General features: G+C 66.1%; 68 protein-coding genes (2 of these 68 running past the window's edge). 15 read left to right on the top strand and 53 right to left on the bottom strand.

The annotated features are described in order from the left end of the window. Together I1A62_RS30240 and I1A62_RS30235 are read left to right on the top strand one after the other, a co-directional pair. Nucleotides 1–254: the 3' end of a sulfatase-like hydrolase/transferase gene (locus I1A62_RS30240; RefSeq protein WP_219455972.1), read on the top strand. It extends 1,630 nt beyond the left edge of the window; the window shows 254 of its 1,884 coding nt (coding positions 1,631–1,884); the start codon falls outside the window, past its left edge; it ends in the stop codon at nt 252–254. Nucleotides 255–259: 5 nt separating this feature from the next. Continuing rightward, a complete protein-coding gene (locus tag I1A62_RS30235) occupies nt 260–1,501 on the top strand; it encodes a hypothetical protein (RefSeq protein ID WP_219455970.1) in 1,242 nt (413 codons plus the stop codon). Nucleotides 1,502–1,543: 42 nt separating this feature from the next. Here the strand turns inward: I1A62_RS30235 and I1A62_RS30230 are convergent, their stop codons facing one another. The 4 genes from I1A62_RS30230 to I1A62_RS30215 form a co-directional block, all read right to left on the bottom strand. Next, complete coding sequence (locus tag I1A62_RS30230; RefSeq protein WP_219455968.1) at nt 1,544–3,493, bottom strand: ABC transporter ATP-binding protein; 1,950 nt, start codon at nt 3,491–3,493, stop codon at nt 1,544–1,546. Further along, a complete protein-coding gene (locus tag I1A62_RS30225) occupies nt 3,490–5,223 on the bottom strand; it encodes an ABC transporter ATP-binding protein (RefSeq protein WP_219455966.1) in 1,734 nt (577 codons plus the stop codon). The genes I1A62_RS30230 and I1A62_RS30225 overlap by 4 nt, the downstream gene beginning before the upstream one ends. A 95-nt stretch (nt 5,224–5,318) precedes the next feature. Next, complete coding sequence (locus I1A62_RS30220; protein WP_219455964.1) at nt 5,319–7,670, bottom strand: MMPL family transporter; 2,352 nt, start codon at nt 7,668–7,670, stop codon at nt 5,319–5,321. 50 nt (nt 7,671–7,720) lie between these two features. Continuing rightward, nucleotides 7,721–8,323 carry a TetR/AcrR family transcriptional regulator gene (locus I1A62_RS30215; protein ID WP_124390190.1) on the bottom strand — a complete coding sequence of 201 codons (603 nt, stop codon included), beginning with the start codon at nt 8,321–8,323 and terminating at the stop codon, nt 7,721–7,723. 121 nt (nt 8,324–8,444) lie between these two features. On the opposite strand from I1A62_RS30215, the gene I1A62_RS30210 reads away from it, so the two are divergent. From I1A62_RS30210 to I1A62_RS30190, 5 genes are all read left to right on the top strand, one after another. Further along, a complete protein-coding gene (locus I1A62_RS30210; protein ID WP_219455962.1) occupies nt 8,445–9,260 on the top strand; it encodes a class I SAM-dependent methyltransferase in 816 nt (271 codons plus the stop codon). 140 nt (nt 9,261–9,400) lie between these two features. After that, the gene (locus tag I1A62_RS30205) at nt 9,401–10,468 is read left to right on the top strand and encodes an aromatic ring-hydroxylating dioxygenase subunit alpha (RefSeq protein WP_219455961.1); all 1,068 of its coding nucleotides are present in this window, start codon (nt 9,401–9,403) and stop codon (nt 10,466–10,468) included. Nucleotides 10,469–10,471: 3 nt separating this feature from the next. Beyond that, nucleotides 10,472–10,702, top strand: coding sequence for a hypothetical protein (locus tag I1A62_RS30200; protein ID WP_219455959.1), 231 nt, complete (start codon nt 10,472–10,474; stop codon nt 10,700–10,702). A gap of 19 nt (nt 10,703–10,721) precedes the next feature. Beyond that, nucleotides 10,722–11,681: a PDR/VanB family oxidoreductase gene (locus tag I1A62_RS30195; protein WP_219455957.1), complete on the top strand. Its 960-nt coding sequence runs from the start codon at nt 10,722–10,724 to the stop codon at nt 11,679–11,681. A gap of 15 nt (nt 11,682–11,696) precedes the next feature. Beyond that, on the top strand, nt 11,697–12,449 hold the full coding sequence (locus I1A62_RS30190; RefSeq protein WP_124394270.1) for an IclR family transcriptional regulator: 753 nt from the start codon (nt 11,697–11,699) through the stop codon (nt 12,447–12,449). Here the strand turns inward: I1A62_RS30190 and I1A62_RS30185 are convergent. After that, the gene (locus I1A62_RS30185) at nt 12,415–12,912 is read right to left on the bottom strand and encodes an Rrf2 family transcriptional regulator (protein WP_124394269.1); all 498 of its coding nucleotides are present in this window, start codon (nt 12,910–12,912) and stop codon (nt 12,415–12,417) included. The two genes, I1A62_RS30190 and I1A62_RS30185, sit on opposite strands and share 35 nt — an antisense overlap. Nucleotides 12,913–13,019: 107 nt before the next feature. On the opposite strand from I1A62_RS30185, the gene I1A62_RS30180 reads away from it, so the two are divergent. Further along, complete coding sequence (locus I1A62_RS30180; protein ID WP_219455955.1) at nt 13,020–13,988, top strand: sterol desaturase family protein; 969 nt, start codon at nt 13,020–13,022, stop codon at nt 13,986–13,988. Here I1A62_RS30180 and I1A62_RS30175 read toward each other — a convergent pair. Beyond that, on the bottom strand, nt 13,920–14,603 hold the full coding sequence (locus I1A62_RS30175) for a YceI family protein (RefSeq protein ID WP_219455953.1): 684 nt from the start codon (nt 14,601–14,603) through the stop codon (nt 13,920–13,922). The two genes, I1A62_RS30180 and I1A62_RS30175, sit on opposite strands and share 69 nt — an antisense overlap. Nucleotides 14,604–14,889: 286 nt before the next feature. Beyond that, nucleotides 14,890–15,138: a helix-turn-helix transcriptional regulator gene (locus I1A62_RS30170; RefSeq protein WP_257890584.1), complete on the bottom strand. Its 249-nt coding sequence runs from the start codon at nt 15,136–15,138 to the stop codon at nt 14,890–14,892. A gap of 180 nt (nt 15,139–15,318) precedes the next feature. Between I1A62_RS30170 and I1A62_RS30165 the strand changes: the two genes are divergently transcribed. The 5 genes from I1A62_RS30165 (at nt 15,319) to I1A62_RS30145 (ending at nt 17,920) form a co-directional block, all read left to right on the top strand. Continuing rightward, nucleotides 15,319–16,143, top strand: coding sequence for a helix-turn-helix domain-containing protein (locus I1A62_RS30165; protein ID WP_257890975.1), 825 nt, complete (start codon nt 15,319–15,321; stop codon nt 16,141–16,143). After that, entirely contained in the window at nt 16,140–16,307 is a 168-nt protein-coding gene (locus I1A62_RS30160) for a hypothetical protein (RefSeq protein ID WP_219455950.1), read from the top strand. Before I1A62_RS30165 ends, I1A62_RS30160 begins: the two co-directional genes overlap by 4 nt. Then, entirely contained in the window at nt 16,307–16,516 is a 210-nt protein-coding gene (locus I1A62_RS30155; protein ID WP_219455948.1) for a hypothetical protein, read from the top strand. The genes I1A62_RS30160 and I1A62_RS30155 overlap by 1 nt, the downstream gene beginning before the upstream one ends. Next, complete coding sequence (locus I1A62_RS30150) at nt 16,513–17,205, top strand: DUF2637 domain-containing protein (RefSeq protein WP_219455946.1); 693 nt, start codon at nt 16,513–16,515, stop codon at nt 17,203–17,205. The genes I1A62_RS30155 and I1A62_RS30150 overlap by 4 nt, the downstream gene beginning before the upstream one ends. A gap of 460 nt (nt 17,206–17,665) precedes the next feature. Continuing rightward, nucleotides 17,666–17,920 carry a WhiB family transcriptional regulator gene (locus I1A62_RS30145; RefSeq protein WP_073359278.1) on the top strand — a complete coding sequence of 85 codons (255 nt, stop codon included), beginning with the start codon at nt 17,666–17,668 and terminating at the stop codon, nt 17,918–17,920. A 120-nt stretch (nt 17,921–18,040) separates the two neighbouring features. On the opposite strand, the gene I1A62_RS30140 is transcribed toward I1A62_RS30145, so the two are convergent. After that, nucleotides 18,041–19,108: a DNA cytosine methyltransferase gene (locus I1A62_RS30140; protein WP_219455944.1), complete on the bottom strand. Its 1,068-nt coding sequence runs from the start codon at nt 19,106–19,108 to the stop codon at nt 18,041–18,043. Nucleotides 19,109–19,254: 146 nt separating this feature from the next. On the opposite strand from I1A62_RS30140, the gene I1A62_RS30135 reads away from it, so the two are divergent. Together I1A62_RS30135 and I1A62_RS30130 are read left to right on the top strand one after the other, a co-directional pair. Then, nucleotides 19,255–20,442 (top strand): hypothetical protein, encoded by a 1,188-nt coding sequence (locus I1A62_RS30135; protein ID WP_219455943.1) that lies wholly within the window; start codon nt 19,255–19,257, stop codon nt 20,440–20,442. Nucleotides 20,443–20,486: 44 nt separating this feature from the next. Further along, complete coding sequence (locus I1A62_RS30130) at nt 20,487–20,909, top strand: hypothetical protein (RefSeq protein WP_219455941.1); 423 nt, start codon at nt 20,487–20,489, stop codon at nt 20,907–20,909. 241 nt (nt 20,910–21,150) lie between these two features. Here the strand turns inward: I1A62_RS30130 and I1A62_RS30125 are convergent, their stop codons facing one another. From I1A62_RS30125 to I1A62_RS29910, 45 genes are all read right to left on the bottom strand, one after another. Next, the gene (locus I1A62_RS30125) at nt 21,151–21,873 is read right to left on the bottom strand and encodes a hypothetical protein (RefSeq protein ID WP_219455939.1); all 723 of its coding nucleotides are present in this window, start codon (nt 21,871–21,873) and stop codon (nt 21,151–21,153) included. After that, nucleotides 21,870–24,146 carry an SGNH/GDSL hydrolase family protein gene (locus I1A62_RS30120; protein ID WP_219455938.1) on the bottom strand — a complete coding sequence of 759 codons (2,277 nt, stop codon included), beginning with the start codon at nt 24,144–24,146 and terminating at the stop codon, nt 21,870–21,872. The genes I1A62_RS30125 and I1A62_RS30120 overlap by 4 nt, the downstream gene beginning before the upstream one ends. Beyond that, entirely contained in the window at nt 24,139–24,471 is a 333-nt protein-coding gene (locus I1A62_RS30115) for a hypothetical protein (RefSeq protein WP_219455936.1), read from the bottom strand. The genes I1A62_RS30120 and I1A62_RS30115 overlap by 8 nt, the downstream gene beginning before the upstream one ends. A 15-nt stretch (nt 24,472–24,486) precedes the next feature. Then, complete coding sequence (locus I1A62_RS30110; protein WP_219455934.1) at nt 24,487–24,882, bottom strand: hypothetical protein; 396 nt, start codon at nt 24,880–24,882, stop codon at nt 24,487–24,489. After that, a complete protein-coding gene (locus tag I1A62_RS30105) occupies nt 24,879–25,268 on the bottom strand; it encodes a hypothetical protein (RefSeq protein WP_219461515.1) in 390 nt (129 codons plus the stop codon). Before I1A62_RS30105 ends, I1A62_RS30110 begins: the two co-directional genes overlap by 4 nt. Further along, nucleotides 25,268–25,795: a holin gene (locus I1A62_RS30100; protein WP_257890583.1), complete on the bottom strand. Its 528-nt coding sequence runs from the start codon at nt 25,793–25,795 to the stop codon at nt 25,268–25,270. Before I1A62_RS30100 ends, I1A62_RS30105 begins: the two co-directional genes overlap by 1 nt. Nucleotides 25,796–25,797: 2 nt before the next feature. Further along, a complete protein-coding gene (locus tag I1A62_RS46615) occupies nt 25,798–26,280 on the bottom strand; it encodes a hypothetical protein (protein WP_257890582.1) in 483 nt (160 codons plus the stop codon). Continuing rightward, nucleotides 26,280–26,717 (bottom strand): N-acetylmuramoyl-L-alanine amidase, encoded by a 438-nt coding sequence (locus I1A62_RS46610; protein ID WP_257890581.1) that lies wholly within the window; start codon nt 26,715–26,717, stop codon nt 26,280–26,282. The genes I1A62_RS46615 and I1A62_RS46610 overlap by 1 nt, the downstream gene beginning before the upstream one ends. Before the next feature lie 14 nt (nt 26,718–26,731). Then, nucleotides 26,732–27,730, bottom strand: a complete 999-nt coding sequence (locus tag I1A62_RS30090; protein WP_219455932.1) for a hypothetical protein — start codon at nt 27,728–27,730, stop codon at nt 26,732–26,734. Further along, the gene (locus I1A62_RS30085; protein WP_219455930.1) at nt 27,727–28,311 is read right to left on the bottom strand and encodes a hypothetical protein; all 585 of its coding nucleotides are present in this window, start codon (nt 28,309–28,311) and stop codon (nt 27,727–27,729) included. Before I1A62_RS30085 ends, I1A62_RS30090 begins: the two co-directional genes overlap by 4 nt. Before the next feature lie 11 nt (nt 28,312–28,322). Further along, nucleotides 28,323–29,903 carry a hypothetical protein gene (locus I1A62_RS30080; protein WP_219455928.1) on the bottom strand — a complete coding sequence of 527 codons (1,581 nt, stop codon included), beginning with the start codon at nt 29,901–29,903 and terminating at the stop codon, nt 28,323–28,325. 3 nt (nt 29,904–29,906) lie between these two features. Continuing rightward, nucleotides 29,907–30,725 carry a hypothetical protein gene (locus I1A62_RS30075; protein WP_219455927.1) on the bottom strand — a complete coding sequence of 273 codons (819 nt, stop codon included), beginning with the start codon at nt 30,723–30,725 and terminating at the stop codon, nt 29,907–29,909. Next, nucleotides 30,725–35,620, bottom strand: a complete 4,896-nt coding sequence (locus I1A62_RS46605) for a tape measure protein (RefSeq protein WP_257890580.1) — start codon at nt 35,618–35,620, stop codon at nt 30,725–30,727. The genes I1A62_RS30075 and I1A62_RS46605 overlap by 1 nt, the downstream gene beginning before the upstream one ends. Nucleotides 35,621–35,643: 23 nt before the next feature. After that, a complete protein-coding gene (locus tag I1A62_RS30065; protein ID WP_219455925.1) occupies nt 35,644–35,997 on the bottom strand; it encodes a hypothetical protein in 354 nt (117 codons plus the stop codon). A gap of 23 nt (nt 35,998–36,020) precedes the next feature. Beyond that, nucleotides 36,021–36,380, bottom strand: a complete 360-nt coding sequence (locus tag I1A62_RS30060; RefSeq protein WP_219455923.1) for a hypothetical protein — start codon at nt 36,378–36,380, stop codon at nt 36,021–36,023. 118 nt (nt 36,381–36,498) lie between these two features. Then, the gene (locus tag I1A62_RS30055) at nt 36,499–37,335 is read right to left on the bottom strand and encodes an IPT/TIG domain-containing protein (protein WP_219455921.1); all 837 of its coding nucleotides are present in this window, start codon (nt 37,333–37,335) and stop codon (nt 36,499–36,501) included. A 58-nt stretch (nt 37,336–37,393) separates the two neighbouring features. Further along, entirely contained in the window at nt 37,394–37,807 is a 414-nt protein-coding gene (locus tag I1A62_RS30050) for a hypothetical protein (protein WP_219455920.1), read from the bottom strand. Continuing rightward, nucleotides 37,804–38,055, bottom strand: coding sequence for a hypothetical protein (locus I1A62_RS30045; RefSeq protein WP_219455918.1), 252 nt, complete (start codon nt 38,053–38,055; stop codon nt 37,804–37,806). The genes I1A62_RS30050 and I1A62_RS30045 overlap by 4 nt, the downstream gene beginning before the upstream one ends. Further along, the gene (locus tag I1A62_RS30040) at nt 38,052–38,234 is read right to left on the bottom strand and encodes a hypothetical protein (protein WP_219455916.1); all 183 of its coding nucleotides are present in this window, start codon (nt 38,232–38,234) and stop codon (nt 38,052–38,054) included. Before I1A62_RS30040 ends, I1A62_RS30045 begins: the two co-directional genes overlap by 4 nt. Beyond that, complete coding sequence (locus tag I1A62_RS30035; RefSeq protein ID WP_219455914.1) at nt 38,234–38,587, bottom strand: hypothetical protein; 354 nt, start codon at nt 38,585–38,587, stop codon at nt 38,234–38,236. Before I1A62_RS30035 ends, I1A62_RS30040 begins: the two co-directional genes overlap by 1 nt. Further along, nucleotides 38,581–38,907 carry a hypothetical protein gene (locus I1A62_RS30030; RefSeq protein ID WP_219455912.1) on the bottom strand — a complete coding sequence of 109 codons (327 nt, stop codon included), beginning with the start codon at nt 38,905–38,907 and terminating at the stop codon, nt 38,581–38,583. The genes I1A62_RS30035 and I1A62_RS30030 overlap by 7 nt, the downstream gene beginning before the upstream one ends. Nucleotides 38,908–38,932: 25 nt before the next feature. Continuing rightward, a complete protein-coding gene (locus tag I1A62_RS30025; protein ID WP_219455910.1) occupies nt 38,933–39,169 on the bottom strand; it encodes a hypothetical protein in 237 nt (78 codons plus the stop codon). Continuing rightward, nucleotides 39,169–40,215, bottom strand: coding sequence for a major capsid protein (locus I1A62_RS30020; RefSeq protein WP_219455909.1), 1,047 nt, complete (start codon nt 40,213–40,215; stop codon nt 39,169–39,171). The genes I1A62_RS30025 and I1A62_RS30020 overlap by 1 nt, the downstream gene beginning before the upstream one ends. 45 nt (nt 40,216–40,260) lie before the next feature. After that, nucleotides 40,261–40,680 (bottom strand): head decoration protein, encoded by a 420-nt coding sequence (locus I1A62_RS30015; protein WP_219455907.1) that lies wholly within the window; start codon nt 40,678–40,680, stop codon nt 40,261–40,263. A gap of 21 nt (nt 40,681–40,701) precedes the next feature. Beyond that, nucleotides 40,702–41,466, bottom strand: coding sequence for a hypothetical protein (locus I1A62_RS30010; RefSeq protein ID WP_219455906.1), 765 nt, complete (start codon nt 41,464–41,466; stop codon nt 40,702–40,704). A 56-nt stretch (nt 41,467–41,522) separates the two neighbouring features. Continuing rightward, nucleotides 41,523–42,308, bottom strand: coding sequence for a hypothetical protein (locus I1A62_RS30005; RefSeq protein WP_219455904.1), 786 nt, complete (start codon nt 42,306–42,308; stop codon nt 41,523–41,525). Beyond that, nucleotides 42,308–43,759 carry a phage portal protein gene (locus I1A62_RS30000; RefSeq protein WP_219455902.1) on the bottom strand — a complete coding sequence of 484 codons (1,452 nt, stop codon included), beginning with the start codon at nt 43,757–43,759 and terminating at the stop codon, nt 42,308–42,310. Before I1A62_RS30000 ends, I1A62_RS30005 begins: the two co-directional genes overlap by 1 nt. Further along, a complete protein-coding gene (locus tag I1A62_RS29995) occupies nt 43,756–45,354 on the bottom strand; it encodes a terminase (RefSeq protein ID WP_257890579.1) in 1,599 nt (532 codons plus the stop codon). Before I1A62_RS29995 ends, I1A62_RS30000 begins: the two co-directional genes overlap by 4 nt. 181 nt (nt 45,355–45,535) lie before the next feature. Next, complete coding sequence (locus I1A62_RS29990; RefSeq protein WP_374710710.1) at nt 45,536–46,000, bottom strand: hypothetical protein; 465 nt, start codon at nt 45,998–46,000, stop codon at nt 45,536–45,538. A 252-nt stretch (nt 46,001–46,252) separates the two neighbouring features. After that, nucleotides 46,253–46,552 (bottom strand): HNH endonuclease, encoded by a 300-nt coding sequence (locus tag I1A62_RS29985; RefSeq protein ID WP_219455901.1) that lies wholly within the window; start codon nt 46,550–46,552, stop codon nt 46,253–46,255. 122 nt (nt 46,553–46,674) lie between these two features. After that, nucleotides 46,675–46,938 carry a hypothetical protein gene (locus tag I1A62_RS29980; protein ID WP_219455899.1) on the bottom strand — a complete coding sequence of 88 codons (264 nt, stop codon included), beginning with the start codon at nt 46,936–46,938 and terminating at the stop codon, nt 46,675–46,677. Nucleotides 46,939–47,021: 83 nt separating this feature from the next. After that, the gene (locus I1A62_RS29975; protein WP_219455897.1) at nt 47,022–47,402 is read right to left on the bottom strand and encodes an AlpA family transcriptional regulator; all 381 of its coding nucleotides are present in this window, start codon (nt 47,400–47,402) and stop codon (nt 47,022–47,024) included. After that, on the bottom strand, nt 47,399–48,142 hold the full coding sequence (locus I1A62_RS29970; RefSeq protein ID WP_219455895.1) for a hypothetical protein: 744 nt from the start codon (nt 48,140–48,142) through the stop codon (nt 47,399–47,401). The genes I1A62_RS29975 and I1A62_RS29970 overlap by 4 nt, the downstream gene beginning before the upstream one ends. Then, nucleotides 48,135–49,442 (bottom strand): HNH endonuclease domain-containing protein, encoded by a 1,308-nt coding sequence (locus tag I1A62_RS29965; RefSeq protein WP_219455894.1) that lies wholly within the window; start codon nt 49,440–49,442, stop codon nt 48,135–48,137. Before I1A62_RS29965 ends, I1A62_RS29970 begins: the two co-directional genes overlap by 8 nt. Nucleotides 49,443–49,495: 53 nt before the next feature. Continuing rightward, nucleotides 49,496–49,810, bottom strand: coding sequence for a hypothetical protein (locus tag I1A62_RS29960; RefSeq protein ID WP_219455892.1), 315 nt, complete (start codon nt 49,808–49,810; stop codon nt 49,496–49,498). 269 nt (nt 49,811–50,079) lie between these two features. Further along, nucleotides 50,080–50,259: a hypothetical protein gene (locus tag I1A62_RS29955; RefSeq protein ID WP_219455890.1), complete on the bottom strand. Its 180-nt coding sequence runs from the start codon at nt 50,257–50,259 to the stop codon at nt 50,080–50,082. Then, nucleotides 50,256–50,969, bottom strand: a complete 714-nt coding sequence (locus I1A62_RS29950; RefSeq protein ID WP_219455889.1) for an exonuclease domain-containing protein — start codon at nt 50,967–50,969, stop codon at nt 50,256–50,258. The genes I1A62_RS29955 and I1A62_RS29950 overlap by 4 nt, the downstream gene beginning before the upstream one ends. A gap of 163 nt (nt 50,970–51,132) precedes the next feature. Continuing rightward, nucleotides 51,133–51,930, bottom strand: coding sequence for a hypothetical protein (locus tag I1A62_RS29945; RefSeq protein WP_219455887.1), 798 nt, complete (start codon nt 51,928–51,930; stop codon nt 51,133–51,135). A 2-nt stretch (nt 51,931–51,932) separates the two neighbouring features. Next, nucleotides 51,933–52,208 carry a hypothetical protein gene (locus I1A62_RS29940; protein ID WP_219455886.1) on the bottom strand — a complete coding sequence of 92 codons (276 nt, stop codon included), beginning with the start codon at nt 52,206–52,208 and terminating at the stop codon, nt 51,933–51,935. 2 nt (nt 52,209–52,210) lie between these two features. Further along, nucleotides 52,211–52,969 (bottom strand): alpha/beta fold hydrolase, encoded by a 759-nt coding sequence (locus tag I1A62_RS29935; protein WP_219455884.1) that lies wholly within the window; start codon nt 52,967–52,969, stop codon nt 52,211–52,213. Further along, nucleotides 52,966–53,289 carry a DUF4326 domain-containing protein gene (locus I1A62_RS29930; RefSeq protein WP_219455883.1) on the bottom strand — a complete coding sequence of 108 codons (324 nt, stop codon included), beginning with the start codon at nt 53,287–53,289 and terminating at the stop codon, nt 52,966–52,968. Before I1A62_RS29930 ends, I1A62_RS29935 begins: the two co-directional genes overlap by 4 nt. Beyond that, nucleotides 53,289–53,432, bottom strand: a complete 144-nt coding sequence (locus I1A62_RS29925) for a hypothetical protein (protein WP_219455881.1) — start codon at nt 53,430–53,432, stop codon at nt 53,289–53,291. Before I1A62_RS29925 ends, I1A62_RS29930 begins: the two co-directional genes overlap by 1 nt. Next, nucleotides 53,432–53,806 (bottom strand): hypothetical protein, encoded by a 375-nt coding sequence (locus I1A62_RS29920; RefSeq protein WP_219455879.1) that lies wholly within the window; start codon nt 53,804–53,806, stop codon nt 53,432–53,434. Before I1A62_RS29920 ends, I1A62_RS29925 begins: the two co-directional genes overlap by 1 nt. A gap of 364 nt (nt 53,807–54,170) precedes the next feature. Continuing rightward, the gene (locus I1A62_RS29915) at nt 54,171–54,497 is read right to left on the bottom strand and encodes a hypothetical protein (RefSeq protein WP_219455877.1); all 327 of its coding nucleotides are present in this window, start codon (nt 54,495–54,497) and stop codon (nt 54,171–54,173) included. Then, nucleotides 54,494–54,933: the 3' portion of a hypothetical protein gene (locus tag I1A62_RS29910; protein WP_219455875.1), read on the bottom strand. It continues 121 nt past the right edge of the window; the window shows 440 of its 561 coding nt (coding positions 122–561); its start codon lies off the right edge, out of view; the stop codon is at nt 54,494–54,496. The genes I1A62_RS29915 and I1A62_RS29910 overlap by 4 nt, the downstream gene beginning before the upstream one ends.

The following is a 54,933-nucleotide window of genomic DNA, read 5'->3' as shown; positions in this document are numbered from 1 at the left end:
CCACCGACCGCGGTCGGGCGGAGCTCGACAACACCTTCGATCACGACCCGCGCGGCCCCGCGATGGCCGCCCAGCTGATGACCCAGTATCTGCCGACTCAGCTCGCCGCGCCGCTGCCCCCGGCGTTCGCTCAGCAGAGCGCGGACGCGATGGCCCGGTACCTCACCTACATCCAGGTGATCAACCGGTACACTCCCGGCCAGATCGACCGCGAGGGCATCGACAAGTTGACCGCGTTCGGGGAGGTGTTCTGACCGCCGTGGCCGGGAAAATCGTTGCCGCCGTGCTGGTTCTCCTGCTGTGGTCCGGTGGGGCCTCCCTCGCGTCCGCGGTCCCGCCGCCGACGGCGCAGTGCGCGTGGCAGTTCATGTCCAACTCGACGGTGCTGAATGTCGCGTTCCCCGACGCCAACGCGACGTACTGGGTTCTGCCCTACGCGTTGGCGTCCGGCGACACCATCGAACTGAGCGGCACCTATCCGGCCGCCCGCTATTTCTCGCTCAACACGTACGGCACCAACTTCGACACCGTCGACACGTTGCGCGACAACCAGATCGGGCCCGACCCGGGCAGCGGCAACCCGTTCACCGACGCCTCAGCAGGGTCCCTGCCTCCCGCGCAGAAGCGCTGGCACGCGACGGTCGTGACCGGTCCGGCCGATCACGCGCGCAACCAGATTCAGGCCCTGCCCACCGGGGCCGGCGCGCAGTCGGTTCCCGTCGGCTTCCTCATCATCCGGGTGTACGTGCCCGACGACCCGGCATCGCCGACCGGTGGCGTCCCACTGCCCGATGTGACGCTGACGTCCGGCGGTCGAACGTCGCCGGTGCCGACGTGCGGATCCGAATTCGACCCGTCCGCCTACGACAACGGCCCGCTCGGACAGGTCGCGGAGGCCGGATTCGATCAGATCATCGCCGGCGCCGCGTCCGGCGCGTTCCCCGGCAACGTGCCCGAGGCGACGTTCGTGAACCCCGCCAGCACGTCGGGCCTGTTCCCCAACGGCGACAACAAATACGTCGGAGCGGGGCTGACCTATCAGCCCGGGCGCATCGTCGTCGTACAGGGCCGGGCGCCCACGTTCCCCGACACCCGTGCGGGACAACCCGTCACGACACCCGACCGCCAGGTGCGGTACTGGTCGATGTGCCAGAACGATCAGCTGACGCCGTACCCGGTCGTCGCATGCGCCGCCGACTTCCAGACCCGAACCGACGGCGACGGCAACTACACGTACGTCGTCGCCGCACCGCAGGACGTCCCCGCCCGCGCCGCATCCGACCCGACCGTCACCGTCATCCCTTGGGGCTCCACCGACGTCGCGAAGAAGGTGCTCTTCCTGCGGTACATGCTGCCGTCCGACGCCTTCTACCCACAGTCGGTGCAGGCGTCGCAGAACAATCACACCGACCCCGCCACCACGATGGGTCCGTACTACCCGCGCTCCGCCTACTGCGACACCGCCACCTTCGAGGCCGGAGGAAGCACTGCGTGCCTGTGAGTACTTGTCAACCGCCCGGGGTTAATAAGTACTCACAGGCGTTTACGCACTGACGAACTGGCTGTTGTACAGCCGGTAATACGCGCCGCGGGTGAGGAGCAGGTCTTCGTGACTGCCCTGCTCGACGATGCGACCTTCTTCCATGACGACGATGAGGTCGGCGTCGCGGATGGTCGACAGCCGGTGTGCGATCACGAAACTCGTGCGATCGCTGCGCAGGACTGCCGTCGCGTGCTGGACGAGCAGTTCGGTACGGGTGTCGACGGAACTGGTTGCCTCGTCGAGGATCAGGATCGACGGTTGCGAGATGAAGGCGCGGGCGATGGTGATCAGCTGCTTTTCGCCGGCGCTGATGTTGCTGCCTTCTTCGTCGATGACGGTGTCGTAACCGTCGGGCAGCGAGTGGACGAACCGGTCGACGTAGCTGATCCGCGCGGCCGCCTGGATCTCTTCCTCGGTGGCGTCGGGACGTCCGTACGCGATGTTGTCGCGGATGGTGCCGCCGAACAGCCACGCGTCCTGCAGCACCATCCCGATGCGGGACCGCAGGTCGTCGCGCGTCATCGCGGCGATGTCGACGCCGTCGAGGAGGATGCTGCCCCCGTCGAGTTCGTAGAACCGCAGGATCAGGTTGACGAGGGTGGTCTTGCCTGCGCCGGTGGGTCCGACGATGGCGACCATCTGGCCGGGTTCGGCGACCAGCGACAGGTTCTCGATCAGCGGCTTGTCGGGTGAGTAGCCGAACGAGACGTCCGAGAACTCGACCCGGCCCGCGACCTCGGCCGGGTTGGGTGCGTCGGCCGGGTCCGGGTCTTCCTCGTCCTCGTCGAGGATGGCGAACACCCGCTCCGCGGACGCCACACCCGACTGCATGAGGTTGACCATGGCCCCGATCTGGGTGAGGGGCTGGGTGAACTGGCGCGAGTACTGGATGAAGGCCTGCACGTCGCCGAGGCTCATGGTGCCGGACGCCACCCGCATGCCGCCGAGGACGGCGATGGCCACGAAGTTGAGGTTTCCGAGGAACATGATCGCGGGCATGATCAGGCCCGAGATGAACTGGGCCCGGTAGCTGGCCTGGTAGAGCGCCTCGTTCTGTTCCTCGAACCGTGCCTCCACCTCGCGGCCGCGGCCGAACACGGTGACCAGTTCGTGGCCGGTGTACGCCTCTTCCACGTGCGAGTTGAGTTCGCCGGTCGACTTCCACTGCGACACGAAGTGGGTCTTGGACCGTTTCGCGATCTGCGCCGTCACCAGGATCGACAGCGGCACCGTCAGCACGGCGATCAGCGCGAGGAGCGGCGAGATGACGATCATCATCACGAGGATGCCGACCACCGTCATCGCCGACACGATCAGCTGGCTCATCGTCTGCTGCAACGACTGCGAGACGTTGTCGATGTCGTTCGTGACCCGGCTGAGCAGGTCGCCGCGGGAGTGGGAGTCGAAGTACCGCAGCGGAAGTCGGTGGATCTTCCGTTCGACCTCGGCGCGCAGGTTCTTCACGACACCCTGCACGATGATGTTCAGCAGGAAACCCGACAGCCACATGAACACCGACGACCCCAGGTACAGGGCCAGCACGATCGCCAGCACCCGGCCGAGGGCGCTGAAGTCGATACCGACTCCGGGGACGACGGCCATGCCGGACACCATGTCGGCGAACGTGTTCTGACCGTCGGCCCGCAGCGCGGCGACGGCCTGATCCTTCGACATTCCGGCCGGCAACTGCGCGCCGATGATGCCGTCGAAGATCAGGTTCGTGCCCTGACCGAGCATGCGCGGCGCGATCGAGGTGAGCACCACCGACACGGCGGCGACGAGGAAAACGGTGCCGACGGCGATGCGGTGGGGACGCAGCCGCCGCAGCAGCCGCTTGGTGGACGGCCACAGATCGTGCGGCTTGGACCCCGGTGCTCCCGGAGCGACCGGTCCCGGAATGCGTGGGCCGGCGGGCCTTTCGGCGGTGGTGGTGGTTGCGCGATCGCTCATAGTGCTTCCTGGACCGATCGTTGGGATTCGACGATCTCGACGTAACACGGACACGTCTCGAGCAGTTCGTCGTGGGTTCCGATGCCGACCACCGCGCCGTCCTCGAGGACCACGATCTGCTCGGCCTCCACGATCGTCGAGACCCGCTGGGCGACGACGATGACGCATGCGTCCGAGGTCTCGGGTTTGAGTGCGGCGCGCAGCCGGGCGTCGGTGGTGAGGTCGAGGGCGGAGAACGAGTCGTCGAACAGGTAGATCGACGGACGACGCACCAGCGCCCGCGCGATGGCGAGCCGCTGCCGCTGACCGCCGGAGACGGTGGTGCCGCCCTGCGCGACCGGGGTGTCGAGGCCCTCCGGCATGGCGCGCACGAAATCGGCGGCCTGCGCGATCTCCAGCGCCCGCCACAGTTCCTCGTCGGTGGCGTCGGGTTTGCCGTACCGCAGGTTGGTGGCGACGGTGCCCGAGAACAGGTAGGGCCGCTGCGGGACGAGTCCGATGCCGGCCCGCAGGACGTCCAGGTCGATGCGGCGCACATCCGTGTCGGACACGGTGACCGCGCCCGACGTGGCGTCGATGAGCCGCGGGATCAGCGACAGCAGCGTCGTCTTGCCGGAGCCGGTGCCGCCGATGATCGCGGTGGTCTTGCCCGGTTCGGCGCGGAAACTGATGTCGCGCAGGACGGGTTCGTCGGCGCCGGGGAACTTGAACTGGGCGTCGCGCAGTTCCACCACCCCGGGGTGCTGCAGCACGGTGACCGGATCGACGGGCGGCACGACGGTGGAATCCGTGGCGAGCACCTCGCCGATGCGTTCGGCGCAGACGGTCGCGCGGGGGGCCATCATCGCGATGAACGACGCCATCATCACCGACATCAGGATCTGCATGATGTAGCTGAGCATCGCGGTCAGCGAGCCGACCTGCATGGTGCCGCTGTCGATCTCGTGACCGCCGAACCAGATGACGGCGACGCTGGTGACGTTCGCGATCACCATCACGAGCGGGAACATCACCGCCGTCAGCCTGCCGACGCGCAGCGCGGTCTGGGTGAGTTGCTCGTTGGCGTCGCCGAACCGTTTCATCTCGGAGCGCTCGCGGACGAACGCCCGCACCACCCGGATACCGGTGATCTGCTCACGCAGCACCCGGTTGACCCCGTCGATGCGGGTCTGCATCTCCCGGAACGCGGGCACCATCCGCGAGATCACGAAACCCATGGACAGCGCGAGCACCGGCACCGTGACCGCCAGGATCCAGGCCAGTCCGGCGTCCTCCCGGATCGACATCACGACGCCGCCGACGCACATGATCGGCGCCATCACGAGGATCGTGCAGCTCATCACGACGAGCATCTGCACCTGCTGCACGTCGTTCGTGTTGCGGGTGATCAGCGACGGCGCGCCGAAACGGCCGAACTCCCGGGACGAGAAACTCCCGACCTGATGCATGACGGCGCGGCGCACATCGCGCCCGAAACCCATTGCGGCACGGGCACCGAAGAACACCGAACCGATCGAGCAGATGATCTGCACGACGGTGACGAGCAGCATCATGACACCCGTGGACAGGATGTACGCCGTGTCGCCCTTGGTGACGCCGTTGTCGATGAGATCGGCGTTCAGACTGGGAAGGTAGAGCGCGGCCGCGGTCGCGACCAGCTGGAACAGGACGACCGCCGTGAGCTCCCGCTTGTACGGGCGGAGGTACGTGGTGAGCAGGGCATTCAACATGGGCAGCAGCGATCCTGGCGGGTCATCATTATGTCCGAAGGTTACCAACAGAAGGGCCTGCGGCCTTGTGAGTGGTTGACGAGTCCAGAAACTCCTCAACCACTCACGGGCGCGAAGCGCCTGTCCGCGTCGTGCAGCACCTTCTTCAGCTTCTCGCCTTCGATGTCGACGTTGGGCAGGATCTTGTCCAGCCACTTCGGCAGCCACCATGCCTTGTCGCCGAGCAGTGCCATCACCGACGGGATGATCACCATGCGCACGATGAAGGCGTCGAAGAACACAGCGGCCGCGAGGGCGAAGCCGATCGACTTGATGAACGAGTTCGGCTCGGCGATGAAGGCCGCGAACACCGAGATCATGATGACCGCGGCGGCGCTGACGACCCGGGCGCCGTGGTTGAAGCCGACGGTGACGGCCTGCTTCGCGGTCGCGCCGTGCACGTATTCCTCCCGCATCCGGGTCACCAGGAACACCTGGTAGTCCATCGCGAGTCCGAACACGACACCGATCAGGAAGATCGGCATGAAGCTGACGATCGGCTGCGGGTTGGAGATGATGCCGCCCCAGCCTTCCTGGAACACCGCGACCGTGGCACCGAACGTGGCCGCGACGCTGAGGAGGAAGCCGAGGGTGGCGGTCAGCGGCACGAGCAGCGACCGGAACACCAGCAGGAGCAGGAGGAAGGCCAGGCCCACGACCACCGCGAGGTACGGGATCAGCGCGTCCTGCAGCGTCTCGGACACGTCGCCTTCGAGCGCGGTCTGCCCGGTGACGCCGTAGTTGACGCCGATCGAGTCGTGCAGGTCGGCCTCCGCGCCGCGGATGTTGTTCACCAGATCCATCGTGGCGGGATCGCTGGGGGCGCTGCTCGGCGTGACCAGTATCTGCGCGGTGTCGCCGGCCCTGTTCACACCGACGACCTGCGCGTTCGACACGTCGTCCTGCGCGCTGATGGTCTTCACGACCTCACCGAACGCCTCCGACGGCGTGCCGGTGGTGACGTCCTTGGCGTCGACGACAACGAGCAGCGGGCCGTTCTTGCCGGGGCCGAAACCCTCGCTGACGAGGTCGTAGGCCTGCCGTGAGCTGGTGGCCGGGTCGCCGGTGCCCTCGCTGGGCAGGGCCAGGCTCAGGCCGGTCGCGGGAATGGCGAGCGCACCGAGCACCACGACGCCGGCGACGAGCGGGATCGCGGGCCTGCGGACCACGGCGCTGATGAAGCGCAGGGCGAGGCTCGGCTTGCCCTCGTCGTCCTCGAGGTCGCGGCTGCTGAGGAACGGGATCTTGCCTGCGAACGCCTTCTTCCCGAACAGCCCGAGGATCGCGGGCAGCAGGGTCAGTGCGATCGAGACGGCGATGAACACCGTGAACGCGGCCGCGGCACCCATGTCGGAGAGGAACGGGATCCCGACGACGCGCAGCGCGATCAGCGCGATGATGACGGTGAGACCGGCGAACACCACGGCGGAACCGGCGGTGCCGACGGCACGTCCGGCGGCTTCGGAGCGGTCGTCGGTGAGCGTGAGTTCGTGCCGGAACCGGGACACGATGAACAGCGAGTAGTCGATGGCGACGGCGAGGCCGATCATGATGGCCAGCGTGGGCGTCATCGAGCTGAGGTCGGTGAATCCGGTGGCGACGGTGATTCCGAGGCTGCCGATCATGATGCCGATGATCGCGGTGATCAACGGCAGACCCGCGGCGACCAGCGAACCGAACGTCAGCGCGAGCACGACCGCGGCCACGCCGATGCCGACGAGTTCGGTGGCGCCTCCCGGCGGCTCGGCTTCGTTGGCGGCGGAACCACTGATCTCGACGGTCAGGCCGGCGTTGCGGCCTGGGTCGGCGGCGGAGTCGATCTGGTCACGCAGCGCCTGGTCGACGTCGCCCATGCCGCCCTTGAACGGCACCGTGACGTAGCCGACGGTCTTGTCCGCGTTGAGCGGGGACAGCGCCTGCGCATTCGCGACGGGGTCCGCTTCGCTGATTCCCTTGTCGGCCGCGGTCGACTTCGCCATCTCGACGAGCTGTTCGTTCGCCGTGACGGGGTTGACCAGCGCCTTCGCGGCGCCGGAGCCCGAGGCGGTGGCGGGATCGACCTTGGCGGCGTCCTGGACCTGTTCGATGCCGCGCACCTTGGCGAGCACCGCGTCCATCGCCTGCTGACTCTGCTCGCTCTCGAGCGTCTGCCCCTCGGGTGCGGCGAACACGTACCGCGCGCTGACGGCGTTCATGGGATCGGCGCCCGCGGCCTCGGGGAAGCGCTCGGCCATCAGGTCCTGCGCCTGCTGGGCGGGGGTGCCCGGGATGGAGAACGAGTCCTTGGTGGGCCCGGACAGCGTTGCCGCCCCGACACCCATGAGGACCAGGATCACCAACCAGACGCTGAGGACCGCGCCTTTTCGCCGGTAGGCGAATCTGCCGATCCGATAGAGGTAGGTGGCCACGACAGGCTCCTTCTGAGTCGGTGGAACGAAAAGTGGTTCTGGGCAGCCGGCTACGGCTGCGGGATTCCCTGACGGAGTTGACGCATGGCGTCACGGACCAGTTCTTCGGGCCCGTCGGCGCCCGACTTGCCGCTCATCCACAGGTCGAGCGACGCCTTGCACGCCGATCCGACCGCCAGGTGCAGCAGGTTGGGATAGAGGTCGGTGTCGATGTTGGTGCCCGTGCGTTCGGCGATCACCTCACCGATGAGCCGGGTGACGCGCAGGTGCACTTCGAGTTTCTTCGCGAGCAGCGCGGGGCTGGTCTCGACGAGTTCCATCATCACCGCGGTCTCCTCGAGGGGCTTCGCGGGATCGGTGACGATCTGGACCACCACGTGCTCGAGGGAATCCCAGATCGGCTCGTCCTCGGGACGGGCGCGGAGCAGGTTCACCCAGTCGTGGACGGACTGCTCGAAGTGCGCGAGGACCGCCTCTTCCTTGCTGGAGAAGTAGTTGTGGAACGTCCGGGTGGAGACCCCCGCCTCGGACGCGATGGCGTCGGCGGTGACGCATTCGATGCCCAGCGCGCGGGCCAGGCGTGCGGCGGCGCCGCTGAGGGCTGCGCGGGTGGCGGCCTTCTTGCGGTCCCGCAGTCCGATTTCCGAAATCACTACTCCGAGGGTACAGAACTTGCAGAGCTCTGCAAATTTGCGCGAGAGCGCAATTTTGATGTTCTTGGCCACAGTCCGCGCAGTACTGTGTCGGGGGTCACCGCGGCGCTACGGTGGATCCATGTCCGATCCGACGGCACCGCTGTCGTTCCGGGCGGACGAGATCGACCGCGCCGCCCTGGACCAACTCGCGTCCGTTCTCGACGTGCAGGCCGCGCGCCCGGGAATCCGGCGACTGCGCGAGTGGTCGTCCGCCGCGCTGCACGTGCAGCCGGGTGAGAGCGCCCTCGACATCGGCTCGGGCACCGGATCGGAAACCCGGGCACTCGCGGCCGCGGTCACCGCGTCGGGCCGGGCGATCGGACTCGATCCCAATCCCGGCATGGCCCTGCTCGCCCGGGAGCGGACCGAGGAGGACGGCTCGACCGCGCAGTTCGTGGTCGGCGACGCGTATTCGCTGCCGTTCCCCGACAACCGTCTCGACGTCGTGCGCAGCGAGCGGGTCTTCCAGCACCTGAGCGAACCGGACCGCGCGGTGGCGGAAGTGGTCCGCGTGCTGCGGCCCGGTGGGCGCGGCGTGATCGTCGACAGCGACTGGGGCACGGCGATCATGCACCCCGGCGATCCCCTGGTTCTGCAGAAGATCATGGACGTGATGCTGGCGCACACCGCCAACCCGCACTCCGGGCGGCTGCTCCCGGGTCAGCTCACCGCCGCCGGACTCGTCGTCGAGGACGTCGGCTCGGAGGCGTTGATCCAGGATCCGGCGGACGTGACCGGCCCCCTCGTCCAGATGATGACCGCCGCCGCCGTCGCCGAGGGGGCGATCACCGACGCGCAGCGCGAAACCCTGCTGGACCAGCTGACTGCCGCCGCCCGCAGCGGCGACTTCCACATGTCGGTGACGATGTTCGCCTATCTCGTCCGCAAGCCCTGAGAAAATTCACCCTTCCGGCATTCGGAAACCGAGTGTGGTGGATCACCTCCGGTGCCGCACAGTGGTGGGGACGACGCTGCCGCCTCTTCGAGTCCGGCGTCACGAATTACTCAGCAGCCCAGCATCTTCCGGAGGCACTCATGTCCACGATCGCTCGCAACCAGTGGTACGTCGCAGCCTACGGCCGTGAGGTCGGACGCGAACTGTTCTCACGCACCATCTGCGAGGAGCCGATCCTGTTCTGGCGCACCGAGGCCGGCGAGGCCGTCGCGATGAGCGACCGCTGCGTGCACCGCCGCTACCCGCTGTCCGAGGCGCCGAGCCGGCTCGACGGCGACTCCGTGGTCTGCGGCTATCACGGATTCACCTACGGCAGCGACGGCGGCTGCGTATTCGTGCCCGGCCAGGCCCGCGTTCCCCGCACCGCCCGGCTGCGCTCGTACCAGGTGGTCGAGCAGGACTCGTTCGTGTGGGTGTGGATCGCCGACCCGCAGAACCCCGAGCAGGGTGATCCCACCCGCATCCCGCGCGCGCCGTGGATGGACTCCCCCGACTACACCGTCGTGTCCGGCATGGAACCGATCGACTGCAACTACGGTCTGCTCGTCGACAACCTGATGGACCTCTCCCACGAGACGTACCTGCACGGCGGCTACATCGGCACCCCCGAGGTGGCGGAAACCCCGATCACCACCGAGATCGACGAAGACCGCAACGTCATCTACGTGTCCCGGCACATGGACGACGCCGAGTGCCCGCCGTTCTACTCCACGTCCACCGGCATCGAGGGACGCATCACCCGCTGGCAGGACATCGAGTACACCCCGCCGTGCCTGTACCTGCTGCACAGCCGCATCGCCCCGGTCGGCGCACCACTGCCCGGCGACGACGGCTCCGACCCGCACGCGTTCCACAGCGAGATCGTCTACGCGATCACCCCGTCGACCGAGAACTCCACCCTCGACTTCTGGGCCGTGGCCCGCGACTTCGCGCTCGGCGACGACGCCGTCACCAGGTTCCTGGCCGAGAACAACCGCACCGTCGTCATGCAGGACGTCGTGGCGCTGAACATCCTGCAGCAGGCCCTCGACACCGAGAAGGACGGCTACCAGGAGTTGTCGATCAACATCGACGCCGGCGGACTCGGCGCCCGCCGCCTCCTGAAGAAGCTGGCCGGCGCGTCGCAGGCCGTCGCCGCGGCGGGCTGACCGATGGAACCGACGAGGATGCTCCGCGGCACCCGCGTGATGCGCATCGTGTGGCTGCCGGGTTCGGACCTGCTCGAGGGCGAGTGCCACTGCGGCGCCCGCCACGTGGCCGAGGAACCCGCCGCCCTGTGGGAGTGGTTGCTCGCCTGCCCCGACGGCCACCACCCCGTCGCCCCGCCGGTTCCCGCCGTGCCACTGCACGCCGCGCCGGACTCCGCTCCCGTTCCCGTCTGACCTCCCGGAAGAGATCGCCATGCCTACCCCGCCCGAACCCGTGCTCGAACTGGAGCTGACCACCCGGACCCTCGGCGCCGACGGCGTCGTCGTGCTGGAATTCCGCGACCCATCCGGAGCCGACCTGCCCGCGTGGACGCCGGGTGCGCACGTCGACCTGGTCCTGACACCCGAGCTCACCCGCCAGTACTCGCTGTGCGGCGACCCGGCCGACACCGGCACCTGGCGCGTCGCCGTGCTGCGGGAGGCGATGGGCCGCGGCGGTTCGCAGTTCGTGCACGACAAGCTGAGCGAGGGCGACCGCGTCACGATCCGGGGTCCGCGCAACCACTTCGAACTCGAGCCGTCACCGCGGTACGTGTTCGTCGCCGGCGGCATCGGGATCACCCCGATCCTCACCATGGCGCACGCCGCGGACAACGCGGGCGCCGACTGGACCCTCGTCTACGGCGGACGCAGCCGCAGTTCGATGGCGTTCGCCGACGTGCTCGCCGAGCGGTTCGGCGACCGGGTGGTGATCCACCCCCAGGACGAGCACGGGCTCATCGACCTGCCGGGGCTGCTCGGCGACGTCCGGGAGGACACTCTCGTCTACTGCTGCGGGCCCGCGCCGCTGCTCGACGCGGTCACCGGTCACTGCGACAGCTGGCCGTCGGGCGCGCTGCACGTCGAGCGGTTCGCGGCCAAGGACCTCGAGGAGCCGGTCCGGGCCGAGGGGTTCGAGGTGGAGCTGACGCTGAGCGGCAAGACCGTCACCGTGCCGCCCGAGCAGTCGATCCTGCAGGCCGTCACCGCCGCAGGCGTCCGGGTGCTGTCGTCCTGCGAGGAGGGGACGTGCGGAACCTGCGAGACGCCCGTGCTCGGCGGTACTGTCGATCACCGGGATTCCCTGCTCACAGCGGACGAGCAGGCAGCCAATGACACCATGATGATCTGCGTCTCGCGTGCGAGCTGTCCACGCCTGACGCTCGAACTGTGAGACGGAGACCGAGCAATGGCGATCACCGGTTCGGTGACCATTCGCTCGTTGCGGCTCCTCGAGCTGTTCACCCCGGCGTCGCCGCGACTGACCCTCAGCGACCTGTCGCGCAAGTCCGGGTATCCGCTGAGCACCGTGCACCGGCTGACCAGCGACCTCATCGAATGGGGCGCCCTCGAGCGTGACAGCAGCGGTCGCTTCACCGTCGGGCTGAAGCTGTGGGAGATCGCGTCGCTCGCGCCGCGCGGCACGATGCTCCGCGAACTGGCGATGCCGGTGATGGAAGACCTGTCGCAGATCACGCGGGAGAACGTGCAACTCGGCATCGCGGAGGGCACCGAGGTCGTGTTCGTCGAACGCATCGCCGGGCAGAAGGCGGTGCCCGTCCAGACCCGCGTCGGCGGCAGGTTCCCGCTGACGGCGTCGGGCATCGGGCTGGCCCTGCTCGCGTACATGCCCACCGACGTGCAGGAGCAGGTGCTGGCCGGGCCGATCGAGAAGTTCACCGAACGGACCGTCACCGACCCCGTCGTGCTGCGGCGGACGCTCGCCGAGATCCGCCGGTCCGAGGTCGCGATCAGTGACCGTCAGGTGACCATGGACGCCGTCTCCGTCGCGGCCCCGATCTTCGAACGTCCCGGAACGGCGGTCGCGGCCGTGTCGCTGGTGGTGTCGGCGGAGGGCGCGTCGGTCAACGCGCTGGTCCCGCTCGTGCGCGCGGCAGGCCGGACGATCAGCCGCGCGCTGCGCCCTCGTCAACCGACGTAGCCGGCCGGGTGCGGCGCTCCCAGGCGCCCGGGTCGGACGTCAACGTGGTGAGAAAACCGGGCAGTTGCCCGTTCGCCACGTCCGCGAGGCTCACGTTCTCGAGCACGGCGCGCAGGTTCACCCGCACCGCAATCCACACGTCCTGCAGTTTGGCGGCCGGTCCGCCGTAGTCGACGTCCTCCGGGCGTTCACCGCGCACCGACGCCAGCGGACCCTCGACGGTCCGGATCACGTCGGCGATCGTGATGTCCTCGGCGGGACGGGCCAGCCAGTAGCCGCCGTCGGGTCCGCGCCGACTGTTGACCAGTCCGCCGCGGCGGAGGTCGGCGAGCACGGCCTCGAGGAACTTGTGCGGAATCGTCTGCGACTGTGCGAGGAACTCGGCCTTGGACGGGGACGGCCCGGCCGCGGCGAGTTCGATCAGCGTCCGCACGGCGTAGTCCACCTTTGCGGTGATGTGCACACCGAATTCCTACCATCCGAGTATGAAAACCGGCAACTCACACTTAGTGATGCGCGTCACTCCGAGGTACATTGAACTGGACGATCGTCTTGTATGGAGGAAGCCGCATGTGGGAGACCGTGACGTCGGCATGGAATTCGGCACTGCTGATGCCTCTGCACGAGCCGGTGACGCTGGCCATCCCCGCATTCGTGCTGTTCCTCGCCCTCGAATGGTTCGCTGCCCGGCACCTCGAGGACGCGGCCGTCGATCCCGACGGACGGTCCCGCCCGGTGCGCGGCGGCTACGAGCGCCGCGACGCCCGGGCGAGCATCTCGATGGGTGCCGTGTCCATCCTGACGACGACGTTCTGGAAGGTGCTGGCCCTGATCGGGTACTCCGCGATCTGGGTGTACCTCGCGCCGTGGCACCTGCCCGCCGACGCCTGGTACACGTGGGTGATCCTCATCCTCGGCGTCGACCTGCTGTTCTACACGTATCACCGGATGTCGCACCGCATCCGCCTGATCTGGGCCACCCACCAGGCGCACCATTCGAGCGAGTACTTCAACTTCTCCACCGCACTCCGCCAGAAGTGGAACAACAGCGCCGAAATCCTGATGTGGATTCCCTTGCCGCTGATCGGCATTCCACCGTGGATGGTGTTCATCGGATTCTCCGTGAACCTCGTCTACCAATTCTGGGTCCACACCGAGCGCATCGACAAGCTGCCCCGGCCCGTCGAGTTCGTGTTCAACACACCGTCACATCACCGCGTCCACCACGGCTGCGACCCCGAATACCTCGACCGCAACTACGCAGGCATCCTCATCGTCTGGGACCGGATGTTCGGCACGTTCCAACCCGAAACCCACCGCCCCACCTACGGACTCACCAAACCGGTGGGCACCTACAACATCTGGACACTGCAGACCCACGAATACGCCGCCATCGGCCGGGACTGGCGGCGGGCGTCGTCGTGGCGCGACAAGCTCGGCTACGTATTCGGCCCGCCCGGCTGGACACCGTCAGGAACGCGCGAAGCTGACCAGGAAGTCGACCGTGCCGTTGCCGTCCACAGTCACGAAACCCAGTGACGGCGGCGTCACACCGAAGTCCGTCCAGGTGACCGGGATGCTGCCCGACGCGATGAGGTCGTCGCCGGAACGCAGCACGTCGACGTCGACGGTCACCGGACGCGACTGCCCCTTCAGCGTCAGCGTGCCCTGCGCGGACACCGTACCCACGGAACCGTCCGCGGGCAGCCCGGACAGATCGACCGGGGAGTCGAGCGTGAACGTGGCCGTCGGAAACGTCGCGGTGTCCATCACGTTGCCGCGGAACTGGCCGTCGCGCCGGGACTGATCGGTCGCGATCGTCGCCACCTGCACGGTCACGTCGCTGGCGGTGAGTTTCTCGCCCTCGACGGTCGCGTTGCCGGTCACATCGCCGGTCGACCCGACCACGGTGACACTGGCGCCGTTGAGGATCTCGTGGACGGTGTACCCGGCCGCCGTCTCGTTGGAGCCCTGCCCGGGTGTGACGGTCCACTGCCCGTCGACCGAACCCGTGGCCGCTTCCGCGCCCTCGGTCGACACCGACGCCGCCGGTGCGTCGTCCTCTGCGATGAATTGGCCGTAGAACCACGGTCCCACCAGCACCGCGAGTACGACAACGACCACTGCGCCGACCAACCACCACAGCTTTTTCATGAAGCTCAGGCTAGTTGCAGCTTCAAGAGGTGTCATCCGAAACGACCTGCGAAAGTGCTGTGAACGAGCGTCATGGGACCGACACACAAAAAAGCTCCCCACCTGCATGTGCAGGTGGGGAGCTTTGGCGGTGGCGGAGGGATTTGAACCCTGCCAGAACTCATGCATAACGGCAGGTAGGACGTCAAACATGCTCAATAAGCTGCTGTTTCGTCCGACTACGTCCGACTTCATCCGGTCGCATCCGACAGTCGAACTGTCCGAATTCTGTCCGGATCCGTCTGGCCTATCCGTCCTTCAGCCAGTCGTATGAGACCCCGGTTTGCGCGGCCCACAACCTGAGCGTCTGCACCGAGGGATTTCTGGATCCATTGAGCCAGCGGCCCACCGACTCGCGAGCGACCCCGAGAAAGTCCGCCATTTCACCCGCGTTGATTCCGGCGTGACGGAGCGATTTGCGCATGCGGTCAGTCAGATCGAATTCGGGAATCGCATCGGATGCGGCGGCGCCCGCTTCGGTATCGATCGTTCTCACCTCTTCGTGTGGTCGCGAGCTGTCCTCACATCATCGCACAGAGAGCACCATCTGGCGACGATGAGACCATTGGTCACAAACTAGACATTTGGTCTGAAATGGTTCATAGTTGGTCACATTAGTGACGTTTGGTCACTCACTTTCAACCGCCTCAAGGAGTGCGCAGTGAGCATCCGCATCATGACGTGGGTTCTGGATTCGGCCCCCGTCACTGACTCCACCCAAGCGTTCGTCCTGCTCTGCCTGGCCGACTACGCCAACGACGACTCGGGCGTGTGCTGGCCTTCGCTCGCTCGGATCGCGGCACGCGCTCGGTGCTCCGGGTCCACCGCCCGACGAGCGATCCGGAAACTCGAAGATGCAGGACTCGTGATCAGGCAGGAGACGACCAACGGGCGCGGCACCAACCGCTACAAGATCGTCATGAACCCCGGTCAGAATGACACCCCTTCCAATCCGACAGGGATCGCCGAGGCCGCAGCAGCGCAGAGTGCAGTTATCCACAACGCCAACCTGACACCCCTTCAATCTGATTGGGGTATCGGCGGGACCCCGGTCAATCCGACCGCCACCCCTGGCACTCACGACAGGGGACCCCTTGCACCCGTGACACCCGAACCATCACTCAACCCTCACGAACCGCCAGCGGCCCGCAGCGGCCGAATCGCCCAACTCGAATCAGCGGCGCGGTATGCAGGGCTGTCCGCCCGCTTCGATCGGATCAACGAGGTCGAGTCCGTAACCCTTGAGTCGCTCCTCAAAGTCCACTCCGTCGAAGCGCTGATCGCCCACGCCCGATCTCAGCACCGAGCCGACAACCCGGCGCGTTTCGTCTCGGCCTGGATTCCCGGCTGGCTCGCCCTGCCGGTCGCGAACCGCGAATCCGTCGATGCTGCGCGCCCCAAGTGCGGTAGGTGCGACGAGTTTGGGTGGATCGGCGAGGACGAGCACGGCCGGATGATCCGCTGCGAATGCCGTCTCGGTCATGCGATGGCGACACGATGACGCACCTGCAAAGCGCCCTCGACTACCTCAACCAGTTCCCGCCCCACACCCCCGCGCGCGCCGCAGCCGACGGCCTTATCACCCTGCTCATCGAGAACGGCACATTCACCTACGCCGACCAGCACGAGTACGAGCGCTACATCGCCCCCAGGAAGGTCTCCTGATGTCCAGAAAGTCATCGCCCACCGCAGACTTCTTCATCCGCAACAAGGAACGAGCTGACGCCATGAAAGCTCTCGACACCTTCTTCCGTGCTGGCGGCGAGGACCACAAACTCCTCACCGTCTTGGCGATCGACAACCCCGATATCCTCCTAGCCGCCATCGAGCAGGCGACCAAGAACCTCGACCGAGCGAAGAAGGCAGACCAGTGAAGCGCACCCTCGACGCCAACGCCGCATACGCGATCGCGTTCCTCGCCTTCGCACTCAGCTACTCCAAACTGGTCGACCTCGCACTGCGCGCCGAGTACGGCCTCATGGCATACGCCTGGCCACTCATTGTCGACGGCCTCGCAGTGATGGCAGCTCGCGGAATCCTGCGACTCACCGGTGCGCCGCAGTGGTACGCCCGCGGTCTGCTCCTGGCCGGCACTGCGATCTCAATCCTTGCTGCGATCCTCAATGCGACGGTCCGACCTGGTCCCCTCCCCGACCCCGCAAAGGCCGCGGTTTGGATCGTGCCCGCCCTGTGCCTGCCTTTCGCATACGAACTCGCCCGCAAGCTGCAGGCGTCACACCTCAACAGAGCGACGCCGCACCACACGCCGGATCTGGCGACATCGCATATCGACATTGCACCCGTCGCAGTCGACGAGGTCCAGGACGTCACACCTACGACGGAGCCGTCGGAGCACGACGAACCGTTGCGCCTCATGTCGCAGATCGGCGCAGAGCCGCCGCGTCGCAAGTCAGCGCGCCGCAAGGCGGACTGGACCGATGAGCAGAAGGCCGAAGCGTTGCGCCTCGTCGCAGCTGGGGTCTCGCAGCGCGAGGCGGGTCGCAGGATTGGAGGAGCGTCGGGAAACTCAGTGCGCAGGTGGGTGATGGCGCAGGCCGTCTAGGACTGGGGCCGGTTGGTATTCGAGCGCCGGCCCACCGGTCCGCACATTCACCATCGGCCGAAGACGCTGCCGAACGGTCGCCCGTAAACAACTTGGGAGTGGCAATCCGCTGGCCCGAAGTGCGGCTCCGCGACCAACCCGCGAACGAGATCATGAGCAATGTGGCTGAACGCGACACTCACCGCCCTGGCACCGCCTGCTCTGCAGTTCAGCGAGAATACGAGCATCCGTCATGACCGACGAGCGGGATACCGCACTGCGGAATCGGCTACCTATGAGTAACCTACCGTTAGGTAACCCTAATGGAGTGAGTTAAGCCACGGTATGACCCAGGTCTCTTGACATACCGTCGGTTCGTGAAAGTATTCACAAGCAACAATGCGGAAACAAACCATGAGCATTGATTGAACTTCCAAAGACTACGAATTGGTGCGGATGCACCCTGTTAAGGAGCAGAAGGATGGACTGGCGCCACAAGGCAATCTGTCGCGACGAAGACCCCGAGTTGTTCTTCCCTGTGGGCAACAGCGGTCCGGCTCTCGCGCAGATTGCTGATGCCAAGGTTGTCTGCAACCGCTGCCCGGTGACCGCCGATTGCCTTTCTTGGGCACTCGAGTCGGGCCAGGACGCCGGCGTGTGGGGTGGCATGAGCGAAGACGAGCGTCGCGCACTCAAGCGCCGGAACGCTCGGACGCGCGCCCGCACCACCGTGTGATACTTCAGAAGAAGACGGGCCCGGCACCATATGGTGCCGGGCCTTCCGCTTGTCCGACAGCGGATCACGACGGTGAACTCTGTCGCCAGTTGTTGATGCGACCAACGAACCGACGAACTGTCACCGCCGGATGGCGAGCCGAACCTGTTCGAGCACCTTCCGGGCAAGGAGCGGAGGAACAGAGTTTCCGAGCTGGGCTTGGATGCTGTTTCGCGTTCCAACCAGCTCGAACTCATCGGGATAGGTGAAGAGACGCTTCACCTCATTCGTGCGCAGACGACGGTTCTCCCAGTGGAACGGACCGACATTCGGCCCCGGCTGCGCCTGGATCGTTGGTGAGGGCTTCTCGGGATCGAGTTTAAGCAGGAAAGACCAGTAACGGCTCCGCCATTCGAAGAGAGGATTCGGGTGGCCCTTCTCCTTCGTGTAATGGAGGTAGTTACTTCCTGGGGGGATGTCCGTCAGCAGCGGTCCATACTGTCCGCCAACTACTTCCTCACGCTCTGGGTCTGTGACCAGGCCCTCAAGAGCCTCTCCGGTCGTAACGTGCGCACGCGCAGCGTTGCCACTTGCGCGCCGTTCCCATTGGCCACCATGTGTGGGCTCGGGATGCTCAGGCAGAGGTGATCCTTTGGGTGTGCCAATCACAAAGAGCCGTGGCCGCGACTGCGGCACGCCGTAGTCTGCGGCGTTCAAAACCTTAAGCGCGTACGCGTATCCCGCCTCGTCGATCTCCTTGAGTAGCCGGGTCAACGCAGGACGGCTTGCCTTGTTGTTGTAGGTCAAGGCGTACACGTTTTCCAGAACGAAAGCACGAGGCTGGGATTCACGGAGAACTCGAGTGTATTCCTGCAACAAGGAAGCATCGGGATCGAGGCCCGAACGCTTCCACTCGAGCCAGAACCCGCTCTTCGAGAATGGGGTGCATGGGGGGCCTCCGATCAATAGATCGGGGCGTTGGCCGCGCCGCAAGCCCGCGGCCCGACAGATCTCGGCTGTCGAGGTGTCAAGAATGTCCTTCTGAATGACAGGTGAAGCCAACTTGGGGAAGTTCTTCTCCATTGTCAGCGACGCGTCGCGGTCACGTTCAACCGCTGCCCGCACGTCGAAACCTGCCTGTTCGGCGCCCAGATCGAGGCCACCAGCTCCAGAGAACAGGGAAATCGCGACGCCGTGAGTACTTGCCATGCCCGAAAGCATCCCATGTCGCACTGACACTCTGCGTCAGCCCCGCGTGTCGATGGCCGCGGCGTGTCGATAGCCGCGGTCGCTCTGGGATGTCGCAGCACCTTAGAGTGCGTTGCTGGACGACCCGCACATGAAGGAGAACGACAGTGGTTTCACCGAGCCCCTCCAGCGACCTCGCGGGCCGTTCATACGCGCGGGTCTACGACGTCATCAAGCGGGGTGATATCCACCACATGATCTTGCAGGCCGTCGAGGCATCCGGAGGCCGGCTCCTGTATGCGAGTCCTCCGAACCGGGCACCGGTCTATCTCGGTGTTCAGGGCGATCGTGACGAGCGCATCGGCCTGTTGATCTACCCGTTCCGGATGACGCAACGAGCAACCCGGAACCGTCCCGACGACGAAGTACGGGGTCAAATCCGCTACGGCGGCGAAAAATCATGGTTGGAAGATCATTTCGTTGGCCGTGACCTCGCAGGAGTCGACGTCACCCTCATGCTTGGAGTCGATGTCGAGGCCGGTCTGTTCGTCGGACTACAACCATCGCTCTATGACCCGCTCCCGATGGGGATTTCCTTCTACGCCAAAGTCTCCGAGATGCAAATTGCTGCCGCCACGGGGTGGCATGTCTGGGAAAAGGAGAACCAGCCCGGAACTAAACGCAGCACCCCTCGTGGGCCTACAGGACTTGAAACTTTTGTTGGCTTCACCCCAAACCGATTGCTGGACTACGCGCGATTCGAACGCAACGCGACCGACCTCGCGCTCGATCACGCCCTACGGTTTAGTGCCGCCCAGATTGCGACGACCAACAACGACACCACCAGCAATCTGCACAAATTGGAATCCGAGTTCCAGCTCAGCAGCCAGGAGATTCTGCATATCATCTCCACTCGAAACCGCCTCGAGGTCGCCGTTCGAGGCGGTGTCGCCGAGCACCACCTCGAACGAGTCCTGCGTGACGATCCTTCCGTCGTCGATGTTGCACGCCTGGACCAAGACGGTGAGCACGATTTCGATGTGACCCTCAAGGACGGTCGCATGCTTCGAGTCGAATGCAAGAATGCGAGCCCGAAGGCGTACGCGAACGGCGATCTGAAGGTCGAAGTGCAGAAAACACGGGCCTCTAAGAACGACCCCTCGAGCCGCTACTACCGAGCCGACCAGTTCGACGTGGTCGCAGCGTGCATCTATCCGCCGACACGTGAGTGGGTCTTCCGCTACCACACCACATCTAATCTAGAACGGCACCATGAATACCCAGACCGACTGGCTCCGATGCAACGAGTCAGCGAGAGCTGGGCCAAGCAGCTCATGGATGTGCAACCTGCTTGATGTGATCTAAACGGCGTGTCCGGTTCGTCTGGTTGGATACGCGCATGAGAAAGACGATCACTGCGGTGGCGGCATTAGGCCTATTGCTGATGACGGGATGTTCCGACGACGAATCTGGCGACAACAGCGCCCAAGCATGCGAAGACTTCGCCAGATCGCAGCGTGAACTAACGAATAGTCTCCGCGACGGAAGGCTGGACCTCAATATCCACGAGGTCGAGGCAAAGCGGTCTGCCGCAGTCGACTCCATGGACGCTGCCGGCCTTTCGACCAGCAATCCGGACATCAAGGACCGAATCACGGACCTCGTCGAGTCTGCACCCACCAAGACGACCGAGCTTCTCCTGAGCAAGTCGCAGGCCGAAGACTTCAACAGGGCCACGGAGAGCGTCGCGCGCGCGTGCGCGTCTGCGGGAAGCGTGATCATTGTTAACAAGATTCCCATCGTCCGATACATGGGGCCGTGACTAGGCACTTCACAGCAGTGCCACGGCACCGAGGGGCCAGCGATCAGGACTTCCGTTCCGCATCACGCAAATCAGCCATTCGTGAACATCGCGCAAGGACACGCGATAAGACGACGCCGAGGGAAGTCCTTGAGCGAGAGCATGCGTGAGACGGCCTAGTGACAGTTGCCACAATTTGCATCCCTACCCGCCCACCAGCGCGAATTGCCCCTGCCCTCGCATGAGGACAGGGGCAATTCGTTTACGCTGCGATGTCGCCGGCCCACCAGTTGTCGACGAACGGCGACCAAGAGCTGAAGCCGAGCGAGCGGCGCGATGTTCCGCCCCAGCCGGTGGAGCGATGTGAGGTGTCGCGGGGGTAGGTGTCGGCGGTGTCCGTCCAGGACAGCCCGGACACCGGGCCTCCGTTGACGAGTCCGGTGTACACGTTCCCCGATCGACGGAGTTCGAACGTCCGGCCGGCGGCCTGCGACGAGGATCCGCTCGCCACCACAGTCTCGACGCCCGAGAGTCGGCGCACGATGTCGAGGGTTCCATTCGTCCACCGCAGGTTCATGCGGTCGTCGGTGGAGGTGTTCGAGCCAAGGAACACCCACGTCGGCCAGGTGTTGTTGGTGGTCGAGATCTGACCACGCACGTAGACGTCGTCGGTGTTCATCGGGATCGAATGCCTGGCGTGCGCGTAGCGGGTTCCGTCGGTGGTGTTGCCGAACACCAGCGCGGCATTGCTGTCGATGTAGGGCAGGTAGGGACTCGACCCGTACGACACCCACGGCGACGTCAGGTAGCCGTTGCTGCGGTTGAAGTCGTCGAACAACTCGACCGGCGGTGGCCACGCCCGCACCGCAGCACCGCCGACGCCGACCATGAGGCGAGTGGCCGCGACCGCCGTCCCGCCGACACCGACCATGATTCGCGACGCGTCGGCGAACGCCGAACCGAGTCCGACTCGGACGCCGCTCACGGGACCACAACCGCGATGAATCCCCACGCGTTCTTCACGGCCGCCGACAGCGCCGCGTACTGGGCTTCGGTGTAGATCCCCGCCGTAAGCCCCGCCTGCCCGCTCACGTGCGCGACTCCCCCGATCCCACCCGCAGTTCTATTGCCCGCCATCGCATCGCCCGCACCAGCGCCCACCGCAAGGTTCGACGTTCCGGCGCCGATTGCCATTCGGGCGTCCGCCGATGTCGCCGCCTTCATCAGCGCGCGTCCCGCGGCCCCGGAGTCAGTGATGTCCGCCGAGGAGGTGTCCACCGCGCCGGTGCGACCGTTCACGGACGAGACCGGCGACGCCGGTGTTGTCCGTTCCCGCCAGTTCGCGAGCACCGACGACGGCTCGCCGATCAGCACCCATTCGGTGCCGAGATCGGAGCGCAGCGTCCAGTCGCCGCGCTGCCCGTCGAGAGCGAGCATCGCGGCCTGCGAGGCGGGAACCGGCGTCAGGAATTCGGTCAGTGCCTCGGCAGGAATCTGCGCTGCGAGGACCTTCCCGTTGTTGTCCAGATCCGCCTTGCGGGAGAGTTCCTGCGGCAGGCCGGCGACGTCGGCGAGTTCCACCGCCACGACCACCGACAGGAATTCGGCCACAGTCTGCGCAATCACGATGTTCCCGGCCTCGGTGTAGTGGACGCCGTCGCCGAGGTACAGCTCAGGCGCGTCATTGGGCACGGTGGGCCGTAGGTCCAGGACGTGCCCACCGGTTTCGGTGGCAACCCCTGCGATCGCGTCGACGTACGCGGTCCAGGTCGTGCCCTGCCCGGGGTCGTCGTCGAGCGATCGGATGATGAACACGACCTCGGTGCCGGGACTGGCCGTCGTGATCGTCGCGTGGATCGCGGCCAGGGCGGTCTGCAATTGTGCCGGTGTGCGTCCGCGGTCGTAGTCGTTCGCACCCAGACACACCAGCGCGACGTGCGGGCTGTACGCGCCGATCATCGGACTCAGCGACATGTCCTCCTCGTCCAACCAAGCCGCACACTCGTGGGCCGCCATTGCGCCCCGGGAGAGATTCCATTGCGTGACGCCGCGCACGTCGTCGCCGACGTACTCGACGATGCCGAGGATCGCGAAACCCACCCCCTCCGCACCGTGAATGTTCACGGTCGCGCCAGGGTTAGTCACGCGAGTGACGACACGATCACCGGCGGTGTCCTTCGTGATCGGCGACCCGGCGGCCGGCGTGATGATCATGTTTCCGCCGTAGCCGGTGGTGACGACGTCGACGGCGGTCGTGCCCGGCGACAGTGTCCAGGTGACCTCGTCAACGCGCGCTCCGTCGCCGCGCTGCAGCCACAGCGAGCCGGGGATGCCGATCTGCGTGGTGAGGTCGTCGAGTGCGAGCCCGGCCGGAGTGAGCGTGGCCGGTAACCATTCGTAGTTGCCGGGTTCGAGTGGGGTCGAGGCACCGACCCAGCCCCGGCCGCCGCCCGATACGCCGAGCCTCTGGCGGAGCAGCTCTGCGGTCTTGAGCGGCCACGTCTTCGTCCAGTCGTCGGGACCGCCCGGCTTTCCGTAACCGTCGCCAGTGGAGTCGGCGATAGTGAGCAACCGCAGTCGCGTGGTGCCGGCGGACTGCGCGGCGCTCTTGTAGGCCACTGACGCCTGCGCGAGCGGCCCGTCTGCCGGCTTGAGCACGGCGAGGAGAGCCGGATCAAGTTTTCCTGCGGTGACTGCGCCGTCGACGATCTTCGCAGTGGTGACCGATCCGTCGACGGGCTGCCCGACGTAGGACGCGGCCTCGCCCGCCGATTCGGCGGCGGCCTGGGCGTGCCCCTGCGCGACACCTGCGAACCCCGATGCCGCCTCGGCCGACCCCGCCGCGGCACCGGCCGCACCCGTCGCGGCGGCGAGGGCAGGAACCGGAACCGTTTCGGTGGCACCGTCCGTGCGAGTGAACACCAAGTTGTTTCCGACGATCACGACTGAGGTGTATCCGCGGCCGGGGTCGCCGGGCACACCGAGGATCTCAATCCCCTCGCCCTCCGGGGGCCACGCGCCGTCCCACACGTAGCCGAGTTTGTCGGCGAGCACCAAGTACATGTCTCCGTGCTCGACACCGGTGGCAGGCAACGCAGCGTAGGTGGCGGCGAAGCCGTCGAACCGCATCGAATCTCCGTCACGGCCAGGCAGCGGCACCACGATCGCCTCCGGCATTGTCGGTCCATCCACAACCTGTGCAGCAGTGGTGTGGAGAACCGACACGGACGGGGCGACACCGAATGGCAGGTCAGTCATTGCGGATCACCTTTCCCCGCGTGAGCATGTACGGCAGCTGATCGCCGCCGTCCGGGTGGCTGATGTAGAACCGCACCACGGTGTTCTTCGTAATCACCTCGGTCTGCGCGGCCGGGATCTTGAACCGGCCGACCGCACCGGTGAGGACACCGTCCCAGCGGGTGTACGGCTTCGGCCCGAGCAGGAAGTACACCTCCGATCCGTCAGGCGGGACGAACGGCTCCTTCGTTTCCGGGTCGAGGATGTCGACCTGCTGAACGAACGGCTCGGCCGCATTGAGCACCATGTCCTTCTCGGCCGGCTCCTTGCCCCATGGCTGCAGCATCACTAATCCTTCCGTTTACAAGTCGATCTCGACAGGCCGCGGAGGCACTTCGTCACCGCGGTCCACGATGTGCCGCGACAACCGCGCGATGTACCCACGCAACGCCAGAACGAGCCGGTCGAGTTTGTTGATCGTGCGATCACGGGCATCGAGGCGGCCCTCGAGGTCCGCGACTCTGGCCTCGTACCGGGCAATGTCCCTCGCGTGCTGCTCCTCCGCCTCGGCGAGAGCGTCCCTGGCCTTCGTCAGGTCCTTCTCCAGTTCGGCCTTGTCGTCGAGCTTCGCCTTCGAGAACGCACCGATGATGGTGGCGATGGCACCCGCGACCGCCAGGATCAACGCGGTGAGGACGCCGATGTTCTCGACGGTGAATACCGGCTCGGCGGCGATGGCTGTCGCGGCATGAATCACCGGTGCCCCCTTTCAGCACACCCGTAGGCGAGGCCAGCATTGACTGACGCGACGACCATCGCGATGGTGCCGGTGAGGACCGGCGTGGGCGGGACCGAGAACAGTGCTCCGAGGAGGACTGCGAGGCCGTAGAACGACCAGATGAACACGCCGAGACCGTGGGCGACGACGAAGCCGCGGCTCCGGGCCGACGCGGTCAGCAGGACGAGTCCGGAGAGGACGAAGCCGAGAACCCAGTAGGGTCCGGCGTTTTCGACGTACACGACGAGACTGAGCTGGTCCGGTGGCAACGGGCGCCGGACAAGTTGCGACGGGCCCAGATACAGCAGCCCGACCGCGACCTGCCCGGCACCCAACGAGGCCGCGACCAACCGCGTGCCCAGCATCACTCGCCGCGGAGTTCGGTGACGCTCCCGGTCGGGTTGATCACGTCCGGCACCGTGACGGGGTCGACCGGGGCCAGGCTGGGCAGGCCCTTTGCCGCTCCACGGTTCTCGGTCAGCAGCGATGTCACCACGGAGAGCAGGGCGGCGGTTCCGGCGATCGTCAGCGACGCGGGCCAATCGATATTCGTGATGCTGCCGGTGACCGGGATCGCCGCGGCCAGCGATCCGGCGCCGGTGCGCACGGCCCGGTCGGCGAGGTCGACCAGGAAGTTGCCCGATGTCACGGCCGTTGCGGTGCTCACCGCGAGGATCAGCGACACCAGCGCGGCCAAGGCCGCGGCGCCGAGGAGGCTGGTCCACGACACCGAGACGATCGTGACTCCGGCGCCGAAGAACACCAGCACGTTCTGCAGGAACGATCGGCCGGCGCGGTCGAGGGCGTCGAGCCAGAATGCTCGGGAGTCGAGGCTGTGCAGCTCGACGGTTGCCTCCACGGTGACGGGAACGGAGTTCGGAGATTCAGCCATGGTCACTTACCTGCCTTGTCGGTGAGGAGTTCGAGGATCTTGTCGGTGTTGCGGCGGGCGAGACTCGCCTCGCGGTAGGTGCCGAGGACGTACGAGATCAGCGATCCGCGGCGCGCCTTGTTCGGGCTGTCCGGCTTGAGGTCCGGGTCGTCCTTGCCGTCGAGCAGGTCGACTGGATTGACGTACCCGTCCCACACGACCTCGTTCCAGATGTCGGCGACTCCGGCGCGGAGCCAGAACTTGCCGTCCTTGACGTTGTAGAACACCTTCTGGAACACCTGACGGACCGGGTGAACGACTCCGATCTGGTTGTGGATCTCGGCGATCTGCTGGTCGGTCACGTTGCCTCCTGCAGGCAGTGCACCCTCACCGGGCGGGTTGTCGATGATGTGTTGGACTTCCCGCCGGAATACCGGCATATCGATGCCGGCGGGGTCGATCTTTCCTTCGCTGCTGTATTCCTTGTGGCCCACGACGTCGCCCATCAGTCGGCCCTCCGTCCGAGCTTGCGCATGATCGCGGCGCAGCCACGTTTGTAGGAATCGAGTTGCACGGGGGTCCAGTCAGATCCGTCGCCGCGGGAGACGGCTTCGATGCCGATCGTGTGGAAGTTGGCGTTGTTCGTCGGCCAGCCCGGCCACGAACCGCGCCCGGCGTGCCAGCAGACACCCACAGCGATGACTCGCCAGGTGCCGTCCCGCTCGAGTACCAGCTGCGCCAGCGGGCCTTCGAGGTCGGGGCGTCCGTTCTGGACGATGCGCCAGTCGTTGCTGCCGCCGCCAGCGGTGTGGTGGCAGATGACGCCGCGAATGTCGAGGAAGTCCCCGTGTCCGCGGTTGCGCCAACCATCATGCTCGATAACGTTCAGCCCTTCGGCGCGCAAGACGTCTGCGAGCCAAACGGGGTCACCAGTCCATGCCATGGATGGTCGCCTTTCTATGCTCGTGACACCGCAACCCAGGGCAGGATGCGGTGGTTGTAGTTCAATGCGCTGGGCAGGATCTCGGTGGGCAGCGTGTCGAGGTTGTTGACATAGGCGCACTGCCCGGCAGGGAATTCGCTGCCGGACTGCGCGACTCCGGCTTGCGGGATCGCGGCGATCGTGCGAGTGGATCCGAGGGTGGTGGTGCGCTGAAGCTGCGCGACGGCAACCAGGTGCCCGGGCAATACTTCCTCGGTTGTCGGGGAGATCAGCCGGTACTCCTGCTCGGCGCCGGAGATGGTGTCCTTCACGTCACCCGAGCCCCACATCAGGCGGATCTTCTGCAGTTGCGGGTCCCAGATGTAGACGCCCACGTACCAGGCCGCGAGACCACCCAACCACCCCGACGAGTACCGGCCGGTGATCATCTTCATCCGGTTGATCGTCATCTTCCGATCGACCCGAATGAACGTCAGATCGAGGGTCCGGTTGGCCGGCTTGTACGTTGGAATCTCCAACGACGACACCGGCTCATACTTGATGTCGTGGGAATGTATGCCCGAGAATGTCCCGTCCCCGTCACCGCCGTCAGCGCTGGCCGTACTGGTCGGCCGCGGGACCAGCAGCTGCCGGGAGAACGACGGAATGTCCTGCCCGCCCAACGAATCGGACATCGGCGTGATGATCTCGGTCACCATGATGTCTTTCGCGTCGAGCAGATCCTGTGTGACATAGCTGATCGCCGATTCGGTCTGATTACGCCACCCGAACAGGTCAGCCAGAAACCCGCCGAGCCCGCTGGACGACGATCCGAAGAACGCCTGCCCGAACTTGCCGAGCAAGTCGTCCAGGTTGAGGAACCCCGACAGCACGCTGGTGATGCGTGCGAAGACCTGGGCGAGGATCAAACCGGCCGGGTTCTTCATCTGCTCGGCGAGCTTGCCGGCGAGATCCTCGGTGTCCGCGTTGCCCGACCCCGGTATCGACGGAGTGTGCCCGCCCGGGTTCGTCATGGGGTTTCTCCCTCCTCGCTCTCGCGGGCGTCGAGCTCGTCGAGCTTCGCCCGCAGCGCGTCCCGCATCTCCTTCGTCAGTTCGGGATCCGGGTACTCGAGTTCGGTGTTGATGCTGACCCACCGGCCGCGGTTGTAGGTGCCCAGCGGACCACCGTTGAGCGGCGGCTGATAGTGCACGAGCGGCCCGACATGGATGTCCACCAACCAGATTCCGGACTGCATCGGGGTCCCGACGATGCGGTCTCCCACCAGCTTCACCCCGGGCGGCAATGATCCGGAAGCGATCTTCACCGCGGTGCGGTCGGCGCCGTCGACGATGTGCTCGTACAGTTGGCCGATCGGGTGATCGTCGCCGGTGATGCCGACGCTGATCGCGAGCTGATAGGTGCGAGGCTCGACGACATGCAGCTTCGCACCGAGATCGTCGAAGACGAACTTCGCGAGTCCGTTGATCTGATCCTTCTCGAACCCGATGCCCGGCGATCCGTTGACGTCCGAGGGTGGGTGCAGGAATATCCAGCCCATCGGGTGCATGTCTTCGGGCCAGTCGTGTGGAAACGCGGGATGCGGGATACCCATCTCTGGTGCTCCTAGATCAGTGAGGTGTAGCGGGTGACTTCCCCGCGCATGGTTTCGAGGTGGCGCAGCGCGGTGGTGCCGGGTAGTTCGTCCTCGCGAGAGTCGCCGATCGACAGGTCCCACGTCGGCGGGGTTTCACGGTCCCAGTGCCGGCGACGCTTGACGACGTGCGAGAGCCAGATCCGGTTCGCGATCTCGAATCCGCACCGCCAGCCGAGTTTGTAGTCGCGGCCCATGACGTACGGTGCGTTGTCGATCACTTGGGCGATGAACGCGACGAACCCGCGTTGATCGTGCAAACCCACACGGCCGGATTGCAGACCAGACAGCGACCACGCATCGCCCTGCTGGAAGGTGTGCACGTAGGCGTGCGAACCCATCTTGGCTTTGCGGAACCGGTTGGTGAACCGCTGCCAGGCCAGGATGACGTCCTCGACGGCTTTGTCGAAGATCCCCAAACCCAGGGCAGGAAGACCGATGAGAAGGCCCACGTATGCCAACGCGCTGTTCAGGAGGAGCTTGATCGAATTATTCACCCACTGAGGACTTTTCCCGCCGATGATCACTGTGTGACCGGTCGCTTTGTGGATGGTCATCTTCGAATTGACCAGCCCCTGATGTTGTGACTTCCGCCAAATAACTACCGGCGCATTGACACCCGCGGGCGGCTGGACGCCGCTGTTGGGGTCGGCGATCGTGATCGTCTCCGACGTGCCGTCCGGGTCGATGATCCGTACGACGTCGTTGACGATGTCGAGGATCCCGGATCCGGTGCCGGACAGGAACGACCGCTCGACCACCCGCAGGATCAGGATCGGGTGGGTCAGGATGACATGGTCGGGGAACGGCTGCGGGTCACCGGGCAGCCACCTCTGCGGGACGATCTGCAGACCGCCGTCGTCCAGAGTTGCTTTCACTAGGTCCCACATGTTGTCCATGCGCGCCGAGAGGAACGTGAACTCCGAGGTGTCCGGCCCCTCGGGTGGGGCAACGATCACCTTCCATCGAGACGGGTCGATCTGCGACCACACCGCCGGGGACCACATGTCGAATCCCCAGATCACCAGCGGCTGATACTCGGAACCGTAGTTACGTTGCAGGTACGAGGCGACGACGCCGCGGGATCTGCCCGCCTGCACATCGGACTTCGGGGCCTGTGCCTCCAGTGGAGCCGCCGTGTTCGGTTTCGCGAGAAGGTGCTTGACGTGCTCAAAGTCGTGCAGGCCGATGACGGTGATGCGTTCGTATCCGTCGTCGGCGTCGAACTCGACCTCGATGTCGAGGACCTTGTAACCCATGCGGTCCTCGGGCCCGCCTTCGGCGGTCTCGATGTAGAAGTGGATGTCCTCGTCGACGTCGTTCTGGTAGACCAGCCAGTCGACCAGGGGGTGATCACCGGGGAGTGTGAAGCGGCCCTCCTCGGTGTCGTTGACGACCTCACCGCAGTCGACGGACTCTTCCCCGACAACGTCGGCGATATACCCCCACTCCTTGTCACAGACAACGATCCGGTCCCGCTCGTGGAACCGAACCCGCTCCTGCTCCGCGCGCCGATTGTCGATCTTCTCCGACAGGGTGCTGAGAATGCTCATTCATCACCCCCACGGACGCGAGTACTGGTCGATCATTTCCGCGCGCACCGTCGCCGTGCTCGACACCTGCACGGTGATCGACGCGTTTTCGGTTCCCGGCGGGATCGGCGATCGGAATGTGATGCCCCGCATGATGTCCGGCCACAGCGGCAGCCCGCTGTCGACTTCGAGGGTGCGTTGCTGTGGGTCGGTGTAGACCTTCCACCCCTCGGTCAATGGCTGCGGGATTGTGATGATCCGCGACGAGAGTCCGTCTTGGATCTTTACGGTCCCGCCGCCGGTGCCGACGACGTTGAGCCACATGTCGCGGTCGGTCAGGTTGGTGATCCCGGGGATGGTGAGCACCCCGGTACCGGTGACCTCGATACTGGGGCGCATGCCGCCCTGCCACGCCGGGTTGCACGCGACGATCCGCATGTCGTGAGACATGAAGTGGTTCACCTCGGGGTGGATCGTCCAGGGGTCGTCCGGCCATTCGAGTATCCGAACGTCGAGCCACCGCTCACCGCCGTCCGCCTCGAGGCGTCCCGGTTCGAGCATTGACCACGAGCCCCACCAGTCGGACTCCACACGATCGTGGATCCGACTGGTGGCACCGCGTGTGCCGATGAGCATCTCGACGACGCGCTCGTCCTCCACGGTCTTGCGTGGTGTCGCACCGACCTGATACGCGCCCTTCGACATGATCAGCTTGCCGGGGGGCAGATACAGGCCCTTGGCGTGGTCGAGCAAACCCACATTCTCCGCAGCCGCTTTCGTTCCGTAGAGATGCCACAGCGACTGTGCTTCGTCCACACCGCGATATGCGAGGTCGTGGCCCATCAACGCCTCCTAGATGTGCGCGCGCGGGTCGGCTGTCCGCCACCGCGTTGGATGTCCCGGAACCACTTCTCGAACATTCGGAACATCTCCGCGTTGTCGGTGCCGTGGAACTGCGGAGCGAAGGTATTACCGCCTCCGCCGCCACCGAACGGGGGCGTTGACGGGTCGAGTTGGTCGAGGACCTGGCCGCGGTCGAGGACGTTGGTGAGCCGCTCGAAGTTCACGGTGGTCCGCGGTTCGAGGACCCGCTCGGGCGCGATGATGTCCTTCTGCAACAGACCGACACCGGACGCCCGACCCCCGCGGTCGAACGGATTGGCCTTCTGCATCAGGTCATTGATCAACTTCGCGTCAGCCGCGGCCGCGATGGTCTGGTTCATCCACGGAATCTCCGTATCGAACCCGGTGCCGTCGTAGGCACCGGAGAACAGACGCATCGTCTCCTCCGCAGTCTGGAACCCCGGAGTGAACGGCAGCTGCGTCAGCGCGTCCTTGTTGCCGATAGTCATCGGCGCCGGAATCGCCTTCAGCTCGTTGATCTTGTCCAAACTCGGCGACGCCGCACCGTCACCACCGGACTTGAGCGGCTTCGCGAGCTCCCGCGTGGTGTATCCACCGGTGTCACCGGTGTCCGGTTCGGTGAGCCTGCTGGGGTCGGCGAACACCGATCCACTGAGGCCCAGCTCGTCGAACACGCCGTCGATCAGGATGCCGGTCAGGTCCTGACCGATCTCCTTCACCGATTTGACCCGGGCGTTGTCCGACTTATCCGACTTCTTGTTGCCCTCCTCGAGGATCCGCTTCTGCGTCTCCTTCAAGCGGTTCCGGGCGTCGAAGACGTCGAGGTCTGCCTTCTCCTTGTCGTCCTGTGTGGCATCGGGGTCGTTGTAGGTGTCGTCCCGCTGCAATTCCGCCTCGGTGATGGCCATCTCCGCGCGCCGCAACGTGATCGAGTCCTCGTCCATCTCCCCGGCGAGATCCGGTGCCGGTTCGTAGGTTCCGGTCTGGTTCGCCTCGTTGCGCTTGGCCTCGAGACGCTCGACCTTCTCCACCGCCTTTTCCACCCGCAGCTGAGCCTGCTGACGGTCGGCGTCGGACTTCTTCTCGTTCGCGTTGACCTTGTCGCGAGCCTCCTCCGCCTGTGTGACCGCGACCTTGGCGGACTCGAGCGCGAGCTGGTCCTTCTTGGTCCACCGTGTCGCGGACGAGGTCCGCGACGAGGACAGTCCGTCATAGGACCCCGCGGCCCCGCTCTCGTCGAATCCGCCGGCGATCATCTCGACCGGCAGGTGGTACTTGAACGGGAACTGCGCGTCCTCCGCCTTCGCTCGGCCACCGTCGAGACCCGAGCTGCCATGAGCACCACCGGACTCGACCGCGTGACCAGCCAAGGTGGCGGCCATGTGCTCCTGCGAGACACCGACGTTGAACGGCGACGTCGACGACAACCCGCGCACCAACCCCGCGGTCTGCCCGTCGGTGATCGAGTATGTGGTGTAGATCCGCTTAGTCGTCTTGCCCAGACCCATCAGGATCTGCTGCACCCAGCCGATCAGACCCGAGCAGTCGAACCGCTCCGGGCCGACACCACCGAGGAGGTACTGGTTGCCGTCGACGCTGCGGACGGCGTCCAGGGCTTCGCCGACGGTGCCACCGTCTGCGTGCTTCGGCAGGGCCTTGTCCAGCCACGGATCGTCCCAATTGACGGCTTTGAGGAGCCAGCGCCACTTGCTCGCCGACTTCGCGTTCGTCACTTCCTCGCCTGGTGAGACCCACGACGTCGGGATCCTCGTGGCCTTGTCGAGACCGAGGACCTTGTCCTGACGCGGGCCACCGGGCCCGGTGATCGTGCCACCGTCCGCGTTCTGCGGGACGTTGAAGTTCAGGCTCGGCCCGCCCAGCCCTTCCCCCGCGGAGGGAACCGTCACCTGCGGAGTCGGTGTCGGTACCGTGCGGGGCTTGGTCAGGTTGTCCAGCAAGGTGCCGATGTAGCCGAGCTTCGTCGCGGCCTCATCGGCGCCCGTGAGCGCGATGTGCGTCGGGATCGTCTCGGGGAACAGCCCGTACTGGTTGGCGAGAGCGATGGCCTTGTCGAGCGCCATGCCAGATTCCACGCGCTGACGAATGAACTCGTCCCGGACGCGGAGCCCGGCCTGCTCGGCGACCGCCGCAGCTTGCTGCTGCGACTGCCCCTGCTGGATCGCGGACTGGTACGCGGTCGCGCCCGCCTGGTCGAACGCGGACTGCACCTGTTTCATCTGGTTGTACAGCTGCGAACCGGCGGACGTGGCGGTGTTGATCTTTCCGCTCGCGTCGACCACACCGGACCCTGCGGTCGCGGCGGCGTCGGAGAAGCCGCGCAGCGCGTCGTTCACCCGCTGCTGGGCGTCCTCGGCGGTCATCTGGTCGCCGCGCAGTCGGCCCATCGACGCCGTCAGACTGTCGACTCCGGTGGCCGCGGACACGGCGCCGGTGTTGATGTCGTCGAGCGAGGTCTTGAACCGGCCGGCGGACGACTGCGATTCGATGATCTCGGCCCGCACCTGCGAGTACTTGTCGACGAGGATCTGGCCGCCCTCGCCCGACTTGAGCAGTGTCGCGCGGAAGGCTTCCCACTGAGTCGAGCTTCCCGTGACCGCGGTCGCGAGGTCACGTTGACTCAGGTCGAGGTGCTCGAGCGCGGCTTGCGCCTTGATCGCGTCCTCGCCGGCGTCCTTCAGGCCGAGAGCGTCGCCGATCTGGTTGCCCTGGCCGAAGCTGAACGATTCCTTGAAGAATGCGGTGACGCCCTCCCACTTGCTCGGCATCCGCTTCGCCGCGTCGTCGAGGTCCTGTTCGATCACCTGCAGCTGGCCGGACACCGCCGACTTCACACCGCTGTCGATGCGGCCCTCGGACTGTCCGAAGGCATCGGCCAGATTGGACCGGAACTCGACGATCGACTTCGCGTACTTGCCTGCCGCGCCCTGGTTTTCCTCAAGCTTCCGGTTCAGGTTGCCCGACGCCGACACGAACGCGCCGATACCGATCGCGGCGGCCGCGAGGCCGAGGACCACGGGGCCGCCGACGACACTGGCCATCGACGACAGGCCCGACCGCAGGCTCGCCAGCCCCGAGGACGCGGCGCCCTGAGCCTTCGCGCCGAGGGTCGCGACACCCGCAGCACCGCGCTGCATGCCGCCGACGAACATCCCGGAGTTGACCGCTGCGGCCCTCTGAGCGTTCGCGTACGCCATCAGCGCGGTGGTCGACGCTGCGGTGGCCGCTGCTTCCCGCTGCCGTGCGATGGTGGCCGCGATGCGCTGGCGGGTTGTGAGCTGCTGGATCGGTGCCTCGCCGCCGAGGGCGACGATGTGGGCACGCATGACGGCGGTCTGCGCCTTGATCGCGGCAGTCATCGCCATACGTGAGGCGATGTCCGCCGGCATCATGATCGCTGTCGCGACCCTCGCCATGTGGAATCCGGTCTCGGCGACCTGGGCGATCGCGAATCCGGCGGCCAATCCCGCGAGGGCTGTGGTCGCCAGGCCGGTGTGGTCGGCGAAGAACCCCATCACGTTGCCGAGCGCCTTGATCCCGGTCACCGCGACGGCTGCGGTGTCGCCACCGAGGGAGGCGAGCGCGAGCCCGCCTTCCGCTGCCACCGAGCCGACCGACTTCAGGACATCGGTGAGGGTGTTCGCGCCCGACTCGACCTTGCCTATCGTCTCCGATGCGCCGTCACCGGCACCGCGAACGGTGTCGAGGAACTCGGTGAACTTCTCACCGGACGGGGACTTGACGACCTCCCAGAGCGCCTGCGCCCCTTCGCGGATCCGGAACAGGATGTCGACGACCTTCGAGTCCTCTGCGAGCCCGAATGTCATCTCGGAGCCCTGGAACTCGCCGTTGGCGAGGATCGACCAGACTCCGCGCAGTCCGTCGACGACCTCGCGGGCCTTGACGCCGAACTTCTCCATTTTGGTGGCGGGTCCGTCGATCGAGGCACCCGAGGTCATGAACGCCTGACCCATCTCGGTCAGACCGGCCGCGGCTTTCTCGGCGCCGGCCTTCAGATGTGGGGTCACCTTGTCGGTGAACTCCATGACCTTTCCGAGCCCGGCCTTCATCATGGGCAGGAACGGTTCGATCACCGCGGCCCCGGCGCGCCCGAGGGCGGCCTTCATGTTCGCGAAGGAGCCGCGCAGGGTTTTGCCGGATTCGAGTGCGGCACCACCGATGTTGTCCTGGATGACCTTGTTGAAGGTCTCGGCGTCGACCTTGCCTTCCTTGACCATGTCCGACAGGCTTTCGGCGGTGACACCGTATTCGTCCTGGAGCCACTGGAAGATCGGGATGCCCCGGTCAGCCAGCTGGTTCAGGTTGTCGGTGTAGGCCTTGCCCGAGGTCTGGACCTTGTTGAAGATCGAGCCCATCTCCCCGAGGGAGGATCCCGCGATGGTGGCCGCGTCCCCGGTCAGCTTGAGGTACCTCGTCAGGTCCTCACCGGGCTTGATACCGGCGGCCACCGCGGACGCCGCGATACCGGCCGCGTCGCCGAGACCGTACGCGGTGCCCTTCACCGACGCGAGCGCGGAATCCATGATGGTCTGCACGCCCTCGGCGGTGTGCCCGAGACCGGCGAGCTTTCCCTTCGCATCATCGATCGCGACGACGCGGGACATGCCATGGGTCAGGGCGGTGCCGAGCACTGCGGCGACACCGGCGCCGGCGGCCGCGGCACCGACCTTCAGTGTGGCCCCGAGACCGGTGGCGAGCTTGCTGCCCATTCCACGCCCGGACTTGTCCGCGCTGACCTGAGCATTCGCCAGACCGGCGGTGATCTGTCCGGGCATCTGCCGGGTGTCGGCGACGATGCTCAGATAGCCGGTTCCGAGTTCCACACCACCGGGCACGGGGCACCTCCACTATGTTGTTGTCACGAAACCGATTTCGTTGCCTCCTGCGCAGCGAAGTCGGCTTGCCGTCGCGCCAGTTCGGCGCGGATGTCGGTCACTTTCGCGGGTTTGTCCTCCGCGTCACCGGCCGCGCTCTGGGACGCGAGTGGTGCGGCGATCAGCGTTTGCCACAGCGCGTTTCCGCCCCGGGCGCCGTCCGCGGTGAGGATCGCCAGAAGCATTTCCTCGGTGCGATAGATGCCGTCTGGGTCGACCAGACGCCGGTACGCCGACGTGGCCGGAAGATGCTCGACGATGCACCACAGGTCCCACCACGAGAGCGTGTCTCCGAGATCCTCGAGTGACCGGCCACGGTCGAGGAGATCGGACTGCAAAGCCCCCTCCGTGCTCCTGTCTTCTAGGAGTCGGAGGAGGCAGTCGATTCCCCCTCGGTCACCGGGATGTCACCGGACCAGACCTGCCAGATCTCGTACTGCTCGCCGATGGTCAGGTCATCGACGAGGAGGTAGTTCTCGGGGTCGATCAGGCTGAGCGTGAACAGCATCAACTCGATCTCGGTGGCCTCGTCGTCGCGCTCGCCCTCCTTGAACAGTTCCTTCTGTTCTTTGATCCACTTCTTGCTTTCGAGGACAACAGCTTTCGGGCGGTAATGCCACTTCGGGACATTGAGGGTGTGAACTGCGCCGTCCTCGGTCTCGAACTCGATCTGAACCTTGCTCTTCTCCGCGTGCGCGGAGGTAATGCGGTGGGTAGCCATGTGTGCACCAGGCCTCTCGTGATGTCAGGGAAAGGGGTTGCGACCGGGCCCAGGGGTCCCACCCGGCGGAGGTGGGCCCGGTGCAGTGGGGTGTGAAGCACCCCCGCCGGGTGAGTCCTTACGCGAAGGTCAGAGCCTTCGGCGCCGACGCGCCCGTCGCGTTGGTGACCACGACGTTCGCCGTACCGGCGGCGTGCGCCGGTACCACGATCACCAGGGTCGAGTCGTTGACGACAGCGTGCTCGACGGTGTCGGTTCCGACCTTGGCGAGCGTGGTGCCCAGGAATCCGGAGCCGGTGATGGTCACCAGGTCGCCGCCGGCGGTCCCGACGCTCGCCGGGGACAGGGTGCTCAGGACCGGAACGGCGGGTACGGCGCCGTCGTCGCGGTACTCGACGACGTTTCCGCCCTTGAGTTCCACCGCGAGAGGCTTGTACGTCTTGATCGTGAGCGTGTACTTGGTGGCGTCGGAGTGCAGGTCCTTGACCTCCGCGAGGTTGATCACCTGACCGAGGTCGATGTAGTACCGCTTGGTCTTGATCCCGTAGACCGTGTCGATGACGTGGTGCGAGATCGGCAGCGGTTCGGAGGTGTGGTAGATCGTCTTCTGCAGACCGTGCTGCGCGGTCGCCGGGACGATCTCCACGTTCTGGTCACCGAACGTCGTGGCCAGCACCGCGGGACGGTCGGTCTCCATCATCGTGATGACGACCTGCTCGTCGTAGTTGGTCTGGACGTTGACGAACGTCTCGCCACCCATCATCTTGACGTCGGTGGTGTCACGGGTCTGGTTGACCGCGACCCCGTCCTCGCCAACCGCGCCGTGATCGAGGTATGCGGGATCGAGCGCGGAGAGCGCATCGGTCGGCCTCGGCGTGCCGAGTGGTGCGCGGTGGTAGACGCCGCCGTCGATCGGCGGGCGACCGACGAACGCGTTCTGAACATTCACAGCCATTGTTTTGCCCCTCTCAGGCATTGATGCACCGGGCCAAGAACCTGGTGGTGCGGTGTGGTTATTCGATGGCGAGGGCGAGGACACCGGTGAGTTGGAACCGCTCGCTGCTGGTGTCGGGGTCCAGGTTGTTCACCGGTCCCGAGATGAGTTGCCATCGGTGGATGTAGCCGCCGGCGAACCGCCGGCCCGCTGATTCCTTCAGGATCCGGATGACGCGGTTCGCTCGCCGTTCGGCTTCCGCCTCGCTCGGGTCCCAGCACTCGATCAGCAGCAGTGGCGCATCGATGGCGAAACTCTCTTCGCCGCCGCCGATTCGCTGGATGCGGATCCGGGGCGCGGACGGGTCCGAGGTGTTGCGTGGTGCCTTCGACCCGACGTGGGCCGGGTCGCCGACGGCGGTGAGACCCGCCTTGAGCGCGGCGACGATCACCGGCTGCGCGGCCGGGGCCTCACCCCAGTAGTCGACGGTCATCGGCGTCCCCGGGCTAGCGCACGCACCAGGGTGTTGTTGCGGGCGTTGTCCAGCCGGGCCTGGTATGAGTGCGCGGCGACCACGCCACGCCACCGGCCCGAGGGGTTGCGGCGGCCCTGCTGATCGGACCACGAGTAGCCGTCGCCGCACGCGTCGGCGATCCGCTGGCAGGTCTCGCGCACCCATGCCTGTGTGGCGGGGAGTCGCCGCACCTCGTACAGCGCGTTCGGGTTGGGTCTGAACCTCATCGCTCGACGTCCTCGTAAGAGGCAGCCGCCCACGCATCGCGGTTGTAGACCTTGACGTGCTGGCCGGTCGCTGACTTGATGACGAGCACCCCGGTGTCGTCGACGTCGAACCCTGAATCAGCGGAGAAGGTGTCGTCCGTCTTGCTGAGACCGTGAACGACCCTGAGCTGCTTGGCCATTACCCCACCACCCTTCGGAGATTGACGGTGATCAGTCCCGGCTGCCACCACCGGTTGAGATTCGGGTCCTCCGGGAATCCGATGACCTCGAGGCGTCCGAACCGCGGCAGGGTGACGACGTCCCGGGGGTGGTAGTCGTCGTCGGCGTCGGCGTACATCTTGATCTGCACGATCACCCGGTCGTGGCCGACCAGTTGCGGTTCGTTCGAGGTGGGCGGTTCGGCGCCGAAGATCTTCCGTTCCACTGCCGGCAGCAGGGCGGAGACGGCGTTGCCGTTCTCGTCCTCGCCGCCGGTCTCCGTGAACTCCTCGTACTGGATCGGGATCTTGCAGGCGAAGACTCGCCTCACCATGTCGCCACGCTGACCACACCTTGCCGCCGGTACGGGCGCAGGGCGACCTTGTCGGACCCGGACAGCCACGGGCCGCCGGACAGGGCGTCCGACCCGAACTTGCGGGTGAGCTGGAACGACCCGGCCGACGCCTGCTCCGATTCGAGGGCGGGTTCGACGTCCTCGTCGTCGACACCAAACACCCGGGCGACCATCCGGGACGTGCGCACGGCCACCGTGCGGGGCACCGGGTCGGTGAAGAGCCGTTTACAGTAGCCCTCCACCAACCCGGATGCCTCCTCTAGGAGACCCTCGACGCGGGCGTCCTCGTCAGTAGTCAAGTCCCGGCCCAACCGGTTTCGGAGGTCAGTTCTCGTCGCCAGGACCATCGTCGACCGCCTTTGGGGCGCGGCCGCGCCGCTTCGGCGCGGCGGGACGGTTCTGGTCGCCGTCGATGTCCTCGGGTGGGTCGACCTCGGCCCAGGCGGCGGGGTTGGTGATCTTCGCGGCCGCCCAGTCCGGGACCTGGTCGGCGGGCCCGAACTGAACCGGGTTGCCGTCCTGGTCCTCGACGGTGACGTATCTGCGCAGTGTGCCCGCCATCAGGACACCACCGCGACCATGAGCTTCTTGGCGTCGGTGAGGACCGGCTGCCCGACCGCGTCGACGTAGGTGTGCTTCCGGAACGCCGGTTCACCACCCTTGACGACCACACCCACGATGCCCGGGGCCTCCGAGAAGGAGTACTCGGTCTTCTGCGCTTCGAGCAGCTCGAGGGCCGTCGCCGTGAGCCCGTACCGCATGTGCCCGAGGTCCTCGAGGTTCTCGGGCAGGAAGGACACCTTGCTCTCGGGGTACACACGGGTGTTGACGTTGTCGACCGACAGCTGCGTGTCGTACGGCGCCAACGGCGTCGGCAGACCTTCGGAGGCGAGGAGATCGGTCAGCTCCGTCAGGGTGACGCGCGTGCGGCCCTGAGTCGCGCCGTGGACGGCGTCGATGATCTCCTTGTTCTTCTGCAGCAGACGCAGGTTCTTCAGTCCGGTCAGGAACTTCGCCGGCCGGGAACCGTTGGTGGCGTTCCAGACATCCGACCAGGCGAGCAGGTCGGTCAGCGGAACCGCGGTCGTGGTGTTCGTCCAGGCGGCACCGGCCGGGGCGACCGCGTGGTTCTCGGGCATTCCGTAGTCGGCCTCGCCCTCGAAACCATTGCCCTCGTTGATGGTCAGCTTGCCATCGGCGAGGACATCACCCCAGGCGAGTTCGACACGGTTGAGGACATACCGGGTGAGGTTCTCCGCGTCGTCGTAGACCGCCTCGACCAGACGTTCCTTGAACGTGCCACCGGTACGGGCGAACTCCATCTGCAGGCGCTCGTACTCACCGAGACCGAGCGAGTCCGACAGCGTCGCGAGCGGCACCCGGATCTCGGACCCGACGTCCCGCTCGGAGACGTGGATCGCGCCGTCCGGCGACCGGTACTTCGCGGTGCGGTTCTTCTGCACGATCTCGGCGAAGTCGACCGTGTTCTTGTCGGAGGTGATGGTCGGGAACAGCCGGGACAGAGCGTTGTCGCTCGGTGTCGGCACGCGCCGGACGAAGGTGATCAGCGCATCCGGGGAAACCGGAGCGTCGAAAAAGATGGCCATGATGTGGGACTCCTGTCAGGGAAGGTAGATGTGCCCGGGGTGCGGTCAGCCCTCGGCGGGCGGGACGTACGGGGTCTCGTATCCGACCAGCCGCAGCTGTCCCTTCGCGGCGTTGTCGAGGCCGTGGTTGGCCGGCAGCCGGGACTCGGTGACGAACCCGTGCACCAGCAGGGCGTTGTTGACCTTCGTCTCACCGATCACGTTCACCGAGTTGAACAGGTGCCCGGCAGCGATCTCGCGACCATCGGTGGCGGCCGGGTCGTACGGCCCGTACCGCTTGGTCGCGGTCACCTTGCCCACCACCAGACCGGAGGGGATGAAACCCTTCGGGTAGTGCAGGTTCGCGGTGAACTTCGACACGTCCAGGGTGACGGACGGCTTGTAGTCGGTGCCGTGTTCCGAGGCGAGCCAGGAGCGGTTCTCCACCTGGTGCTCGGTCCGCTTGACCGTGATGCTGTTGTTCATGAGTACCCCCTTCAGAGGTGGTTAGGTTTTCGGGCCGAACCGGCGGTCGGCTTCGGAAGATCCCAACTCTCGGGTCGAGGTCTTGAGGGATCCGGGGTGCCGCAGGTACGGATCAATCTGTGCCCCATACCCGCCCGCGTCGGGGTTGTCCTTCTGGTGCGTGTCGATCGCGGCCTTGATCTGCTGTTCGAAGTCGGCGGCGGCCGGATCGAAATCCTTGACCTTCGCCATGAACGAACGCGAGTCCACCAGAGCGGGCCCAGCAACGCCGGCCGTGCGCAGGACCGCATTCTCGACCTTCGTTTCGCGTGTCACCTTTTGCGACGCACTGAGATCGGAGGCGAGCTTGGCTGGGTCGGGCTCCTGGTCGCCGCCACCATCACCGGTGAGCGCCTGCACCAGCTCGTCGTACTTCTGAGCCTTCGGGAAGTTCTCCTTGCTGCGGTCCTCCCACTTGCGGGAGTTGTCGAGCTTTTCCTTCACCTGTGCAGGTGTCAGGCCCTCGAACAGCTTCGCCCAATCCTGTGCAGGATCAGGGGCGGAGCCGCCGCCGCTCTTCCCGGGCTCGTTCTTCTGGCCGCCGCCGTTCGGCTCACCGCCACCAGTACCGGTGCCGCCGGCCGCACCGCCGCCGTCTCCACCGTTTCCACCACCGCCGTTGGGGTGCCCCTCAGGGTCACGCCGGGGGTGCTGCCGTGCGGCGCACCACCGGACCGGGCTGAACGGATCAGCGATACCGACACCGAGACCGGCGCCGACGAGCAGAGACAGCGTGTGCTTGTTCATGTGATTCTCACTCCCGTGCGGGATCAATCAGCACCGTGCGGCGCTGGGGGTCTGTGTTATCCGTTCTTCGCCATATGGGCGAGGACGGCCTTGACGTCGATCGCGCCGTACTCGCCCACTCCGGGGGTGGCGCGGACCGCGTCGATGTATTGCTGCTCCCACTCCTCCACGTACGGAGGGGGCTCGTAGGACCGACCGGGGCGCACCTCGACGGCCATGCACCGGCAGTGATCGTGGTACCGGTCCCCCGGGTCCTGGCTGCCGCGGCTGCGGGCCCGCCGGCCGACGTCACCGCCGACCCTCTGGCCCTTGGAATTCCGCTTCGGCTCCCACCGCTCGGAGCCCACGGTCGTGGCGGCGCCCTCGGTGCTGTACACCGCACCCCGGGTGGCCATCATCTTGCAGAACGGGCACGCGTTCGCCGACGCGTGCCGCGCCCACCGCGCCCCCGTCTCCATCCGGACGTTCCCGACGATGGTCTCGCGCTGCGCGTTGAAGATCGTGCGCTGCGCGAGCCCCGACAGCCGCGCCAACGCCGCCTTGCCGTCCGAGTACAGCGCCCACGCCGAGGACACCGTCAGCTGCTCCTTGGGCGGCAGCGCGGCGGGTGTCGCCCGGTATGCCAGCTCCGGGGCGGCCTCGTTGTACCACGCCGCGGCGAGGTCCCCGGCCGTCGCCGCGTACGGGTCGATCAGCTCCGGGACACCCTGCCGGATCACCCCGCGGAACGACCGCGAGTCCAGATCCAGCATCGACGCATCACGCCACAGATCGGTGATGTCCTGGACCGCGAGCAGGCTCAGGTGGCCCAGGGTCTCCCGCTGGTCACTGAGCGACGCCATCAGGCGTCCTCGACCGGGACACGTCTACTGGCGAGCGAGGTCACCTCCGGATCGGTGACCTGATTCGCCGCTTCCCGGACGCGTTCGACGAGACCAGCGGCGGTGGCCCGCCGCTTCTCCTCGGCGAGCTGGGCCTGTTCCATATCGGTCAGCCCGATGCGGTCGTAGGTGACCTTCGAGTCCGCCGGCAGGATGTTCGCGGAGACGAGCTTCATCCCCGAGTCCGCGGCCGCCGAGGGGGTCGGTGTCGACGGCGACGCCCACTTGACCCGGATCTTCGCCAGCGCCGACTCGTCGACCCGGCCGTCACGCCACAGCAGCGCCTTGCGCGCGACATTCATCCAATGCCAGCCGCTCTCCTTGTTCCGCGCGCCGGAGCGGCGCTCGATCCGCGATTCGAGGGCCTTGTTCGCATCCGCCGAGGTCGGGTTGTCGGTCAGGATCCCGAAGTACGACGCCGGAAGACCGGAGTCGGAGGCGATCATCGTCGACAGGTACTTGAGGATGTCGATGTACACCGAGGGCGACGACGGCTTGAACTCGTGCATCGTCGGCACACTGACGTTGCCGTTCCCGTCGTCGATCGGCGGGACGATATTCATCCGGCCCATGGTGATCGCCCACCCGAGGGCGTACTTCTCCTCCGGCGACATCGACTCCTCGAAGCCGAAGACCTCCGGTTCCGCACCCAGCGCGGCGCGCTGCGGGGCGGCGAAGAACTCCCGGTGCACCTCCATCCCCAGCAGGGTGCGGGCCGCCGCGGAGATCGTGTACTCGATCGGCGCGGTGATCAGCGACCGGCCCTCGGGGTGCGAGTCGTTCGGCTGGTTGCGGAACTGCTCGACCGGGCACTCGCCGCGTTTGTGCTTGTCCCGCCCGGTCACCGTCATCCGATTGTGACGACCGACCTGCGTGGTGATGGTCTGATCCGGCAGGTACAGCGTCTCCGCCAGCACGGCCCCGGTCGGGGTCCGCACCTGCAGAAGGGCGGCGATGATCTGGTCGGTGACGTAGTCGCGCTGAACCGCCATCACCGAGGGCGACTTCGGCTCGATCGCGACACCGTTCTTGTCCTTGCCGACGACGACGAAACTGGTCCCCGCGACCAGCGTGCTCTCGGTGACCCGGTCCGCCTTCGTCTCCAGCCGATTCTGCGTCGCGATCTCGTCGAGCCCGAGCAGATCCGTGCCCGCCGACTCGAAGGCGATCCAGTTCATCCGCTCGGCGATGACGTCGATGATCGTTGTGCCCCAGCCGATCTTGACCGGCCAGTCCTTGAGCATCGGCGGCACCGCGATACCGATTTGATCGGCGACAAACTCCCCCTCGTACATCGCGTACCGCTTCTCGTTCTTGCGGGCGTAGTAGGCGAGGTCCGACCGCAGCTTCCCCATCAGCCGGGTTTCGTCGTCGCTCAACTTCAGTGCTCGGAGGGACAGTGCAACGGTCACAGTGTCACCGCCTTCCTCGTCTGCCCGGAGGGCAGACGTACCTTCGGGCTGTTGAGAGCGATCCGCGCACCCATCCGGGCGCCGACCATCGTGACCGCGTAGTCGACGAGCTTGCGCGAGGACCGGTTGACCTTGCCGATCGACACACCCCACTGGTTGGGCCGGAGCTTCGCGTTGTAGACGTGCCGCATCAGGAACGGATCCCCGTCGTGAGTGAACACAGGCACCTCCGGCGGCTCACCATCTGCAGGACCGTCGATGTCGAGCGCGGTCTGCATGGCCATCTGGGTGAAGGCCCGGTTACGTTCACGCGAGCCGGGTGTGGACAGGCGCATATCGAACAGCACCGAGTGCCCCGTGGCGCCAGGAGTGGCCCACAGGGTGATCTTGCGGCGGTAGTCGCGGTGGATGCCGTCGATTGTCGGCATCCAGTACAGCGTCTCGGTGTCGTCGTCCTTCGCAGGGGATGGGTCGATCCCGAACCACACGACCTTGTACGACTCGAGCGCCTCCCGGGCCGCGGCATCGACCTTCTCCCGCGGTGCGAGCCACCCCTCGGGGTTCTCGCCCCGCTTGGGCGCCCAATGACCCAGCGACATCACGTGCCCGTCACTCAATCGGCACCCGGACAGCGTCGTGGCATCGCCCGACTTCGAGCAGTCCAGGAACATCGCAATCTGCTCCCCCGGTTCGACCTTCGTCCCGGCCCGTGTCAACGCCGCGAAGTTCTTCGGCGATATCCACGAGTCCTCGGCGGCGGCAAGTCCGTTGTAGTAGAAGCGAATTGCGTCGGACTCCTGCGTTCGGGAGTCCTGCGCCTCGGACCGCAGCCGCTCGAGGTCCGCCCACTCGGCATCCGAGTAGGACGCCTGCAGCGCTTGCATGCATTGCTCGGCGTCCCACACCGCCAGATGAGGCGGTGCCTCACGACTGTCGTAGAGAATGTCCACTTTCTGGTTCGGGTCGGTCAGCTGCGATTGCCAGGCATCGTGGGACAGCTCGGCAACGGACTCGGCGCCCTGGTGGTGGGCGTTGGTCAACTCCAGCAGCCGCGCCTGAATGTCTCTCGGCGACTTGCCGATGTTCCGGCGCGCGACAGCTGCGATGTCGTGGCCACCGTTGGACTCGAGCATATGATGCGACTCGTTCAAGAACAACGCCGTGGGCGGGTCACCCTCGGTCGACTTCACCGACGCCTTGAGCAGCTCGATCTTGGAGCCGTTCGCGAGCATCGTCCGAGTGATGCCGTCATCGATCGCGTAGGCGAGCTTCATCCGTGGCGAGATCATCGCGTTCGCGACACCGAGGACCTTCTTCGCCTGCGCCTCGGAGTTCGCTCCGATCTGCACGAGCGACATCCGATGCCGGCGGCCGACAACCCGCTTCCCGTCGAAGTCGTGCAGCTTCACCGGCCCACACAGCTCGCACATCGACAGCGACGCGGCGAAGGGGTCCTTACCGGTCCCCTTCGCGCCGCGTTTTACTCCCGAGCGGTACAGCCACCGGCCCGTGACCGGGTCGAACGCGTACCACAGATGCATGAACCGCTTCTGCCCGACCGTGTACCGCCACGGCGCACCAGAGAGGGGGTGCACCAGCCACTTCTGCGCCCACCGAACCAAGCCCGGGCCAAGCGATGGCGGCAACAGCTCCAGGCGCTCTGGGTGTGCCCAGGTCAGTGTCGGGTCACCGGGCCAAGGCAACGTCAGCCAAGCCCCGTGATCGCGCTCTGACGGCCCGATGTAGTACCCCGGTGGCAGATCCTCTGTGGTTGCCTCAGCCGCCGTAATCCGTCTGGTAGTCGGCAATGTCAACCACCTCCGCGTCGAGCTCGTCGCCCTCTCCGGCGCGGATCAATTCGATTCGCACACGCCGGCGGGCAACCTCCGTCGTGCCGAGATCGGCCATCATCGTCCACACCTGTGCCACAGACGGCCGCAGACGCTTCAGATCGTCCACGTCGGCGTTGTCGAGCTTCTTGAACACCTTCGACGCGAACGACGCCGTCATCCGTGCAGCTTGCCAATCAGACGGTTCGAAGAATGCCGACTGCCCGGAGTCCTTCAGCGATCGCCACCAGCCTTTGACGACCGAGTGCCACGCGCGGTCCTCGGCCGGGACTCGTACCTTCGCCGCGGCCGGCGCCTTCTTGGTCTCGACACCGTTGTCGTCGGTCTTGTTGCGGCGCGTGCGCGCGGACTCACGCTTGCCGACTGGTCCCCGTGTGCCCATCGCGTTCACCTCCGCAACTTGTGCACGTTTTGCACGACGGCCCTGACGCCGGATGCGCGAACATTTGAATATGCCTGTCGCGCAATACTATTCACAGGCACGGCTCTGATCTCGGTTCTGGCGGGCCGCTCTCGGAGGGTCCGCAAACCCCTCGAAATCGACGTTCGGGCGTCCTGGTATATTTCCGGGCCATTTTTTCCGGAAACCATTTCTGACCAGGAAAAACATCAAAACCCGTACATACAGGGGGACTCTATGCCCTTAGTGGGCATTCGGACCCGGGGGGAGGGGGGTCCCCCCACCCTTCGACGGCGGGTCGATCCGGCCGGGGTGCCGGCGGATGGGTCGGAGCCGACTCCGGGCGGTGCGCGCCTTCGCGGCCTCGGCTGCCGACTTCCGTTTGTGGTGTGGCACGCACAGCGCCTGGCCGTTGGCGAGGTCGAACTCGGCGCCGCCGTCCGCGACGTTGACGATGTGGTCGGCCTCGACGTCGGCGGGCTTCGCGTGTGGGCTGCCTTGGTATCCGCACTGCCGACACCGGTACCCGTCCCGGTGGAGCACCGCCCGCCTCCACCTCCGGTGGGCCGTCGTACCAGTCCGGCTGTGCCCGCCCGATCGGTAGCTCATCTCGACCTCCCCTCGAACAAGGCATTGGGCCGACGTGCTCGGTCGAGGTGCAGTCGTCAGTCCTCGGCGATGATCTTGCGGAAGCGAGTCGACGCATACTCGGACAGACCGAGCAGCTGATGCATGGGGACATGGCCGTCACGAGGGACGGTGTAGCTCTTGGTGACCGGATCACCATCGTCATCCCAGTCGCGCATCGCGCCGACCACGACGTACTCGGTCAGCAGTGCGGAGTCGTCACCGTGGTAGGCGGTGAGCGCGGACTGGATGGCTGCGGTCAGCGCTTCGTCCGCTGCGACTTGCTCAGGTGTCCTGGCCATCGACACCTCCAGCATTTCCCCTGGAAACCACGAAGGCCAACGTGATCTGAAGTCACGTCGGCCAGTGGCAGAACTCTAACGGTTTAGTCGCGGGGTTGTCCAGTTCGACGCTCGGCGCGGGCGCGGCGCGCCGTCTCGACGTGGTCGAGGACGTCACCTGCCCGGTACCGGGTGCGCCCGTCCGGCCCCTCCCTCCGGGGTATGTATCCCCGGTATGCCCACTGGTAGATCGCTTGCGCAGTCATGCCGATCAGCTCGGCCGCCTCGATTGCGGTGAGAAGGTCGTCGCTGTCGACGGTCTGGATCTTCGGGACGACCCAGCCCTGCCCGAACTCGGTGGCCTGGCTGTCGAGCAGGGTGCAGGTCTCGGGGGCAACCGACTTGAGCTGTTCGCGGTACGACTGCAGCAGTCGTCGGGCGATGTCGAGCTGGGTGTCTGCGGGCCATGGCCACGGCAATGTCATCGGGCCGATTCCTTACTCAGCACTTGCGCGCCGATCATGGTCAGTTGCTGGTACTGGGTGTCCGGGAACGTCGACCGGCAGGACTGGCAGGTGACGTCGGTGGTTCCGTGGAAGCGAACGAGCTGGCGGGATTCGCATCTCGGGCAAGGCACCGGCATCCGGTCACGGGGCCGGTCGACGCCGATGGCTTCCCGTGCCTTGCGGTGCACGACGACCAGGGCCCGCGCCAATCCGATGCCGTCGAGTTCGATGCACTCGCGTCCGTCGCCCGCCCGGTTCCACACCCACGCCTTGTGGCTGGGCACGTCGAGCAGGACGTCGATGTTCTGTTCGATGACCGCCAGGCTGGCGGCGATCGCGAACGTTCCCTTCGGTGGGTCTTGCCCGATGGCGATGGTGATTGCGATGGCGCATCGGCCGGCCACCTCTTCGAGTTCAACCATCAGTGCGTCGGCGTGGACGTTGATCGGAACTTGTGGGGTGGGTGAGCTGGCCCGGATCTCGCTTCCGAGTCCGGCGGAGGGGTGCCGGATCAGTCCGTGCAGTCCGAGGTAGTCGTCCCACAGCCCGCCGACTGCGGCGGCGACGTCGCGCATGCACTTCGGGCACAGCGTGTTCGGCAGGGTGGTGACGGCGGGGAGCCATCCGTCCTTCGTGGTGTGCGGTCCGTGGGTGGCGTCCCGGCAGTACGGGCCGGTGCGGCACAGGTGAGGATTCACCGCGGCGGGTGAGTTATCCACAGGAACCTCCTGGGGTGTGGATGCACTTGCGGCACGGGTCGGGCAGTCCGTGGGCGGGGCAGGTGGATTCGTCGATGACGGTCGAGGGCGGTCCGGTCCATCCGTGCCACGGGGATCCGAGGGTGCCGGGGACTTGGACATCAGGTGCTTCACCGGCGTCCCACCGTGGTGGGACAGGTTCGGTGGTGGGAGGAGTTGTGGGTGTGGGTTCAGGAGTTCGGGTTACGGGAGGTTGTGGTTTCCCGCGGCCCTTGCCTCGACGACGTTTACGACGGGAGGAAGGTTCGGGAGCTGGTGGCGGTGACCCTGCCAAACCCTTCCCCTGACCCCTACCCAAACCCTCACCCTGCCCTGACCCTGCCTGGCCCGCGCCCGCGCGCATCCCACGCGCGGGGACACCTCGATTCATGTGGTCGGTGTCTGGTCGGGTGTTGGTCGGCGTCTGGTCCGTCGTCGTGGCCACGGTGTCAGCGGCCACCTGGTGCGGCGGGACATTGGGTGTCCCAGCGGGCGCGGTGGTCGGCGACGGTGTGGGGGCGGACACGGTCCCGGCGTGGGTCTCTGCGTCGGTGGCGGCCTGCGAGGCGGTCTCTGCGTCGGTGGTGACCGGCGAGACGTTCCCAGCGGCGGCGCGCTGCGGCGAGACTTCGGGGGTGGTGTGTTCGCGGGGTGCCGGGAGCAGGGTCATCCCTGCTTCGGCGGGGGTGCGGTTGCCTTTGTGCTTGTTGCAACCGCTGCACGAGAGGACGATGTTGCGGACGCCGTCAGCCCGGTTCGGGTCGACGTGGTCGAGGTTCGGTCGGCGGTCGGGTGAGCGGGTGTCTTTCTTCTTCACCTCGACGGCGCAGTAGCGGCACCGTCCGACCGTGGGGTTGGCGGGGTCGATGCAGTCGCGGGCCCAGACCTGGGCGTGGATTCGTGCGTCTTTGAGTTCCTTCCGTTTGCGTTCGGTGATGCTGACCTGTTCCCGGGTGTTGTACCCGAGATCGAACCAATCGTGAAATAGGTATGTTCCGTCAGCGACCGCGGGGCACCGCTCGCAGCGGTGGCCGGGGGCGTGCCAGAGTCCGACGTCGACGAGGAGCGCCGAGAGTTCGTCGGCCATACCGGCGTTGAGGGTGAGGCGGACGAGGTCGGCGCGGGAGACCACACCATCGGTCTTCGACGCCTGGCACTGGGACCCGGACAGCGTCCACAGCCCAATCGCGGCCAGGCCGTGGAGCCGTCCTTCCAACGCCTGTTCGGCCAACGCCCGCGCCTTGCGGTTGTTGGTGAACTGGTCGTCGATCTGAAACCACATGCAGGTCGCCTGTCAATGCTCGGTGGGATAGGTCGCGGGGAGGGCGCCGACGATCACAGCGGCCCGGCCAGGGGACCCAGGATGTACCGGTTGATTGCGAATTTTCGCTGCCCGCATAGGGGGAACTCAGTCATCAGGCCCGCCTCGACCGCGACGTCGAGCAGAACGTGAACACGGGACGGTCCCGCAACGGCCGATGCCATCGCCAGTGACACCTCGTCGTCGGTGTTGTAGAGCACGGCCTGCGCGGCGCAGCGGGTGACGAATCCGTATACCTCGTTGACGATTCGGGTGTCGTCCTCATGGTTGCGAACGCCGATGACGCGCCAGTGCATTGCGGAGGTGGCGGAGAGCTTCATCCAGGTCATGTGACTGTTCCTTTAGTTCGGGGGGTGTCAGACCCGTGGTGTACGGGCATCGGTCGACCGGTTCCCGGTTCGCCGGGTGCGGGCCGGGTCCTGGGCCCACGGCGGCGGAGTATGGGACGGCGACGGGACCGGTGGCCGGACGTGCTTGTTTCGATCAGGCGACTCGCCGACCTGAATGCTCCACTGCACGGGCCGCCGGGTCCCCCACTCCACCCTGCGAGGCGCAGGTTCCTCACCGAACTCGACCCACGCCGGGAATGACTTCTCGGTCATCTGGGTACGTCCTCTGCGGTCTCGTTGTTGGCGTGGAGGTACCCGCCGCCCATCGGGCACGGGCGCGACGCCTTGTCGGTGTGGTGTTCGACGCGGCCTCGCGCGGACACCCACACCGGTCGCCAGCACACCGGGCACGGGGCATCCGCGACCGGTTCCCAGGACTTGGCTGTCATGACTCGACCGGATCGGGTGTGCGGACCCCGGCGGCGAGGTGGTCGTACCAGCGCATCGCCCAACGAGCATCACCGAGTGCGGTGTGCCGTTCGTTCTCGTCCGGGGTGTGGACGTTGCACGCGTAGCTCAGGTCGTCGCTGCGCCACTGGTACAGCGGCTTCTGAGTCTTCCGGAGGACTACGGATCCGATCTTGGCGTGCAACCAGCCGATGGCCATCGCGCGGGCATCGATCAGGTGGTAGTCCCACCGCGGGATCAGCCTGTTGCGGCGGAGCATCGCGTCGAGGACGGCGGCGTCGAACGCCGGGTTGACGGCGACGATGTGGGCGCCGGCGGTGATCTCGTCGACACGAGCAGCGACGGCGCTCTCTGGGAGGGGGTTCGTCGGATCGTCTGGACTGGGGCCGCCCACGATCACGCGGTTGGGCAGCCCGGCCTGTGCCAGAGCGGTTGCCGCGTCGACAACCTTGTGGAAGTGCGGGCGCACGTCGCGGACGTGACGGTCGTGGAACCGCCCGATCTCGAGGGATTTCGGATCGGCATGCGAGAGGTCGACGTCGGTGACCTGGAAGAGGTACTCGGTGTCGCCCTGGTCGTCGCGGCGGATGAGGGCGATCTCCCAGGGACGGCGGGTGTCGGGGTGCAGGCCTGTGGTTTCGGTGTCGACGAAGACCAACGGAGCGGCTTGTGCGTTCGAGGCGGGGATCATGAGCAGATCGCTTTCTGTTTGGTCGGCCAGGGGAACGGGAGAGGCGGGAAAAACATCACCGTCTCCCAGGGGTGGACCCGGATCGCGGCGATCGCCTCCCGAAACCGGCGGTCGCGGCAGTCCCGGCATGTGCAGATCACCCACACCGTGGGATCCGAGGGCGTCATTCCTCCACCGGTTGCGGTTCACGGAATCCGGTGTCAGCTCGGTCCTTCAGAATCCGTGCCTCGATCGCGGCCTTCGCGTCGACAATCCAGTTCGGTCGCCTCTCGGCCAACTTGACGCCGAAGCCGTATACCCGGTCGCCCTTCCAACCGCCTGATGTGTCGTATCGGTTTGGAATCCCCTTCGGCGCTTCGACATCGACAGTCCACGACACCTGGCGACGCTTGCTCTTCGGACGCCCGAAGAGCTGCCGCTGCAGCGTGGCCTTCACGGGATAGGCACCCTCCGGCATCTGGATCGCGAGTTCGGCAGTGTCGACGTCCTCGTACCAGTAGCGGCGGCGACCGAACAGCAGATCCAGCGGTCGGACGTCTTGCGACCCGGTTCGCCAGGCGGCGAACTCGCCCTTCTCCCAGCTGTTGGCGTGCGTCCAGACATGCCAGTACACGGTGCCGTGGAACAGGTACAGATTGAGCTCGCGTCCCTCGTACTTGTGCTTGTCGCGGCGGGTGAGGAGGTCGGCGAGCTTTCCGCCGCTCTCGATGCCCCAGTACAGGCCGGAACCGAGGATGGTGAGGTGCCCGTCGAACGGTGTCTCCGACGAGGCCGTGCCAACGCTCAGACGCGCACTGAACTCCGGTTTCGGCGAGCGCACGATCGTCTCGAGGTGGCCGCCGAAGAGTTTGGGTCCGTCTTCGAATCGGCGGATCGTGAGGAACTCGCGCCAGTGGATCAGCAGGCCCTTCTTAGGGTGCCGTGCTGCTTCGTTGATCGAGAACCGGTGAAAGTGGACCATCTCTATGCCTCCACTGCCTCGTAGGTTGCGGCGAAGATGTCCGGCTTGCACGGGTAGAACTCGCCTTTGACTCCGCGGATAATCCAGTCGTCAGGCATTGCGACCATCTCTCCCTCTAGGGTCACGATCGCGAGCCGCTGCGGATCGCCAGCGGTCCACGTGTATTCGCCGCCGTTCTCGCGTATCCACGCGGTAAGCGGGTGGCGGGGCCGGACATCGCCGTCCCACTGCATGGCTTCGATCTCGACGGGCTTCTTGCGGAACTTCTGAGCAGGCATGGTCACTCCTTGATGTCGTTGATCTGGGCGGCGAGGAATTCGCAGTAGGTTCGGGGCGCGACACCGGGACCTCGCCGCAGGTGGTAGCTGGTGTGATCGCCGGTGAGGTACCCGCGGGCTCCGACGATGGCATGCGAGTAGGCGTTCCAGACTGCGGGACCGTTTCGCCAGTCGCGGATCGTGGACTGCCAGCGCCCGGTTTGCAGACGCTTGACGATGTCCCAGCCCCACGAGCGCAGGTCGCCGAGCGCGAACGCGGCGGACTGATCGGCGATGGTGCGAAGTGGGCTGTCGGCCGGGCAGCAGGTGATGACGTCGGCGGGATCGGCGAGTTGCCACACGGGGAACTCCGACTGGATTCTTCGTCCCCCGGCGATGCCCCACACGGGCGAGCCAGACACGGCGGGGAGACGGAGGGGGTCGGAGATCAGTCCGACGCCGCGGACGTCGAGTTCCTTCCAGTTGCCGAGTCCGATCTCGTTGGCGATGTTGCCGGCGAGTGCTGCGCCGCCCGAGTAGCCGAGGAGAATGACCGGGTATGGGTCGGCGCGGATCGTGTCGATCAGCAGCTTGCGCCCACCAGCAAGTGCGCGGCCGAAGCTGGATCCGCCGATTCCGCCGCCGACCGGTCCGTACGTTGCCTCCCACGGAACCTCGCGCGCACGGAACCGTGTGGTGTCGAGGTGCTTGGTGACGTTGGCGAGCATGCTGTCGTCGCCCTGGGGTTCGCCGATACCGCGGCAACGGAGGACAGTGATCACTTGGTGGCTCCGTTCGCGATCTCGAGCAGGACGTCGGCATGGCAGGGGTCAGACAGGCTGCACCAGCAGGCGAGGTCGCGGCCCGCGAGCTCGGCGCGGATCAACTCCCGCGCTTCCTCGTTGCATTCCCGAGTCAGCTGATGCCTGTACATGGCGACCACACCCTCGGCGTCGATCTTCTGTCCCGCCTTCTTCCCCGTCAGGTACGTCATCGAGCCAACGCGGAACGGGTTGCCCCACTTCGTCGGTCGTCCCACAAACACGGCACCCTCCGGCATGCGCCAGCCCTTCGTGCGCTTGCGCTGAACCCGTTGCGCCATCACTCACCACCTTCGGGGTCGCGCTCGTCGATGCCGCGGTTGTAGGCCCACACGATGTAGCAGCCGATCGCGGCCATCGCGCCGGCGGTGGCGGTGCATGTGGCGAGGAGCATGATGACCACCTTCAGGATTTCGAAGACCATCACTTGCCGCCTTCACGTGCGGCGAGCAGCTCGTCTTCGCTGAATACGTAGGTGTGGGCACCGCTCGCCTTGGTGCACCGGTACTGCTCGCGTTCGCCGTGCCGAAGATCGCAGTCGAGGCACCGCACGTTGTCTTCATCGACGCGCCGGTTCCACTCCTCGTCCTCACGGTCACGTTGGCGGTAGACGCGCAACTCCGTGACGAGTGCGAGCACCAACTCGGGCGAGGACGTCCAGGCGACCTGGCGGCCGACGAGCCTCCCCTCCACCGCAGCCTTGACGTGAGTCTCCAGCCAATCGAGGTCGATCGGAGGCTCGATCGCAGGGCAGCGCAGACCACAGCGGGACTCGGGGCCGTGATCGTGATCAGCCATCACTGACCGCCTCTGAGCGCGAAGCTGTATGCCTCTTCCCAAGTGGGAAACTCATCCGGGTGCAATGAGTTGTCGATGCGAGCCGCCCTCCACCAGCCGTCCCACTTGTAGACGTGCCAGCGGGGGAGGTTGATCCCAGCGGCCCGAATGGACATCTTGGCGAGGTCTTCCAGCCACGAACGGCCGGTCGAATGCCACGCGCATCCGTTCGCCGGTGTATCGCATTGCCTGCCGCAGCGGCAGCGGTGCACACCGTCGTGTCCGGCAGCCTTGTCGCATGAGCCGTAGCTGCACCATTCGAGCTTTGACTGCTGTCGGCAGCGGGAAGCTGACCTCGTCCGGTTGTGGTCGATCGACTCGGTGCTCACGGGCGCCACCGGGTGATCGCGAAGGCGTAGTCGTCGCCCTTGTCGCAGTACTCGAACCGCCACGCATAGTCGTCGGCTTCGGAGCCCTCGTAGAAGCGAGCCCAGCGCTGCTCAATGGTGTCGGTGAAGTCTCCGAGGTTCGTACCGGCGCAGGTGTCGTTGGCGATCTCTCGGTAGTACGCGTTGACCGCGGCAAGGACACGGCGGACGGGATGGTGACCAAGGATGACGAAGTCGTGGTCCTCGTTGATCGCTGTGACGGCGACTCCGTACTTGACGAGTTCGAAGTCGCTCGGAACGAGGTTGGTAAGCGTGTTGCTCACGGCTGCACCGCCTTCGCGTATGCCTGCTGCACCAGCTTCTCGGCGTAGCAGAGCCACTCGTGGCCGTCGTCGCGTGTTCCGATCGAGTCCGCCTGTTCACGGAGACTGTCGAGCGTCCTACTGAGATCGCCCATCAGTTCCGCAAGAGTGCCTTCCGCCGCCTCGGCACGAGCATCGGCTTCCTTCCGGAGATCGTGTGGTGTCGGCCGGTTGTAGCGGCGGACGCACACGGAGTAGGCGGGCATTCCGCGCTTGCGGAGGTCGAATTCGACGTAGTTGGTGGCGTCGTGCTCGTCGAGCATGGAACCCATCGCGTCGGCCATCGCGACGAGGACAGCCTCGGACTCAGGCCCGCCGGACGTCATCGTCAGGTTCGCGATGCCGTCCTTGACGGACATCTCGCGGATCATCATCTCGTCGGCGGGGTCGCCGCCGT

It is taken from the genome of Rhodococcus sp. USK10 (assembly GCF_019378875.1).
In the GTDB taxonomy this organism is placed as follows: Bacteria; Actinomycetota; Actinomycetes; order Mycobacteriales; family Mycobacteriaceae; genus Rhodococcus_F; species Rhodococcus_F pseudokoreensis.
Note: the sequence above shows the minus strand (reverse complement) of the source record. Positions and strands in the feature narration are given on the sequence as shown.

Coding starts and splice junctions, on each gene's coding strand:
- I1A62_RS29980 (WP_219455899.1), bottom strand. CDS start 46,938: ATGGCCAGGACACCTGAGCAAGTCGCAGCGGACGAAGCGCTGACCGCA.
- I1A62_RS29930 (WP_219455883.1), bottom strand. CDS start 53,289: ATGGCGCAACGGGTTCAGCGCAAGCGCACGAAGGGCTGGCGCATGCCG.
- I1A62_RS46610 (WP_257890581.1), bottom strand. CDS start 26,717: ATGGCATGGACTGGTGACCCCGTTTGGCTCGCAGACGTCTTGCGCGCC.
- I1A62_RS30025 (WP_219455910.1), bottom strand. CDS start 39,169: ATGGCGGGCACACTGCGCAGATACGTCACCGTCGAGGACCAGGACGGC.
- I1A62_RS30200 (WP_219455959.1), top strand. CDS start 10,472: ATGGAACCGACGAGGATGCTCCGCGGCACCCGCGTGATGCGCATCGTG.
- I1A62_RS30165 (WP_257890975.1), top strand. CDS start 15,319: ATGACGTGGGTTCTGGATTCGGCCCCCGTCACTGACTCCACCCAAGCG.
- I1A62_RS30115 (WP_219455936.1), bottom strand. CDS start 24,471: ATGCTGCAGCCATGGGGCAAGGAGCCGGCCGAGAAGGACATGGTGCTC.
- I1A62_RS29950 (WP_219455889.1), bottom strand. CDS start 50,969: ATGATCCCCGCCTCGAACGCACAAGCCGCTCCGTTGGTCTTCGTCGAC.
- I1A62_RS29925 (WP_219455881.1), bottom strand. CDS start 53,432: ATGGTCTTCGAAATCCTGAAGGTGGTCATCATGCTCCTCGCCACATGC.
- I1A62_RS30140 (WP_219455944.1), bottom strand. CDS start 19,108: ATGGCAAGTACTCACGGCGTCGCGATTTCCCTGTTCTCTGGAGCTGGT.
- I1A62_RS30130 (WP_219455941.1), top strand. CDS start 20,487: ATGAGAAAGACGATCACTGCGGTGGCGGCATTAGGCCTATTGCTGATG.
- I1A62_RS30040 (WP_219455916.1), bottom strand. CDS start 38,234: ATGGCCAAGCAGCTCAGGGTCGTTCACGGTCTCAGCAAGACGGACGAC.
- I1A62_RS30105 (WP_219461515.1), bottom strand. CDS start 25,268: ATGCTGGGCACGCGGTTGGTCGCGGCCTCGTTGGGTGCCGGGCAGGTC.
- I1A62_RS30120 (WP_219455938.1), bottom strand. CDS start 24,146: ATGACTGACCTGCCATTCGGTGTCGCCCCGTCCGTGTCGGTTCTCCAC.
- I1A62_RS29920 (WP_219455879.1), bottom strand. CDS start 53,806: ATGGCTGATCACGATCACGGCCCCGAGTCCCGCTGTGGTCTGCGCTGC.
- I1A62_RS29945 (WP_219455887.1), bottom strand. CDS start 51,930: ATGGTCCACTTTCACCGGTTCTCGATCAACGAAGCAGCACGGCACCCT.
- I1A62_RS30020 (WP_219455909.1), bottom strand. CDS start 40,215: ATGGCCATCTTTTTCGACGCTCCGGTTTCCCCGGATGCGCTGATCACC.
- I1A62_RS30230 (WP_219455968.1), bottom strand. CDS start 3,493: ATGAGCGATCGCGCAACCACCACCACCGCCGAAAGGCCCGCCGGCCCA.
- I1A62_RS30005 (WP_219455904.1), bottom strand. CDS start 42,308: ATGGCGTCGCTCAGTGACCAGCGGGAGACCCTGGGCCACCTGAGCCTG.
- I1A62_RS30155 (WP_219455948.1), top strand. CDS start 16,307: ATGTCCAGAAAGTCATCGCCCACCGCAGACTTCTTCATCCGCAACAAG.
- I1A62_RS30075 (WP_219455927.1), bottom strand. CDS start 30,725: ATGGGCCACGACCTCGCATATCGCGGTGTGGACGAAGCACAGTCGCTG.
- I1A62_RS29960 (WP_219455892.1), bottom strand. CDS start 49,810: ATGACCTGGATGAAGCTCTCCGCCACCTCCGCAATGCACTGGCGCGTC.
- I1A62_RS29940 (WP_219455886.1), bottom strand. CDS start 52,208: ATGCCTGCTCAGAAGTTCCGCAAGAAGCCCGTCGAGATCGAAGCCATG.
- I1A62_RS30190 (WP_124394270.1), top strand. CDS start 11,697: ATGGCGATCACCGGTTCGGTGACCATTCGCTCGTTGCGGCTCCTCGAG.
- I1A62_RS30205 (WP_219455961.1), top strand. CDS start 9,401: ATGTCCACGATCGCTCGCAACCAGTGGTACGTCGCAGCCTACGGCCGT.
- I1A62_RS30210 (WP_219455962.1), top strand. CDS start 8,445: ATGTCCGATCCGACGGCACCGCTGTCGTTCCGGGCGGACGAGATCGAC.
- I1A62_RS29955 (WP_219455890.1), bottom strand. CDS start 50,259: ATGACAGCCAAGTCCTGGGAACCGGTCGCGGATGCCCCGTGCCCGGTG.
- I1A62_RS30080 (WP_219455928.1), bottom strand. CDS start 29,903: ATGAGCATTCTCAGCACCCTGTCGGAGAAGATCGACAATCGGCGCGCG.
- I1A62_RS30055 (WP_219455921.1), bottom strand. CDS start 37,335: ATGGCTGTGAATGTTCAGAACGCGTTCGTCGGTCGCCCGCCGATCGAC.
- I1A62_RS30050 (WP_219455920.1), bottom strand. CDS start 37,807: ATGACCGTCGACTACTGGGGTGAGGCCCCGGCCGCGCAGCCGGTGATC.
- I1A62_RS30045 (WP_219455918.1), bottom strand. CDS start 38,055: ATGAGGTTCAGACCCAACCCGAACGCGCTGTACGAGGTGCGGCGACTC.
- I1A62_RS29975 (WP_219455897.1), bottom strand. CDS start 47,402: ATGACATTGCCGTGGCCATGGCCCGCAGACACCCAGCTCGACATCGCC.
- I1A62_RS30010 (WP_219455906.1), bottom strand. CDS start 41,466: ATGAACAAGCACACGCTGTCTCTGCTCGTCGGCGCCGGTCTCGGTGTC.
- I1A62_RS30180 (WP_219455955.1), top strand. CDS start 13,020: ATGTGGGAGACCGTGACGTCGGCATGGAATTCGGCACTGCTGATGCCT.
- I1A62_RS30015 (WP_219455907.1), bottom strand. CDS start 40,680: ATGAACAACAGCATCACGGTCAAGCGGACCGAGCACCAGGTGGAGAAC.
- I1A62_RS30160 (WP_219455950.1), top strand. CDS start 16,140: ATGACGCACCTGCAAAGCGCCCTCGACTACCTCAACCAGTTCCCGCCC.
- I1A62_RS30195 (WP_219455957.1), top strand. CDS start 10,722: ATGCCTACCCCGCCCGAACCCGTGCTCGAACTGGAGCTGACCACCCGG.
- I1A62_RS30060 (WP_219455923.1), bottom strand. CDS start 36,380: ATGGCTACCCACCGCATTACCTCCGCGCACGCGGAGAAGAGCAAGGTT.
- I1A62_RS30225 (WP_219455966.1), bottom strand. CDS start 5,223: ATGTTGAATGCCCTGCTCACCACGTACCTCCGCCCGTACAAGCGGGAG.
- I1A62_RS30145 (WP_073359278.1), top strand. CDS start 17,666: ATGGACTGGCGCCACAAGGCAATCTGTCGCGACGAAGACCCCGAGTTG.
- I1A62_RS30035 (WP_219455914.1), bottom strand. CDS start 38,587: ATGGTGAGGCGAGTCTTCGCCTGCAAGATCCCGATCCAGTACGAGGAG.
- I1A62_RS46615 (WP_257890582.1), bottom strand. CDS start 26,280: ATGGGCGACGTCGTGGGCCACAAGGAATACAGCAGCGAAGGAAAGATC.
- I1A62_RS30100 (WP_257890583.1), bottom strand. CDS start 25,795: ATGGCTGAATCTCCGAACTCCGTTCCCGTCACCGTGGAGGCAACCGTC.
- I1A62_RS30090 (WP_219455932.1), bottom strand. CDS start 27,730: ATGACGAACCCGGGCGGGCACACTCCGTCGATACCGGGGTCGGGCAAC.
- I1A62_RS30085 (WP_219455930.1), bottom strand. CDS start 28,311: ATGGGTATCCCGCATCCCGCGTTTCCACACGACTGGCCCGAAGACATG.
- I1A62_RS29965 (WP_219455894.1), bottom strand. CDS start 49,442: ATGTGGTTTCAGATCGACGACCAGTTCACCAACAACCGCAAGGCGCGG.
- I1A62_RS30175 (WP_219455953.1), bottom strand. CDS start 14,603: ATGAAAAAGCTGTGGTGGTTGGTCGGCGCAGTGGTCGTTGTCGTACTC.